Origin of the sequence: Streptomyces sp. NPDC093252 (genome assembly GCF_040683675.1) — a bacterium.
Lineage (GTDB): Bacteria > Actinomycetota > Actinomycetes > Streptomycetales > Streptomycetaceae > Streptomyces.
The window spans coordinates 114,980-172,292 of record NZ_JBFBEM010000002.1 but is presented as its reverse complement, the minus strand read 5'-3'; the positions used below and the strand labels follow the sequence as shown (position 1 = coordinate 172,292).

Here is a 57,313-nt window from a genome sequence, read left to right as displayed (position 1 = left end):
GGCGTCGGACCGCTATGTCTGGCCGGTCGCCGTGATCCTCGTCATGACCCTCCCGGCGAAGATGATGCTGCCGGACATGGCGGCGCTGTACCCGCTGCGGGACAACGTGGTGCTGCTGGCCGCGCTGGCGGCGGCGACGGTGGTCCCGTTCCTCTCCCGCACCTCCCCCCACTACCGGGCGCCGATCCCCACCCAGTACGCGAAACCGGCCCCGTCCCGCTTCTCCCGGGTCCCCCTCCTCCCCTTCCTCAGACGGGTCCTCACCCGCCCCAACCTCCTCCTGGAACTCCTCCTCATCCGGGTCACCTACGCGGCCTACCAGCAGGTCCGTCTCGCGGCGACCGGCGGCACGATCCAGGGCGGCCGGGAGCGCGCGGAGGCGCACGGCTGGCAGATCCTGGACCTGGAGCGGGCGGTCGGCCTGGACATCGAGCACACCGTGAACCACGCGGTGGTGAAACTCGACTGGCTGCGCGGCTTCTTCGACTTCTACTACACGTCCTTCCACTTCGCGGTCCCCCTGACGGTCCTGGCACTCCTCTACTGGCGCCGCCCCGTCGACTACCGCTGGGCCCGCTCCACCCTGGGCATCACCACCCTCCTCGCCCTGATCGGCTTCTGGGGCTACCCCCTGGCCCCGCCGCGCCTGATGCCGGGCCTCGGCATCATCGACACGGTCCACGGCGTCCAGGACTTCTCCCAGCCGGACTACGGCACCCTGACGTCCCTCACCAACCAGTACGCGGCGATGCCGTCCCTGCACTTCGGCTGGTCCCTGTGGTGCGGTGTGGTGATCGCGATCGTGGCGCCGAAGGTGTGGATGAAGGCGCTGGGTCTGCTCCACCCCCTCCTCACCGTCTGCGCGATCGTCGCGACCGGCAACCACTGGGTACTGGACGCGGTCGGCGGCGCGGCGGTGGTGGGCGGAGGCTTCCTGTTGGTGTGGCTGTTCCAGGGGCCCCGGGCGCGGGCGGGCGCTGCGGCGGGGGTGGCGGAGGGCGAAGGTGGCGCTGACGGTGAGGGCGACGGTGACGGCACGGGTGACGGCCGGAAGTCGGTGCGGACGGAATTGATCCGGCCGTAAACGCCTCTTTTTCGAGGCGTTCGAAGGAACCTGCGGCCTCGTCCTCTGCCTGCTCCACGTCTTTGACCTCTGTATCCCCGGCCACGGGTATGAGCGCCGTATCGCCATTGAAATGTCCGAGGGCCGGGCGTGGAGGTCGCCCGGGTGTTGGTACGGGACGGTGTCGACGAGGAGTGACTGAGGCCGGTCTGTCGCGGCTGCGTGGCCACCCCGGGTGACGGCGTCCGCCACGGAGACCCTTCAGTCGATCGACGCAGCGGCCGTCGGAGTGCTCCCGCTCTTGGCCTGGAGCACCCGCTCATACGCCAACTTCAGCGCGCTTTCGAGGCGTTCGGGTGTGGCAGTCTGTTCGGAGCCCATGACGACGATCCAGACAAGCACGTCGTCCACGCGGGCCTTGGCCTGGAGCACGGTGGCCACGCCAAGTTTCTCGCGGGTCGTGCGCAGATCGTCCGCCGGAGGGCCCTCACCCAGTCGCAGTTCGTCCCCGCTCACGGGCAGCGCGGCGTACAACTCCCGCGTGCGCTGTTCGCTGTCACCCGAGTACAGATTGAAATCGAGCTTCGCCCACTCCTCGGTGGTCCGCGGGCCGCGCGAGAAGGTGACGTAAGCGATCGCCTTCACACCCGTGCAGCGGTTGGTGAACACGCCTTCGCAAACGAAGCGGTTCGTGTGGGCCGTGGGCTCGCGCATCAGGTTCCACCCCGGCAGGGACTCCCGGTCCGGCAACGCCTGGTTCAGCTCCCGCACTCCGAGTGAGCGACCGGGAACCGCCAAGGGCGACCCCGTGGCTGTTCCGGCGCCGGGAGAGGCTGTGGCCGTGCCGGCCGCTCTGCGGGAACTGTCATCCGTCGACTGGCAGCCGGCTGTGAACAGCGCGGCGGCGCCTGCGATGGCCAGCACCCGCAGCCAGGGTGTCCCTGAACGTGTCATGTGCCTCATCCCTTCCCGAGTGGGCGTGATCATATGTCGCCTGCGCCCACCCGGCCGCTGCCGGACCGCACCCATTCTCGGTGGCGCGCGATCCGGTTCGGGGCGAGCGGTTTATTCGTGTCACGCATGAGTTTTTCGCTTCACGTAGCTTGACAGTCACCGGCTGTTGCCTATCTGATTCGTTCACCTGTGTGGATCACGTGAACGGGGGGTGGACGAGTGATGCCAAGGATGGGGCGGCCTCGGAGACTTGGGCGTCTGGCGGGCTCGACTCGACGCGGGCTCGACCCTGTACGCGGGCTCCTAGGGACGGAAGCTCCCAGGCACCACTGAAGCGGCGACATGCTCGCTGCCCGCGCCCTGCCGGGGGTGATGTGCGGTCGGCTGAGCCATCCGCTCGCCTGCCCGACACCCCCGTTCCCCGACCTGCCTTCGGCCACTCACCGGCCGAACTTCCCACTCGGAGAGCCTTCCCGTGTCCTCTCGCCTGCCTCGCCCTCAGGCCCGCCGTCGGCGCGTGACGCTGACTGTTCTGCTGGCCGCCGTACTCTCGATACCGGTGCCGCTCACCCCGCTGGCCGTGGCGGCCGAGCTGCCCGGCCGCCCCGATGTCACCGACGTCCGGCCCACTCAGGTGGAGGAGGTGACATCGCCGCGCGCGGCCAAGGCCCGGTCCGAGCGGGCGCGGCAGCAGAAGGCCAACCAGAAGGTCTTCGCGTCGGCCGATGCCGAACGCCGCAGTGACTGGCCCGAACCGTCGGTGACCGAGACCGAGCTGGCGGACCCCTTGGCGCGTGCGTCCAGCCCCGTCACCGTGCGGCCCGTGGCCGCCGATGAGTCCCGTCAGACCCGGCAGCGTGCAGCCGGCGAGGTGAAGATCACCGTCCTGGACCAGAAGACGGCCCGCCGTGCCGGTGTCACCGGCGTGCTGTTCACGGTCGAGGCCGAGCAACCCGGTGCCGCGCAGGTCACCGTCGACTACAGCTCCTTCGCCTCCGTCATCGGCGGGAACTGGGGCTCACGGGCCGGTCTGGTCACCCTGCCGGGCTGCGCGTTGACGACTCCTGGCCAGGAACGGTGCCGGGTGACCCGGGCCGAGACCTCCTCGGACAACGATGTGCGTGCCGAGACCGTCACGGCGCGCACCACCGTCGCCGCCGAGTCGGACAGTGCGCCGACCGTCATGGCGCTCATCGCCACGTCGGCGACCGCCTCACCGGCCGGGTCGGGCGACTTCAAGGCGACTCCCCTCTCCTCTTCGTCGACCTGGACCGCGGGCAACTCCTCGGGCGCGTTCACCTGGTCCTATCCGATCACCACACCTCCCGCAGTGGCTGGACCGGCACCGTCCCTGACCCTCTCCTACGACTCCGGCAGCATCGACGGCCGCACCGCGAACACCAACAACCAGGGCTCCCTGGTGGGTGAGGGCTTCGACCTCACCTCCTCGTACATCGAGCGCACCTACGGTTCATGCGAGGACGACGGACAGACCGACAAGTTCGATCTGTGCTGGAAGTACGACAACGCCTCGCTGGTGCTGAACGGCAAGGCCACCGAACTCGTCCTGGACGACACCGACAAGGTGTGGCGCCTCAAGGACGACGACGGCTCCAAGGTCGTCCGCCGCACCGGTGCGGAAAACGGCGATGAGGACGGTGAGTACTGGCAGCTCATCACCAGCGACGGCACCACATACACCTTCGGCCTGAACAAGCTCGAAGGCGCGGGCACCGAACGCACCCAGTCGGTGTGGACGGCGCCTGTCTTCGGCGACGACTCCGGTGAGCCCGGCTACGACAAAGGCAGCGAGTTCAAGAACCGCGCGGCGACCCAGGCGTGGCGCTGGAATCTCGACCTGGTGGAGGACATCCACGGCAACGCTTCCACGTACTGGTACACGGCCGAGGACAACCACTACGCCAAGAGCGGTGACAAGACCGCGCTCGCCCGCTACATCCGCGGCGGCCATCTGAAGGAGATCCTCTACGGCCAGCGTGCCACCACCCTGTTCACCGCCCCCGCGTCGAACAAGGTCACCTTCACCTACAAGGAACGCTGCACCAGCACCTGCGACTCCCTGACCGCCGACACCGCGGACAACTGGCCCGACGTCCCCTTCGACACCATCTGCTCGTCGGGCGCGACGGACTGCCAGGCCACCGGCCCGTCGTTCTTCACCCGCAAGCGGTTGTCCAGTATCGACACCTTCTTCTGGTCCCGGGTTGCCGAGCCCGACGTGTTCGCACCCGTCGACACCTACGCCCTGGGCCAGGCGTTCTGGGACGGCCAGGACATCGGCAACAGTTCCGATCAGAGTCTGACCCTCACCTCGCTGACGCGCACCGGCAAGAACGGCACGGCGCTGGCCGTGCCTCCGGTCACCTTCATCTATCAGGAGCGCCCCAACCGGGTCGATTCGACGAGCGACAACATCCTGGCCCTGACCCGGCCGCGGATCGCCTCCATCACCTCCGAGACCGGCGCGATCACCTCCGTCACCTTCTCCTCGCCGGAGTGTGTGCGAGGCAGCAACATGCCCGCGGCCGAGGACAACAACAGCCTCGCCTGCTATCCGGTCTACTGGCCCATCAACGGAGGTGACCCGGCCCTCGACTGGTTCCACAAGTACCGGGTCACCTCGGTCACCACCAATGATCCGGCGGCTGGCAACACAGGCACCCAGACCTCGTACGAGTACGCGACACCGGGCTGGCACTACAACGACGACCCGTTCACCAAGGCGAGCGAGCGCACCTGGTCCATCTGGCGCGGCTACCAGAGAGTCACCACCTACTCGGGCGATGCCGGAGCCACGAGAACCAAGACCATCCAGCTCTTCATGCAGGGAATGCACGGTGACCGGCGCAAGGACGGCAGCACCCGCACTGCGGTTGTCCAGGGCATCGACCTGAGCAACGACTCCACGACCACCACCGACGATCTCGATGTCGCCGACGTGGACGACCTGGACCGCTATGCCGGGCAACTGCGCCAGCAGATCTCCTACGACGGCGCCTCGACCGCGATCTCCACGAGCGTCCAGGACCAGTGGTCGCACCAGACCGCCAGCCAGCAGAAGTCGTACGCCTCCATCCGGGCCCACTTCGTCAGAACGGCCCGCACCTACAACCACACCTATCTGACCGTGGCGAAGAAGTGGCGGACCACCGCCCTCTCCTACACATACGACACCGCCTACGGCATGACCACCCGTGTCGAGGACCACGGCAACTGGGCCTCGACCGGCGACGAGACCTGCACGCGCACCTGGTACGCACGCAACACCGCGGAGGGACTGACCGGCCTGGTGTCCCGCAACCGCGCCGTCGCCAAGGCCTGTGCGAACACGGACGACACCCTCAGCCTGCCCGCCAGTTCTGCCACTCGTGGCGACGTCCTGTCGGACAGCGCCGTGGTCTTCGACGACCCCGCGGCGACCGGCTGGGCGCCCAACCAGGTACCCACCCTCGGTCTGCCCACCTGGACGGGCCGTGCCAAGGCGTACCCGGCCGCTTCGGGAACGGCCGACCGCAACCCCTCCGCCGCCACCGGGTGGCAGACGGTGAACACCACGACCTACGACACCGCGACGGCAGCGCTCGGCCGCCCGCTCACCGTCACGGACGCCAAGGGCCGCACCACCGCGACCACGTACTTCCCGGCCGCGGCCGGGCCGCTCACCACCGAGGTCGTCAAGGCGCCCAAGCTCGCTTCCAACAACCAGACACACCAGACGACCACCGGCTACGACCCGGCCCGTGGCACGGTCAGCTTCGCACTCGACGCCAACGTCAAACGTACCGAGCACACCTATGACGCCCTGGGCCGTATCACCGCCACCTGGCTGCCCAACCGGAGCAAGTCCGGCGGCGACAGTGCGAACGCCACGTTCGGCTACAGCATCGTGCGCGACCAGGCCCCGTGGACATCGGTATCAACACTCAAGGCTGACGGTGTCACCTACACGACGACGTACTCGCTGTACGACAGCCAGATGCGCCCCATCCAGGTACAGGCGCCCTCTCCACAGGGCGGACGCATCCTGACCGAGACGCGCTACGACAGCCGCGGTCTGGCGTACGAACGCCAGTCGGACGTCTACGACAACTTGAAGTCCCCCAGCGGTACCTACGCCCTCGTCCCCCACGGCAGCGGGGCCCAGGAGGTGACCCAGTTCGACGGTGCGGGCCGGGCCATCACGTCGACCTTCCTCGCCGACGGCGTGCAGAAGTGGCAGACCACGACCAGCTACACCGGTGACTCCGTCGCCACCAGCGCACCCACCGGCGGCAATGCCTCCCGCACCCTCATCGATCACCTGGGCCGGGAGGTGGAGAGCCGCACCTATGCCGGAACCCAGCCGAACGACACCGAGTACGGGGCAGTCACCGGCACCTCGTTCACCAAGGTTCGCCACACCTTCACCCGGGACGGCAAGCCGGACACGACCACCGGGCCGGACGACACCACGTGGTCGTACACCTACGACCTGTTCGGCCGTCAGGTGAAGGCCGTGGACCCCGACAGTGGCACGACGATCACCACCTACACCGAACTCGACCAGATGGACACCGTCAAGGACGCCGAGAACCGTCTTCTGCTCACGGCCTACGACGAGCACGGTCGCCGGACAGGGCTGTGGCACACCACGCGCACCGATGCCAACCAGCTCAGCGAGTGGACGTACGACTCGGTGATGAAGGGGCAGCCGACCGACTCGATCCGTTACGAGAACGGCAAGTCCACGACGGACGCCTACACGAGGTCGGTCACGACCTACGACGCTCTGTACCGGCCCACCAAGACCAGTCTCACCCTGTCGGCCGCGGACGCGTTGGTGACCTCGCAGCAGGTTCCGTCCACCCTGTCCTTCGAGACCACCTACCGTCTCGACGGCTCGGTCGCCAGTACCAGAGAGCCTGCCGCCGGTGGACTCGCCTCTGAACTGATCAGCGCCACCTACAACAGCGCGGGCCTGCAGGCGGGGCTCTCCGGGACCTCGGGGTATCTGCTCGGAGCCGACTACACGGCGCTGGGCCAGGTCGGCCAGCTCCAACTCGGCACCTCGACGGCCCAGGGCATCAAGCGGGTCTTCCTCACCAACACCTACGAGACGGGCACGCGTCGTCTGCGGACCGCGTCCGTCGACGACCAGACCCGAGGCGCGGTCCAGGACCTCACCTACAGCTATGACGCGGCCGGAAATGTCACCGCGATCAGTGACGGCGCCAACGTCGGCACGGGCACGGACAACCAGTGCTTCACCTACGACGCCCATCGCAGGCTGAGCGAGGCGTGGACCCCGAAGACCGCCGACTGCTCGGCCGCCGGCCGTACCGCCGCCAACCTGGGCGGACCCGCCCCCTATTGGAACAGCTACACCTACACCGCCTCAGGACAGCGCAAGACCGAACGCCGCAACACCGGCACACCGGTCACCACCACCTATTGCTACGACGCCACCCGGCCGCACGCCCTGACCGCCACCACGACCGCGGCCAGTTGCACCGGCGTCGCCCCGCAGTACACCTACGACGACACCGGCAACACCGAGAAGCGTCGCAAGCAGGCCGGCTCCGCCACCGCCCAGACGCTGGCCTGGAGCAAGGAGGGGCAGCTCTCCCGGCTGACCGACGACGCCTCGGCAACGTCCACGAACTATCTGTACGACGCCGACGGCACTCTCCTCATCCGCCGCGACAACGCACCCGGCGGTGAGACGGTGCTGTACCTCGGCGCCACCGAGGTTCATGTCAAGACCGGCAAGAAGTGGGCCAACCGCTACTACGGCGCCGCTGGTTCCGTGATCGCCCTGCGCAGCAACGAGAGCGGCACGGAGAAGCTGAGCTTCCTCGCCTCCGACCACCACGGAACGAGCAGTGTCTCCCTCACCGGCGACGCCACCCAGGCACTGAGCAAGCGCTACAGCACCCCGTTCGGCAGCCCGCGCGGCCAGGCGACCGGCGTATGGCCGGACGACAAGGCGTTCCTCGGCAAGTCGGCCGACGCGAGCACCGGCCTGACCCACGTCGAGGCCCGCGAGTACGACCCCAGCACCGGGCAGTTCATCAGCGTGGACCCACTGATGCAGCTCGATCTGCACCAGACGCTGAACGGCTACTCGTACGGGATGCAGAACCCGGCCACCTACTCCGACCCGGACGGTCGGAAGATCGGGTGCGGTGCCGGATTCGATGTGCCCTGCCCGAAGAACGACCCGAACGGCGACGGGGTGATAAACCCCGGCAAGTCGAACACCAACGTTCCGAGTACAAGCACCAAGGGCACCGTCGTCACCTGGGAGGACGAGGGGCCGAGCAACAAGGATGCGAACGGCGACGGCTATGTCACGCTGCTGCCGGGGGTTCACATTCCTGCCGAGTGGAGTGGTAATTCGGGGTTTATTCAGCACTTCTATTCACAGTTGGGAGAGGCGTATGGCGGGATAAAATTCTATGCCGAGCACGCCGAATCGGACCAATATGTCGATAATGAGGTGAACAAGGCGCTGCTCGATGCGTGCAATGCCACAAACTGTCCGTCGGAGAAGTCATTCTTCTACAACTTCTTCAGCACCAATGTCGTCGCTGGCGTCAGCATGATGGGTGTCGGCGGACGCACCGGCTTGGGCAAACTGCCCCCGGCCAAGGGCAAGGACGCCAAAAAGCCGAGTTGCGGTCAGTGTTTCCTCGCCGGTACGGACGTCCTGATGGCGGACGGCGGCATTAAGGACATCGAGGACGTTCGAGTCGGCGACGAGGTCATGGCGACGGACCCGGAGACGGGTGAGACAGGACCCCGTGAGGTCACCCGCCTGATCCGGACGGACGAGGACAAGAGATTCAACGAACTCGCCATCGCGACGGATGAGGGAATCAGCCGGCTCACCGCGACGTATGAGCATCCCTTCTGGTCCCCTTCCGAAGGGCGCTGGGTGGAGGCTCATCGGCTCGAACCGGGTATGACACTGCGGACGGACGATGCCGATACGGTGATCGTCACGGGGAACAGGGACTTCACTCAGCGGGCCGTGACCTTCAACCTCACGGTTGCGGGGGTGCACACGTACTATGTGCTGGCGGGAGAGACGCCGGTACTCGTTCATAACAACAACTGTGATGTTGCTGGCCGAGGACTTTGGCAGCTAACTAAGGAAGGCTCGACGAAACTCCTAAAGGGAGGTCCGTTCAAGACCACCTTCTATAAGAGTGCCTCGGACGGTACCTGGTGGACTCCGGATGTGACCGGCCACGGCGAATCGGCGTTCAAGGTCTATAGGGAGACCAGTAAGGGCCTCGAATGGATCTCGGATGCCGATAAATATGGCGACTACATGCCGGACAAGTGGAAGGGTGATACGGGGAAATTTATACCGAACAGCAATTTGCGGGGCGTCAAAAGATGATCGAGACTGCCGACGAGTTCGTACGGCTGCGCAACAGCTCAGATCCACAGGAATGCCGCAGGGCGGCAGTTGAGGAGGCGCCAGCGCAGGTATGGATGGAGGTCGTCGATCGATATCCGGAAGAACGAGTGGCAGTTGTCCAGAACAAGACGGTGCCGTTGGCTGTTCTGGAAATGCTGATCGACGACCCTGATACTCGCGTCCGTTTCATGGTGGTCATGAAGCGGAAACTGTCACCGCACCTTCTCGAGCACCTCGCTCTCGATGTGGACGAATCGATCAGAATGAGAGTCGCGCAGCACAGGAACACGTCGAGGGAGACATTGGAATCCCTTCGACACGACCCCTGGAGCGAAATTCGCGCGGCTGTGGACGACCGACTAGGCGGCGCCGACAGCGATCTCCTTTGAGGTGAGTCGATCGGCCTCAAGAGCCCCACCGAGTTGTGTTTCGGTGGGGCTCTTCAACGGTTTGACGGCAACGGTGACGGCAGTGTCAGCGGACGATGGCAGCGGCGGGCGGGTCGTCGGGGGTATCAGTCGGGTTGAGGGCGTTGCTGAGGGTGTCGATGGCCTGGTGCTGGAGGCGGAGCCGGACGTGGGCGTGGACGCCAGATGTTGGTCGTGGGCGGCGTGGAGGTTATCTCGAAGTGGAGATTCATGATGCTCGTGGATCTGGCACTTTCCCTTTTCCGTGCAGCCCAGTGCATCTTGTCAGGAGAGGACGCGGTTTCTGGCTTCACGGAAAGCGAAGAGGTTATCCAGTTGTGTTGCGATGGTGATCTCGTTGCCGTGACTTCGTCGAATCATTCCTGGCGAGTTGCCGTCGAGGGTGAGGAACTCGGGCGTGTTTTCTCGGAGTTCTGTCGCGACGCGTATGCGATTCTGACCTCGGAGATTCCCGGGCTGGCCGCCAATCCGGTGATTCGCCGCATGGTGCCGCAGTAGTGCGGGCTGTGCTGGAAGTGGCCGGATGCCACCCGCGCCGGGCCGAGCCCCGGGCCCGGACCCGTCCGGCGTGGGCATGGCAAACTTCCTGGTACCCACCCAGGTGACGGAATGGGATGGGTGGGGTGGGCGCTCGGACGGGGGAGCATCGTGTCGTGGGAAGAGGAATGGGCGCAGTTGAAGGCTGACGCCGTTGCTCGGGCGGAGCAGGCGGCGGTGGGTATGCGGCTCAATCAGTTGCCGGTCGACGGGGGTGGCTCCGGTGCGCCCGGTGACGGCTTCGCCGCCAACGCCGAGTCCATCGACGGCAGTTCGCATCTGCTGCTGGAGATCGCGGGTGTGCTGTACGAGGGGCGGATGGACGGTGAGAACGCCACTATGGGCCGGACTCCCCGGTCGCACCCCGAAGTCGCCGCCAATGTCGAGATCTTCGCCCGGTACGCCAAGGACCAGTACACGGACGCCGTCGTCCTGCTCGCCGCCCTGGCCGGCAAGCTCAGGTCGGCGAACAGCACGTACGCGGAATATGACGAACTGGTGCGCAGGAAGCTGGACTCCGTCCTCACCGACGGGCTCTACACCGACGCCGGGGACCGGTGATCCGGGGTGGCCGCCTATCGCGTCGATGTCGAGTTCCTGGAAGACGCCAATCCCGCGCTCATCGGGCGCGGCGCGGCCGAGTTCACCCGGCTGCACCGGCTCATCGACACCACCGACGACGCTTTTCGCAAGGCAGGGGAGATCGACTGGCGCAGCGAGGCCCGCGATCTCCACGCCCGGCGTCTGACCGAGGCGAGGGAGCTGACCGACGCCCTCGCGCGCGCCTTCCGCACCGTGGCGGACGCCCTCACCACCTACTCCGGCGCCGTCTCCACCGCCAAGAGCCACTACCGCAGCGGCAAGGACAGCGAAGGCAGGCTCTCGGAGGTGATGGCCAGGGAAGCCACCGCCATCACCCCCACCGCCCGCGCCGCCGAACCCCTCCGCCAGTGGGAGGACCTCCGGGCCAGCACCGGCGTCATGGACTGGTTCGCCGAACTGGGCGTCGACCTCGACGCCATCCGCGAGGACGCCGAGCGCTACTACCAGCAGACCAAGGACCACTACGCCGACGCCCTCCGCGTCGAGTCCGAGGCCCGCGACACCTGCGTCGCCGAACTCCGCGCCGCCCACCGCTCCCTGCCCGACTTCCGCAGCCCCCTCGGTGATCCCGAACAACTCCTGCGCACCCTCGGGCCCCTGCGGGCCGAAGCCCGCCAGGCCAGCACCAACCCCTATGCCCAACTCCCCGGCTCCGGCCCGAAGGTCGACGAGATGCCCACCCCCACCGCCGGTGAGCAGGTCCTGATCACCGAGTCCCTCTACCGGATCCAGATGCGCGTCGACAGCCTCCCGGACGGCCAGGGCAACAACTACTGGCTCCCCTCCACCTCCGACGACGGCCGCCGCGAGTACATCTCCGGCAACCGGGAACTGATCAACGCCGCCGCCCACGACTCCGGCCTCCCACCCGAAATGGTCGCCGGTATCGCCTGGCAGGAAGTCATGGGCGACCCCGCCCTCCTCGACGACCTGGCCTACGAGGGACGCGGCTTCCTCCCCTTCACCAACGACCCCGACGAGACCTCCATGGGCCCCCTCTCCATCCAGGTCCGCCGCGCCGCCGAGGTACTGGGCTACGACCCCGACCAGCTCACCGACGGCCAGCGCGACCAGGTCGTCAGCGCGGTCAAGGACCCCGCCCAGAACATCTTCATCGCCTCCGAATACCTCGCCCAGCTCAAGGCCGAGAGCGGCTTCGCCGACATCCCGCCCGAGCAGATGACCCGCGAACAGATGCAGGAGCTGGCCGCCCGCTACAACGGCGGGCCCTACTATCAGGACCCGAACGCCCAGGCGTACGGCCGCGGCTTCGACCGGAATCTCGACGACGCCAGAGAGGCCCTGCGGTGAGCCGCTCCCCCTCCCTCACCCGGGCCGCCTCCGCCGTCTCCGGGGCTCTCCTCACCCTCGGGCACCTCATCGCCCTCTACTTCATCTATCTCGCCTACATGGCCGAGCCCGTCGGCCCCTGGGACAGCGAGACCGTCGCCCACTCCCAGTTCGCCTCCGGGCTCGTCCTCGCCCTCTCCCTCCTCCTGGCCGCCCTCACCCTCGCCTGCGTGAAAGCGGCCTGGCTGCGCAAGGGGTGGTATCTGCTCCCGGCGGTTCTCATTCTCGCGGCGGTTCTCCGGCTGACGCTGCTCGCTCCGGAGCTTTGAGGCACTCGAACCACACCGTCTTCCCCACCCCCGGGACCCTGTCCACCCCCCACTTGTCCACCAGCCCCTCCACTACCAGCAGCCCCCTCCCGTTCTCCGACTCCGGGGAAGGAGCCCGCGGGAGGGTCACGGGCAGGCGCGGGGACCTGTCCGTCACCTCCACCCGCGCCCCGGACCCGTGCCGGGCGATCCGGATCGTGCAGGAGCGGTCCGGGACATGGCGTACGACGTTGGTGACCAGCTCCGTCGCCGCCAGTTCCACGGCCTCGGTCACCTCCTCCACCCCCCACTCCTTGAGCAGCGTGCGGATGATGCGGCGGATGTGACGGGCCGAGTGCTCGGCGACGGTGAGGCTCATGCGGTACTGGTGGGGGAAGTTTGCGTTCACCCCTCCAGGCTGGCCGTGCGCCACTACCCTGACTACGCAACGGAAGCAACTCGTCACAGTGTGGTGCGAGTTGCCTGAGAGGAGTCCCCCCACGTGACTCATATCAACGTCCTCGACCCCGGTGCCTCGCCCCTCGATTACTACGGTTTCGAGCTACGGCGACTTCGTGAGGCCGCCGGGCTCACCCAGAAGCAGCTCGGTGAGATCGTCAACTACACCGGCTCCCTGGTTGGCCAGATCGAGACCGCCCGCAAGCTGCCGACGGAGGCGTTCAGCGAGCGCGTCGACGCCGCGCTCGGGACAGGTGGAGTGCTCTCCCGGCTCCTTGTGCTCGTGCTGCGCAGTCAGCTTCCGGCCTGGTTCCAGCAGGTGGCCGAGTTGCAGACCCGGGCGACCGAAGTCCTTTGTTTCGAGGCCCAGATAGTGCATGGCCTGTTGCAGACCTCTGCCTACGCGCGGTCCGTGCTCGGACTGCTCGACGACGCCGACCTCGACGACCGTACGGCCGTCCGACTTGCCCGCCAGCGGATCTTCGAGAAGAGTCGTCCGCCGGTCTTCTGGGCGATCCTCAGCGAAGCCGCCCTGCGTCTGCGGATCGGCGGCAACGACGTCATGCGCGAGCAACTGGCCAGGTTGTTGGCCTTTGAGCACAATCCCCGGGTCAATGTGCAGGTGCTGCCGTTCTCGGCTGGTGCGCATGCCGGGATGACAGGCTCGTTCGACCTCTTCCGCTTTCCGAGTGATCCGCCCATCGTCTACACCGAGGGGTACGGCAGCGGGCATCCCACCGCCAATCCGGACACGGTTCAGGACTGCTCGCTCCGTTACGATCATCTCCAAGCCGCCGCCCTCTCCCTCAGGGACTCGGCGGAGTTGATCCGGCATGTGATGGAGGAACGCTATGGCGAGCGAAGTCATTCTGAGCGAGATCCAGTGGCGTAAGTCCAGCTACAGCAGCGATCAGGGCGGCAACTGCCTCGAAGTCGCTTCAGCGCCCCACGCATCCATCGCCCTCCGCGACTCCAAGACCCCGGCGGGACCGATCCTCACCCTCGGTCCCGCCGCCTTCACCGCCTTCGTCGGCTGGGCCGCGTCCGGCGCCGAAACCGCCCGCTGACGGGACGGAGTCAGTCGCGGTCGGAGGCCAGTACCGCCAGCAACCCCGCCAGCACCGCCACCACCAGCAGCGGGACGCCCATCCCATGGTCCAGGAACAGCCACGCGCCGAGCAGCGCGCCGCTGAAGAGGGCGACCACGGCGAGCACCCGCAGCAGGCCGCCCGCGCCGTCGCCGCCGCCGAAGGGGGACTCGGCGGCGAGGGCGGTGAGGGTGCTGGTGACGACCGTGGTGGTGGTGATGCCGGGGACGCCGAGTTTGCGGACGGTCGCGTTGCGCATGCCCATCGCCAGGGCGGTGAGGGCGACGAGGAGGTAGGGGCGGACGGGGTCGTCCGGCATCGCGAAGGCCACGAGCGCGGCGGCCAGGACGAGGGCCGCTTCCAGGGCGAGGGAGGCGCGGGCCCAGCGGCCCCGGGAGCGGGGCGCGAGACGGCCCGCGAGGCGGCCCCCGCCGATCGCGCCGAGCGCGAAGCAGGCGATCGAGGTCGCGGTGTGGGGGACGGAGAAGCCCGCCGCCCCGGCCGTGGCGAAACCGAGCACCACCACATTGCCGGTCATGTTCGCGGTGAACACATGGACCAGGCCCAGATAGCTGACCGCGTCGATCATCCCGCTGGAGACGGTGAGGAGGAGCAGGACGTAGGTGAGGCGCAGACGGCCCCGGATCCGGGGGGCGGCGATGGTCATCGGATCAGTGGAGCACGGGTGCCTGCCAGGACACGCCTAAGGCGGCGGCCCGGAGATCATCCGGTGCCGCCGCCTTCGTACGTCATGAGCCCTGCGCAGCAGGAACGGCTCAGTACCAGCCGTTCGCCTGCCAGAACTCCCAGGCGCCGAGCGGGCTGCCGTAGCGGGAGTTCATGTAGTCGATGCCCCACTCGATCTGGGTGGCGGGGTTGGTCTTCCAGTCGGAGCCGGCCGAGGCCATCTTCGAGGCCGGGAGGGCCTGGACCAGGCCGTAGGCGCCGGAGGAGGCGTTCGTCGCGGTGACGTTCCAGCCGCTCTCGCGCTGGACGATGTTGGAGAAGGCGGTGTAGTGCGCGGAGTTCGGGATCATCTGCTTCGCGATGGCCTGGGCCGAGGCGGGGGACGCGGTGGTCACGGCCTGGGCGGGGGAGGCGGTGAGCGCCAGGCCCGCGGCGGTGGCGGCCAGGGCGGCGGCGGTGACGGCCTTCTTCGGGGACGCGATACGGCGGATGAGCGAGACGGACACAGTGAACCTTTTCTTCGGGGACGTGGGGTCGCGGTCCGCCCGGCCACCACGCGGGGCGCGGCGGGGGCAAACCAGGGCGCCGCGGCCCCCGGGGGGACATCGGCGCCTTGCGACGTCGTCCAGAGAAACAGGCTTGCGATACGACCGCAATGACCCCTTTTACTAGTTGTGGTCGCATTGCCGGTGTTCGTCGGGTGTGTGATCTGGCTCTCAAACCGCAGGTCAGAGGGCAGAAAGACGCGTGCATGCCAGGTGCTGGCGCTACGAGGGCGGATCGTAGGTGAGCCCGGTCACGTGGGGTGCTTCACGGGCGGGGGCCGGTCCGCGTCACCGGCGGCGCACAGCGGCTCACCGTACGGGGGCGTCGAAGGTGACCGGCGTCTCGAACGCGGCCCTGCGGGTCGCCCGCCGCAGCGCCTTCAGCACCGCCGGACCCACCAGCCAGGTCAGCGCCACCGTCACCACCGCCCGCCCCAGATCCCAGCCCAGGGACGTCGCCAGGCAGTACGCCACGAACCGGGCCAGATTCACCGCCACCGGCGCGTCCGCGTCGAAGGCGATGGCGGTGCTGTTCTCGGCCATGAACGGCCAGCCCGCCAGATTCATCGCCGTGCCGTAGGCGAAGGCGCCCAGGAAGCCGTAGGAGGAGAGGAGGAGGAGTTCGCCCCGGCCCCGCAGCCGGTCCGGGCCCGGGAGCAGGCCCGCGCCCATCGCGAACCAGCCCATCGACAGCATCTGGAACGGCAGCCACGGCCCCACCCCGCCGGTCAGCAGCGCCGACGCGAACATGGTCAGCGAGCCCAGCACGAAACCGAACCCCGGGCCCAGCACCCGGCCGCTCAGCACCATCAGAAAGAACATCGGCTCGATCCCGGCCGTCCCGGCGCCGATCGGCCGCAGCGCCGCGCCGGTCGCCGCCAGCACCCCGACCATGGCCACCGCCTTCGGTCCGAGCCCCGATTCCGAGATCGTCGCCCCCACCACCGCCACCAGCAGCACCAGCAGCCCCGCGAACAGCCAGGGCGCGTCCTGACTGTGCGCGGCCACACTCGACTCCGGCGGCGCCAGGAACGGCCAGCCCAGCGCCCCCACCCCCACCGCGCTCACCAGCAGCAGGGCGAGAATCGAACGCGGGCCCAGCCGTACGGCACGGGCCTGCGGGACGGAGGCCGGGCGGCTCACGCGAGGGCCTCGCGGACCTGCGTCACGGTCAGCCAGCGCTCGGGCGCCAGCACCTTCGTCACCTGCGGCGCGAACGACGGCGACGACACCACCACCTCGGCGGTCGGGCCGTCCGCGATCACCTCGCCCTCCGCCAGCAGCACCACCCGGTGCGCCAGCTCCGCCGCCAGCTCCACATCGTGCGTGGCCAGGATGATCGCGTGCCCGTCCGCCGCCAGCGCCCGCAGCCGCGCCACCAGCCGCGCCTTCGCCGCGTAGTCCAGGCCCCGGGTCGGCTCGTCCAGCAGGATCAGCGGCGGGCGGGCGGTCAGGACGACGGCCAGCGCGAGGGTGAGGCGCTGGCCCTCGGAGAGGTCGCGCGGGTGGAGGTCGTCGGCGATCTCCGGCAGCAGGTCCGTCACCAGGGCCCGGCAGGTGCCCGGCGCCGCCCCGGCGTCCCGGTCCGCCGCCGCGCACTCCCCGGCGACCGTGTCCGCGTACAGCAGGTCCCGGGGTTCCTGCGGGACCAGCCCGACCCGGCGCACCAGCTCGCGCGGGGCCGCCCTGGCGGGGACGAGGTCCCCGACCCGGACCGATCCCGACGCCGGTGCCACCAGGCCGACCAGCGCCGACAGCAGCGTCGACTTCCCGGCGCCGTTGCGGCCCATCAGGGCGATGGTCTCGCCGGGGGACACGGTCAGCTCCACCGAGCGCAGGGCGGGGATCCGGTCGCGGCGGACGGAGAGGGAGCGGGCCTCCGCGAGGGCGGAAGGGGAGGCGGGGGTGTCCGTCAGGTGAGGAGCACGTCCCGCCGACCGCTCCCGCGATCCCCCGGCCGCCTCCGCCAGCCGCTCCCGCGATCCCCCGGCCGCCTCCGCCAACCGCTCCCGCAACCCCCCGGCCGCCCCCGCCCGGCGCCGGGCGTCGCGGATCGTCAGGGGCAGCGGGGACCAGCCCGCGAGCCTGCCCAGCTCCACCACCGGCGGGTACACCGGCGACACCGCCATCACCTCCGCCGGGGTGCCCCGCACGGGCGCGGCCCCCGGCGCCGGGAGCAGGACGACCTGGTCGGCGTACTGCACCACCCGCTCCAGCCGGTGCTCGGCGAGCAGCACCGTCGTACCGAGGTCGTGCACCAGGCGTTGGAGGACGGCGAGGACCTCCTCGGCCGCCGCCGGGTCCAGCGCGGACGTCGGCTCGTCCAGCACCAGCACCCGGGGGTGCGGGGTGAGCACCGAGCCGATGGCGACGCGCTGGCGCTGGCCGCCGGAGAGGGTGGCGATGGAGCGGTGGCGCAGGTCGGCGAGGCCGAGCAGGTCGAGGGTCTCCTCGACGCGGCGGCGCATCACGTCCGGGGCGACGCCCAGGGACTCCATGCCGTAGGCGAGTTCGTCCTCGACGGTGTCGGTGACGAAGTGGGACAGCGGGTCCTGGCCCACCGTGCCGACCACGTCCGCCAGCTCGCGCGGCCTGTGGGTGCGGGTGTCCCGGCCTGCCACCGTGACCCGGCCGCGCAGGGTGCCCCCGGTGAAGTGCGGGACCAGACCGCTCACCGCGCCCAGCACGGTCGACTTGCCGACCCCGGAGGGGCCCGCGAGGAGTACGAGTTCGCCCTCCGGCACCTCGAAGTCGATGCCCTGGACGGTCGGCCCGGCCGTGCCGGAGTAGGTGACCGAGACCTCGTCGAAGCGGATCATGCGGGTTCCCTCGGGGTGGAGACGGGCCGGGGCGCCGGGGTGACGAACGCCGGGAGCAGGCCCAGCAGGATCGCCGCCGCGGGCCACAGCGGCAGTTCGGGCACGGTCGGCGGGATGATCCCCGGGTGCAGCGCCGCCGGGTCGGCGGCCGTCATCGCGGCGGCGACCACCACGCCCGAGCCGGTCACCAGCCAGGCCCGCGCGTCCCAGCGGTCGGGGCGGTAACGGGTCCGGGGCGAGCGCTTCCCGCCCAGCCACAGCCCGCCCAGCGCGGCGGCCAGCCCCAGCAGCAGCACCGGCAGCCCATAGGCGCCGCCCGCCGCGGTGAGCAGCCCGTACGTTCCCGCGCAGACCCCGAGCAGCCCGGTGAGGGTGAGCGCGGCGGTGGTCCGGCGCACGGCGGGCGCGACCTCGGCGGTACGGCCGTAGCCACGCGCGTCCATCGCGGCGGCCAGCGCCACCGACCGCTCCAGGGCCCCTTCCAGCACCGGCAGCCCGACCTGGAGCAGGCCCCGCACACCCCGGTCCGGGCGGCCCCGCAGCCGCCGGGCCGCCCGCAGACGGCGGACGTCGGCGATCAGATGCGGGGCGAAGGTGAGGGCGACGACCACCGCGACCCCCATCTCGTACAGCGCGCCCGGCAGGGACTTCAGCAGGTGGGACGGGTTCGCGAGGGCGTTCGCGGCGCCGACGCAGATCAGCATCGTCGCCAGGCGCAGCCCGTCGTAGAACGCGGCCAGCAGGGATTCGAGGGTCACCTCGCCGCCGAGGCGGATGCCCTGCGCCCAGTCGGGGAGGGGGACCTCGGGGAGGGTGAGGAGGGTGTGGGTGCCGGGGAGGGGGGAGCCGAGCAGCACCGCGAAGAGGAGGCGGATCACGATGACGGCGAGGGCGAGCTTGAGGAAGGCGTCGTACGAGCGGGCCCAGGGGGCTTCGGGGCGGCGGGCGGCGACCACATAGGCGGAGACGGTGATGAGGAGGGTGAGGAGGAGGGGGTTGGTGGTGCGGGTGGCGGCTGTACCGAGGGCGAGGGCCCAGAGCCACCAGGCTCCGGGGTGGGTGGGGGCGGGGTGGGGGGTGGGTGCTGTGGGGGGTGGGTGCGGCGCCGTTGGGGCTGGGCGCGCAGTTCCCCGTGCTCCTGGGGGGTGTTGTCGCTCAGGCACGTCGGCGGCGCCAAGCCTGCCAAGCCGCCGCCCCGCCCAGCGCGACGACCGCCGCCCCGCCCGCCCACAGGCCCAGGGACGGGCCCTTGTCCTTCGGCGGGGTCTTCTTCGTCGCCTCGGGGGACACCTGCTCCCCGCAGCCCCGCTCCGGGTATCCCGAGATCGCGCAGAGCAGGGCGTTGGAGTCGTAGCGCAGGGGCTTGGCGACGGCGGCCAGGGACTCGGCGGTCGTCGCGTCGGGGGCCACGCTCGCGCAGGCCGTGCGGGCGGGCGGCGGGGTCTCGCCGGACGGGGCGTCCGTCGCCGTACCGAAGTCCAGGACCAGGGCCACCCGCTTGTGGCCCGCCTTCTCGGGGATGTCGGCGCAGATCGTGGCGAAGTCGGCCGGGCCGCGCGGGGCCGTCGCGTCCTGGGAGTCCTCGCTCACCGCGAAGCGGAAGCCCTGGACGGCGCCGTCGGCGGGGCGGGACAGGGAGGGGCCGCGGTCGGCGTAGAGCCAGGTGCCGCCCTCCCGGTCCCAGAACGACCAGTAGCGGTAGCCGGCGGCCTGGGCCTGGCCCGCCGCGCCCGTGAGGACGAGCAGCAGCGCGGCCGGCAGAAGCGGGAGGAACCGGCGGATCACGGCCGGTCGCCGCGGTTGCGACCGCTGACCAGGAAGCCGATGCCGACGCCCACGACGCCGAACACGCCGACGTACCACCAGACACCGAAGGGGGAGTCGTCGTCCTCGGCGGAGGCCGTGGTCTCCTTCTCGACCACGCGCTTCTCCACCAGGTCGTCGGTGGCCGCCGGGGCCGGGCCGCTGGCGTTGAGACGGTCGATGAGGCCGGTGCCGCCGAACTCCTCGGGGCCGTCGCCGATCGCGTGCGCGGCCAGCACGAGCTGGGCGTGGGCGGCGGGGCCGGAGGCGTCGGCCCAGGCGCGCGCGTTGCGCTCCAGCCAGGTCATGGAGGCGCGGGCCTGCCTGTCCTCGCCCAGCGCGGCCAGCGCGACCACGGCGTCGGCGGTGTTGCCGTAGTCCGGCTGGTCCTCGGCGCCGGGGAGGGTGGAGGTGAGGTGGTCGTCGTTCCCGGCGAGGGCGGCGGTGAGCCAGGCGGTGGCGTTGGCGGCGGCCTGCGCGGGAGTGGCGGCGTCGGCGCACTTCGCCGTGGCGGGGGCGGTCGTGTCGGGGGCCTCCGCGTTGAGGCCGGTGCCGAGGGCGCCCAGGGCGCCTGCGGCGGTGGCGTCGGCGTTGGCGAGGAGGTCGCCGTTCTGCTCGGGCTGGTAGGCGAAGGCGCCGCCGCCCTCGGTGTCGTCGCAGGGGACGCTCAGGGCGAGCAGGGCGTCGTAGGGCGACTTGCCGTCCTTGCGGACCTCGGCGGGCTTCTCGCCGGTCGCGGTGAGGGCGCCGACGACCAGGCCGGTGGAGTTGGTGTCGCTGGGGCCGCCGGGGGTGTAGCCCCAGCCGCCGTCCGTGTTCTGCACGGACTTCAGCCAGGTGACGGCCCTGCCGGTGGCGGCGTCGTGGCCGCCGAGCGCGGCGAGGGCCTGGACGGCGGCGGCGGTGCTGTTGGAGTCCAGCGGTGTCTTGGTGCCGCAGTCCGCCGCCGGGTCGGGGCGGTAGGCGGCGAAGCCGCCGTTGGCGCACTGCTGGCCGGCCAGCCAGTCCACGCCCCGGTCGGCCGGGGTGACGCCCACCGACGACTGGGCGAGCAGCGCCAGCGACTGGCGCCAGACACCGTCGTACGTCGGGTCGGCCGTGCCGTACAGGCCCTCCGGGAGCGTCACGGAGGGCGAGGGGGAGGGGTCGGCGGCCTGGGCGAGCGGAGCGGCGAGGGCGCCGATCCCGAAGGCGGCGGCGACGACCGCGGCACTGCGGCGGACGAACATGGTCGGCGGGAGCCCTTTCCTGTGCGGAGGCGGGCAGCACCGGGCGGGCACCCCGGGCGGCTCGGCTCCGTATGCCTCGACGGTGCCGCGACCGGCGGACGCCGGTGCGCATGAGCCGGTCACTTGTCCGTCGGCGGTGGTCCGGCTCAGAGCCCTGGGGGCCCATACGGTTGCGGGTCAGCGCCGGATTCGCACCGGCTTCCTCGCGGACGGAGGTGATACGACCTGCTTACTCTACCGGGCGCCCCGAACGGCCCATCCCGCCGCACACCGCGACATATCTCACCGGCTCGCCGCCCGTCACCGGCCGGTTCCAGGTCATGAGGGTGGCGAGCCGCCAGGGGGTGCGGGGCTCGGCGCAGTGCGTCCACCACGCGCCGGAGTGAAGGGGCGCCGGGGGCGGTGAGCGGGCTCGGTCGGGTGGGTCGGACCGTCCGGGCGGCACCTCACCGTGCCGTCGGCCGCTCCTCCGTCGACGGCAGGTCGATCAACCGGCACACCGTCTCGATGTCTATCTTCACCTGGGCGATCGAGGCGCGGCCGGAGAGCCAGGTGATCAGGGCGGAGTGCCAGGTGTGCTCGATGACACGGACCGCGGAGAGCTGCTCGGGGGTGGGGTGGTCCAGGCCCATCGCGTCGAGGATGATCGCCGTCGTCTGCCGGGAGACCTGGTCCACCTCGGGGGAGACGCTGCGGTCGGCGAAGGTGAGGGCGCGGACCATCGCGTCGGCCAGATGCGGCTCGCGCTGGAGCGCGCGGAAGGCCCGCATCAGGGTCTCCGCCACCCGCTCCGCCGCCGTCTCGCCCGCCGGGGGCTTCTTGCGCAGCGTGCCGTGCATGTGGTCGAGCTGGGCCTGCATCGTCGCCACCAGCAGATGCACCTTGGAGGGGAAGTACCGGTACAGCGTGCCCAGTGCCACCTGCGAGGACTCCGCGACCTCCCGCATCTGCACCGCGTCGAACCCGCCCCGGCCGGCCAACTGCGCGCTCGCGTGCAGGATGCGGCGGCGCCGCGCCTCCTGCCGCTCGGTCAGCGGCGGCGAGTCGGCTCGCGCGCTACTGGCTTCCACCTTGGTCACCTTGGCTTCCGCAGGCATGGGCACCGTTCCGTGGGTTCCGTGACAGTCCATGAGGAACTGTGAGGAGTGGGGGCGATCAGACAGCATGGCAGGACCGGGGTCGATCTTGCCCGCCGTGGCGCGAATCACCTGATCCACGTCCCGCCCCGGCCCTACCAGCCGGTAGATTCGGAGCCTCTCGGACGATCAAGTCTGAAACTTGTTCTAGATTAGCGTCCCGTGTCGTAGTCTCACCGTCGTGCAGGCAGAAGGGGGCCCGGAGTGACCGCTGAGGCCAGTCGGAAAAGGGCCCATGACGGTCCTGCGGCTGACGGCTCGCCACCGCTGCGCATCGCACTCCTCACCTATAAGGGAAACCCGTTCTGCGGCGGCCAGGGCGTCTACGTCCGCCACCTCGGCCGCGAACTCGCCCGCCTCGGCCACCGCGTCGAGGTGATCGGCGCCCAGCCCTACCCGGTGCTCGACCCGGTGCCCGGTCCCGAGGGTGACCCCCTGCTCGGGCCCGAGGGTGACCCGGAACTCGGTTCCGAGGGCGGGCGGCTGCGTCTCACCGAGCTCCCGAGCCTCGACCTCTACCGCCAGCCCGACCCCTTCCGCACCCCGGGCCGCGGCGAGTACCGGGACTGGATCGACGCCCTCGAAGTCGCCACCATGTGGACCGGCGGCTTCCCCGAACCCCTCACCTTCTCCCTGCGCGCCCGCCGCCAACTGCGCGCCCGGCGCGGCCGGTTCGACGTCGTCCACGACAACCAGACCCTCGGCTACGGACTCCTCGGCGACCTCGGCGCCCCCCTGGTCACCACCGTCCACCACCCCATCACCGTCGACCGGCGCCTCGAACTCGACGCCGCCGCCACCTGGCAGCGGCGCTGGTCGGTCCGCCGCTGGTACGCCTTCACCCGGATGCAGAAGCGCGTCGCCCGCAGGCTGCCCACCGTCCTCACCGTCTCCGGCACCTCCCGCGCCGAGATCGTCGACGACCTCGGGGTCCGCCCCGACCGGATCCATGTGGTGCACATCGGCGCCGACACCGACCTCTTCGCCCCCGACCCGTCCGTGGCCCGCGTCCCCGGCCGGATCGTCACCACCGCCAGCGCCGACGTCCCCCTCAAGGGCCTCGTCTTCCTGGTCGAGGCGCTCGCCAAGGTCCGCACCGAACACCCCGCCGCCCATCTCGTCGTCGTCGGCACCCGCCCCACCGGCGGCCCGGTCGCCCGGGCCCTCACCCGCTACGGACTCGAAGGCGCCGTCGAGTTCGTCAAGGGCATCTCCGACGCGGAACTCGTCGACCTGATCCGCTCGGCCACCGTCGCCTGCGTGCCCTCCCTCTACGAGGGGTTCTCGCTGCCCGCCGCCGAGGCCATGGCCACCGGGACGCCGCTGCTCGCCACGACCGGCGGTGCCATCCCCGAGGTCGCCGGACCCGACGGCGAGACCTGCCTCGCCGTACCCCCCGGCGACGCCGGAGCCCTCGCCGCCGGGCTCGGCCGTCTCCTCGGCGACCCGGAACTCCGTGCCCGGCTCGGCGGCGCCGGACGCGCCCGGGTGCTGCGGCACTTCACCTGGGCCCGTGCCGCCGAGGGCACCGTCGCCCACTACCGGGAGGCCGTCGCCCGGCACCCGGTCACCTCCGATCGCGAAAGCAGGGCCACGTGCTGACCGTCGACTTCTCCCGGTTCCCGATCGCCCCCGGCGACCGGGTCCTGGACCTCGGCTGCGGTGCCGGACGGCACGCCTTCGAGTGCTACCGGCGCGGCGCCCGGGTCGTCGCGCTGGACCGCAACGGGGAGGAGATCCGCGAGGTCGCCCGCTGGTTCGCCGCGATGAAGGAGGCCGGGGAGGCCCCCGAGGGCGCCACCGCGACGGCCCTGGAGGGCGACGCCCTCGCCCTGCCCTTCCCCGACGGCTCCTTCGATGTCGTCATCATCTCCGAGGTGATGGAGCACATCCCCGACGACAAGGGGGTCCTCGCCGAGATGGTCCGGGTGCTCCGCCCCGGCGGCCGGATCGCCGTCACCGTGCCCCGCTACGGCCCCGAGAAGGTCTGCTGGGCCCTCTCCGACGCCTACCACGAGGTCGAGGGCGGCCACATCCGCATCTACCGCGCCGACGAACTCCTCACCCGCATCCGCGAGTCCGGCCTCAGGCCCTACGGCAGCCACCACGCCCACGCCCTGCACAGCCCCTACTGGTGGCTGAAGTGCGCCTTCGGCGTCGACAACGACAAGGCGCTGCCGGTCCGCGCCTACCACAAGCTGCTGGTCTGGGACATCATGAAGAAGCCCCTGGCCACCCGGGTCGCCGAGCAGGCGCTCAACCCGCTGATCGGCAAGAGCTTCGTGGCCTACGCGACCAAGCCCCATCTCCCCCCGGCGGACGCCCAGTGACCACACCCCGCACCGAGCACCTCGTCCTGCCCGGGGTCCTCACCGCCGGGCAGGCCGCCGCCACCGTCGCCGCACTGCGCTCGATCCAGCGCGCCGACGGGGCGATCCCCTGGTTCCGCGGCCACCATCTCGACCCCTGGGACCATGTCGAGGCCGCGATGGCCCTCGACGCGGCCGGTGAGCACGAGGCCGCCGAGCGCGCCTACCACTGGCTCGCCGCCCACCAGAACGACGACGGCTCCTGGTACGCCGCCTACGCCGACGGCGACGCCCACCGGGTCACCGACCGGGGCCGCGAGTCCAACTTCGTCGCCTATGTCGCCGTAGGCGTCTGGCACCACTACCTCGCCACCGGCGACGATCCGTTCCTGGACCGGATGTGGCCGGTGGTGCACGCCGCCGTCGAATGGGTCCTGCGCCTCCAGCAGCCCGGCGGCCAGATCGGCTGGCGCCGCGAGGACGACGGCACCGCGACGGCGGACGCCCTCCTCACCGGCTCCTCCTCCATCCACCACGCCCTGCGCTGCGCGCTCGCCATCGCCGAACAGCGGGAGGAGCCCCAGCCCGACTGGGAACTCGCGGCCGGGATGCTCCGCCATGCCATCCGGCGCCATCCGGAACGGTTCCTGGACAAGGGCCGCTACTCCATGGACTGGTACTACCCGGTGCTGGGCGGCGCCCTGACCGGCACGGAGGCACAGGCGCGGATCGCGGAGGGGTGGGAGCGGTTCGTGGTACCGGGGCTGGGGGTGCGGTGCGTGGTGCCCAATCCCTGGGTGACGGGCGGGGAGTCGGCCGAACTGGCGCTCACCCTGTGGGTGACGGGGGAGTCGGACCGGGCGCTGGAGGTGCTGAAGTCCATCCGTCATCTGCGCGAGCCGGAGTCCGGGCTGTACTGGACGGGGTATGTCTTCGACGACGACGCGGTGTGGCCGCGGGAGCTGACGACGTGGACGGCGGGGGCGTTGTTGCTGGCGGTGGCGGCGTTGGGGGGTGATGAGGCGACCTGTGCGGTGTTCGGGGGGCGGTGGTTGCCGTTGGGGTTGGATGCGGAGTGCTGCGGGGGCGGTGCCTAGGGGGGTGGGGGGTTCGGTTGGGGTGGCTGTATGGCAACGGCCCCCCGCCCGGAAGGGCGGGGGGCCGTTGAACGCGGGGGCGGTCAGCCGCGCTGGATGCCGCTGGTGTCCTGGAGGACGCCCCGGCGGCCGTCCTGGGTCTGCGCGACCAGGGCCGGGCCGCGCTGCTCGACGGCCAGGTACCAGGTGCCCGGCGCCAGTTCGGCGATCGGGTTGGGCGAACCGTCCTCCGCGAACAGCGGACGCGCCACCGGCACCGCGAACCAGAACGGGGAGAAGTCGGCGGCCGGAGGCGTGGCCGGGGCCTGCCCGCCGAACGACCCCTGCGGCTGCTGCCCGCCGAACGCCGGCGGTTGCTGCTGCTGGGCGCCGGGGTAGCCGTAACCACCCTGCGGCTGACCCCCGTAGGGCTGCGGGGCGGCCGGGCGGGGCGCCGGGACCAGGGCGGTCTTGAGCGCGGGGACCAGCGGCGCGGCGACGGCACCGCCCGCCAGCAGCAGCGCGGCGATCAGACCGAGGATGAGACCGACACCGACGCTCTCGGCGTCCAGCGTCCACCACAGCAGCGACCAGGCGGCGGCGACCGCCAGCACGGTACCGGCCTGGCCGAGGTCGAGACCGGCGATCTTGCGGGGCTGCGGGGCGAGCCGGGCCAGCACGACCAGCACCGCACCGACCACGCCGAGCATGTAGGTGCCGAGACCGAGGCCGAGGCTCAGGCCCCAGGCGTTCGTCTCCAGCGAGTCGCACACGGCTTCGGGGCCGTCGCATCCGGTGACATCGAGGAGCGACGCGATGAACAGCAGTACCGCTGCTCCGATCACCACGCCGTCGCCTCTAGTGAGGGAGCGGATATTCACTTCAGGTCCTTCGTCAGTCGTCTCTGCATCGGCACTGCTGGAGGCGTCGCTGTCACCATGCCGCCGTAGGGGACCGGTGCGAGCGCGGGGGTGGCCCTCATCGTAGGGACCCTACCCCCACGGAGATCGGACTGTCCGCCCCGAACAGGGCGTAGATCACTACCCGCGCAGGAAACTCACGATTCCCTCAGAGATTCCCTTCGCGGCCCGCTGCCGCCAGTCGCCGCTGGTGAGCAGTGCGGCGTCCGTGCCGTCGCGCATGTTGCCGCACTCGATGAACACCTTGGGAACCGTTGAGAGATTGAGACCGCCGAGGTCGGTACGGGTGACCAGGCCGGTGCCGCCGCCGACGTAGTTGGAGGGCGCGCTGCCGGTCTCCCGGGCGAAACCGTCCGCGATGCGTTCGCCCAGGTCGCGGGAGGGGGCGAGGATCGGACGGGTGTCGGCGGCGCCCGCGGTGACGGCGCCGGGCAGGATCATGTGGAAGCCGCGGTTGCCCGCGCCGACCCCGTCGGCGTGGACCGAGACGACGGCGTCCGCCTTCGCCTCGTTGCCGATCCGGGCCCGCTCGTCGATGCACGGGCCGAACGGGCGGTCGGCGTCGTGCGTCAGCTTCACCGTCGCGCCCTGCGCGGTGAGCAGATCGCGCAGCCGGTGCGCCACGTCCAGGGTGAACCGGGCCTCCAGATAACCGTCGTTGGTGGAGGTGCCGGTGGCGTCGCACTCCTTCATCGCCGAACCGATGTCCACCTTGCGGTTGATCTCGGCGGTGTGCTGGAAGTTCCCCGGGTTGTGCCCCGGGTCGATCACGACGACCTTGCCCTGGAGCGCGTCGCCGACGGAGACGGACGGAGAGGCGGCGGGCTTTCTGTCGTCGGCGGCCGGGGGTTCGGAGGACGCCGGGGGCGCTGCGGCCGGGCGGCTTGCGCTGCTCGCGCTGCTCCCGGCGGCCCCCTCGGCGGAGCCGCCGCCGCTGCCGCCCGCCGCCTCGTACACCAGCCATCCGATCAGTGCCCCCGGCACCAGCGCGGCGAGGGCGACGGCGGTCACGCCGCCGCGCGGACGGCCGGTGGGGGACGGTTCGACATCCGGGCCTGAGTTGGACACGCGTGACACCCTAACCGCCGTCAACCCGGCGACCCGGGATTCACCACACGGGCGAACGGGTCATGTCCGTGACCCCGGTGTACGGCTCTCAAACACCCGGTCCGGTCCGGCGCAGCACCCGCAGCGAACCCGTCGCCGACACCTGCGTGAAGGCGCCCGACGCCAGGGCGCGCAGATGGACGCGGTGGGGCGCCTGGCCGGTGAACTCGTCCACCGGGTCCGGGAAGACATCGTGCAGGACGAGGAGGCCGCCGTCCGCGATCCGGGGCGCCCAGCCCTCGTAGTCGGCGTTCGCGTGCTCGTCGGTGTGGCCGCCGTCGACGAAGACCAGGCCGAGGGGGGCCGTCCAGAGCCGGGCGATCACGGGGGAGCGGCCGACCAGGGCGACCACCCGGTCCTCCAGCCCGGCCCGGTGCAGGGTGCGGCGGAACTCCGGCAGGGTGTCCATCACGCCCAGTTCCGGATCGACCGTCCCGGGGTCGTGGTAGTCCCAGCCGGGCTGCTGCTCCTCGCTGCCCCGGTGGTGGTCGACGGTCAGCGCGGTGACCCCGGACGCGCGGGCCGCGTCGGCGAGCAGGAGGGTGGAGCGCCCGCAGTAGGTGCCGATCTCCAGCAGCGGCAGCCCGAGCAGGCCCGCGGTCCGGGCCGCCGCGTACAGGGCGAGGCCCTCGTCCACCGGCATGAACCCCTTCGCCGCCTCGAACGCGGCGAGGATCTCGGGCGCCGGGGTCGATGCCGCCATGGGTGTCGATTCCGGCGTCGGCTCCGGTGTCGGTTGCGGCGTCGGCTCCGGGCTGGTCATGGGGTGGGTCCTCTCGTCGGGGCGGGCGCGGGCGCGGCTACAGGGGCGAGGTCGGCGCCGGGGGCCGGGGGCCGGGGCCGTGGGCCGGCTCGGGGTCGGCCCACATCGTGCCCCACCCCTCCCGCGAGCCCCGCGCCGGGCCCGTCCCCTACGCGCTGACCGGCTCGCCGTCCGGGAGGGAGAGGTCCAGGTCGATGGCGCGATGGGCGCCGGGATGGGTGGCCGAGGACGCCAGCGGGGCGTGGCCGTGGGCCTGGGCGGCGAGGACGTAGGCGCCGCCGGAGGGGACCGTGAGGGCGTAGGAGCCGTCCTCGGCGGAGAGGGTGGCGCCCGCGCGGCGGCCCCGGCGGTCGATCAGGGTGACCCGGGCCCGGGGCACCGGCACCCCGCCCGCGTCCAGCACCCGGCCCCGGAAGCCGCGCAGCATCTCCTCGGCGTGCGCGAGATTGGCCTCCTCCTCGCTGCTGGCGCGCAGTTGTGAGGCGGCCCGGTCCGGGCGCGGCAGGAACAGGGCGAGGACCAGCCCGGCGGCGACCGCGCCGGTGGCGATCAGGAAGGACAGCCGGAACCCGTGCATGGAGGGGACCGCGACCCCGCCGACCACGTTCGAGGTGTTGGCCAGCACCATGCCGATGACGGCGCTCGACACCGAGGTGCCGATGGACCGCATCAGGGTGTTGAGGCCGTTGGCCGCGCCGGTCTCCTCGGCCGGGACGGCACCGATGATCAGCGCGGGCAGCGAGGAGTAGGCGAGGCCGATGCCCGCGCCGAGCAGCACCGAGATGACGAGCGACTGCCAGGCGGCGGTCATCAGCCCGAGCCCGGCGCCGTAGCCGGTGCCGATGACCAGCAGACCGATGATGAGGGTGGTGCGGGGGCCGTACTTCGCCGAGAGGCGGGCGTAGACCGGCGCGGTCAGCATCATCGTCAGCCCGAGCGGGGCGACCAGCAGACCGGCGGTGACCATCGACTGGCCCAGGCCGTAGCCGGTGCTGGTGGGGAGCTGGAGGAGCTGCGGCAGCACCAGGGAGACGACGAAGAAGGAGACGCCGATCATGATCGAGGCGAGGTTGGTGAACAGCACTGCCGGGCGGGCGGTGGTCCGCAGATCCACCAGCGGGGCCGCCAGCCGCAGTTCCATCACCCCCCACAGCAGCAGGGTCACCGCGGCGCCCGCGAACAGGCCGAGGGTGAGCCCGGAGGTCCAGCCCCAGTCGCTGCCCTTGGTGATCGGCAGCAGGAACAGCACCAGCCCGGCGGACAGCCCGAGCGCGCCGGGCAGATCGAAGGTACCGGTGGCACGCACCTTCGACTCGGGTACGAGGACCAGGGTGAGGACGATGGCGACGACACCGAGTCCGGCGGCGCCGTAGAAGAGGGCGTGCCAGTCGCTGTGCTGGGCGACCAGGGCGGCGACGGGCAGCGCCAGCCCGCCGCCGACGCCGATCGAGGAACTCATCAGCGCCATCGCGGAGCCCAGCCGCTCGCGCGGCAGCATGTCCCGCATCAGCCCGATGCCGAGGGGGATCGCGCCCATGGCGAACCCCTGGAGGGTGCGCCCGGCGATCATCGGCAGCAGGGCGCTGCTGAACGCGCTGACCAACGCGCCGACGACCATCACGGACAGACTGACGACGAGGAGCTTCCGCTTGCCGTACAGATCGCCGAGCCGTCCCATGATCGGGGTCGAGACGGCACCGGACAGCAGGGTCGAGGTCAGTACCCAGGTGGCGTTGCTGGGGGAGGTGTCCAGCAGGCGCGGCAGGTCCTTGATGACCGGGATGAGCAGGGTCTGCATCACCGCGACAACGATGCCCGCGAAGGCGAGCACCGGGACGACGGTCCCACCGGCACTCCGGGTGGGCCGGTCCTTCGTCGTGAGCAACATGCGGGGGCCTCCAGGCCGAGGTGTGCGGCGATCCGTCGATGCGGTGAGCTGTCGGTGCGCTGATCTGTCGGTGCGGCGATCCGTTGGTACGGCGATCCGTCGGTGCGGTGAGCTGTATGCGTACGCAGCTATCTACATGTATCCCGAACCCGGTACCCCTGGGCAACTATTCCGTTGCTTCGGCGCACTAAACATTCTTTAACGTCTCTTGGGGGTCGGGGGGAGGGGCGGACGTAGGTCGCACGACGGAACAAGGGTCGTACGCAGACCCGATGCCAGGAGCGTGGGGCGGTTGAGAGCATGACACCCATGCCCGATGCCCCCACCGAGTCCCCGTCCGAGTCCCCGTCCGAATTCCCGTCCCAGTCCGCCTCCTCCGACATGTCCTCCGGCGTCTCCTCCGGCCTCCCCGCGATATCCGGTGCCCGCCGGAGTGGTGCCGCGCCCCCCACCTGGCTGGTGGTGCTGCTGGTCTGCGCGGGGCAGTTCCTGGTCGTCCTCGATGTGTCCGTGGTCAATGTCGCCCTCCCCTCGATGCGCACCGACCTGGGACTGAGCGGCCCGGGACTCCAGTGGGTGGTCAACGCCTACGCCATCGCCTTCGCCGGGTTCATGCTGCTGGGCGGCCGGGCCGCCGACCTGTACGGGCGCAAGCGGATGTTCCTGATCGGCCTCGCCGTGTTCACCCTGGCCTCGCTCGCCGGGGGGCTCGCCCAGGAGGGCTGGCAGTTGCTGGTCGCACGCGCGGCGCAGGGTCTCGGTGCCGCCGTTCTCGCGCCCTCCACCCTGACCATCCTCACCGCCACCGTGCCCGAGGGCGCCGCCCGTGCGCGGGCGGTGGCCACCTGGACGGCGGTCGGCGCGGTCGGCGGCGCGGCGGGGGTCTGGTCGGCGGTGTCCTGGTCGACGGGCTGTCCTGGCGCTGGGTGCTGCTGATCAACGTCCCCGTCGGCGCGGTGCTTCTCGCCCTCGCCCTGCGCCGCCTCCCCGAGAGCCGGGCCGGAGGCGGACGCCGGCTGGATCTGCCGGGCGCGGTCCTGGTCACCGCCGGGCTCGCCATCCTCGCCTTCGGGATCGTGCAGACCGAGTCGCGGGGCTGGACGGCACCGGCGTCGGTGGTCCCGCTGCTCGCCGGGGCGCTGCTGATCGGCGCGTTCGTGGCGGTCGAGGCGCGGACCCGGGCGCCGCTGATGCCGCTCGCGCTGTTCCGGGTGCGGTCGGTGGCCTCGGCGAACGCGGCGATGCTGATCGCCGGGTCCGCCACGTTCTGCATGTGGTTCTTCATGACCCTGTACGCCCAGAACGTGCTGGGCTACACCCCGCTGGAGGCGGGACTCGCCCAGGCGCCCACCTCCCTCGCCGTGGTCGTCGGCTCCAAGGCCGCGCCGAGTGTGATGCGGCGGCTGGGCGCCCGGCGGGTGGCGGTGGGCGGTGTGCTGATCGCGGCGGCCGGGTTCGGCTGGCAGTCGGAGATGACGGCGGACGGCGGTTATGTCACCGCGATCCTGCTGCCCGGTCTGCTGATGATGTTCGGCGCGGGCCTGGCGACGACACCGCTCGCCGCGCTCGCCACGTCCGGCACCGCGCCGGAGGAGGCCGGGCTGGTGTCCGGCCTGGTCAACACGTCCCGCACGATGGGCGGGTCCCTCGGGCTCGCCGTGATGTCCACGCTGGCCGCGAGCCGTACCGCCGCGTCCACCGCGCCGGATCCGGTGGCGCTGACGGAGGGGTACGCGCTGGTGTTCCGGGTGAGTGCGGGGGTGTTGGTGGTGGGGGCCGGGGTGATGGCGGTGTGGTTGCCGGGGGTTTCCTCCGGAGGTGGGGGTGATCGGGGGCGGGGTTGAGCAGGGTGGGGTTGAGTGGGGCGCCCAAGGGGGTGGGGGTGGGGCGCCCACGGGGGTGGGGGTGAGGGGGGTGCGCGGGTGACCGTGGTGGTGGGTGGCCCGAACCGGACATGGTCCGGCTTCAGGGGCGGGTGGTGTCAGTGACGGCACCTAGGGTGCTGGGCATGATGCGACACGAGGGCGGCGGCCCTGTCTCCCCGGCGGTCGCCGACGCGGGCGTCCTGCCGGGAGAAGGTCCGACACGCGATCTGGACCGTTACGTCGAGACGCTGTTCGATGACGACGCCCACCTGCCGGTGAGCACGGAGTGGGTGTGGACGCCTGAGCTTCACAGATCGGTGATGACCCGGCTGCGGGCCGGATCCGGGCCCGGGACGCGCAGCATCCACACGTACGTGTGCGACATCCGTAAAACGCCCGGGACGTACAGGGCAGGACGGCGGACGGAGCTGCGCAACGACCGGGAGGTCATGGAGGCCACCGATCACTGGGTCGAACGCTGGGTGGAGGGGACCGATTCCACGCTGGCCGCGAGCATCCTCGGGTACGGCATCGAGGCTGCGGTGCGTCAGTACGACCGGGGCCGGGCAGCCGCCTGGTATGCGCTGTGGCGTCGGTGCAGGACCGGCCGGCCGGTCCGCAGGCACCGTGGGTTCTCCACGTTCATGGAGGGCGGCGTCGACGACTGCCCGGACTGTGTGCGCGACATGGACCGGCTCGCCGCCTGCGGTTTCGACCAGGCTGCCGCCGAGCTGCTCGACGCGGGCGGTCCGGCCGCCGAGTGGCCGGAGCAGGACGTCAGGCTGGTCGCGTGGGTCACCGCACAGCGCCATCCCCGCTCTCGGCTCTTCGCCCAGCTTGGCGCCGACCGGGTCTGGTACATCGACCTGTTTCGCTCAAGTGTGATCGTGTTCGACGGCCGGTCCATCACCGCACCGCCCGTGCCGGTCACTCTGAATCCCGGAAGCGATGCCGATTTCGTCGCCGACGCGACCGGATGCGACCAGCGGGTGGTGGCCTTCTCCGGCAAGCACACCTACCGGGCGGCCCAGCGCTACGGGCGTCATGTGCTGCTCGTGGGGGGCACCTACTACCCGTCTCGCGGGCAGGCCGAGATGGACTACTCGGTCTGGCTGTCCCCGCCGACAGCCGGGGAAGCCGCCGGACTGGTCGAGGACTTCGCCGCCTCCCTGCCGCGGTCGTTCCGGCGGGTTCCGATCTGGTCGGACCCCGGACGCGGCTCCGTCATGCGCAAGTACAGCGGCGAGGCAGCGGTCGGAGTGTGGGGCAGCCACTGGGCGACCGGATACCAGGGCGCCCGGCTCGACCGCGAGTTCGCCGACGAGGAGGAAGCGATCGCCGCGCTGGAGGCGCAGGAGATCGGCTGGCTCCAAGCCGGAAAGGTACTGGGCAACCTCTACCTGCGCATGCCCGAACCGAAACCCGGCCGGAACGACACCGGCGCATCACCCTGATCGCCGAGCCTTGGAGCGTGCCGAGCTGCGGGCTCTTGAAAGAAGCCGCCCCGCGCACCGGGATGCTCAAGGCCCTGGCCCCGGTCGCCCCGGTCGGCACCCGGGAAGTCATCGGCGGGGCGAAGCTCGCGGGGTTACAGCCAGCCCTGGTGGTGGGCCTCTCTCAGGGCCTCGGTGCGGTTTCGGGTGGCTGTTTTGCCGATGGCCGAGGAGAGGTGGTTGCGGACGGTCGACTCCGACAGATGCAGCCGCGCCGCCACATCCGCGACCGTCGCCCCGCCCGCCGACGCCCTGAGCACCTCGCGCTCCCGCGCGGTCAGCGGATCGGGCCCGGCGCCGAGTGCCGCCGCCGCGAGCGCCGGATCGATCACCGTCTCCCCGGTCAACACCCGGCGGATCGCCTGGGCCAGCTCCTCCACCGGACCGTCCTTCACCAGGAAACCGGCGGCCCCGGCCTCCATCGCCCGGCGCAGATACCCCGGCCGCCCGAACGTCGTCAGGATCAGCACCCGGCAGTCCGGCGCCTGCGCCCGCAGCTCCGCCGCCGCGTCCAGCCCGCTGATGCCGGGCAACTCGATGTCGAGCAGCGCCACATCGGGCCGGTGCAGCAGCGCCGCGTCCACGATCGCGTCCCCCGCCGCCACCTGCGCGACCACCTCCATGTCCCGCTCCATCCCCAGGAGCAGGGCGAGAGCGCCGCGCAGCATGGTCTGGTCCTCGGCGAGGAGCACCCGGATGGATTTCGCGGGCCGGTGCTCACGGGGCATCTCGTTCACGGGCCAAGCGTAGGACCGCCGGGCCGGTGACGGGCGGTTCGGCCCGCGCCCCGGCCGGGGGAGGCCCGTTCTCCGTCAAGGGCAGCTCCACCGTCACCACCCACCCCCCGCCCCGGCCCCGCTCACCCGCCGCGCCCGGACCCGCGGTGAGCGAGCCCCCGGCCGCCGCGAGCCGCTCGGTGAGCCCCCGCAGACCGGTACCGGTCCGGGTCGGGTCGGAGTCCCCGGCGTGACCGGACGACGCGCCGGGGACCGGACCCCGCCCGTCGTCCGCCACCCGCAGCCGCGCCCGCCCCCCGGCCTCCCCGCCCGCGCCCGTCAGCACGATCTCGCAGTGACGCGCACCGCTGTGCCGGATCACGTTGGTGACCGCCTCCCGGACCACCCACCCGAAGAGGATCTCGGCGCGGGCCGGGAGCGGGGGACCCGCGCGGCGCACCTCGGGCCGGACCCCGGCGGCCGTCAGCGCCGAGCGGGCGCGGTCCAGTTCCTCGGCGAGACCGCCCTCCCGGTACCCGGTGACCGCCTCCCTGATCTCCGTCAGCGCCTGCCGCCCCACCGACTCGATGTCGCCGATCTGGCCGAGGGCCGCGTCCAGGTCCCGGGGCGCCAGCCGCCGGGCCGCCTCCGACTTCACGACGATCACCGACAGCGTGTGCCCCAGCAGATCGTGCAGATCGCGCGAGAACCGCAGCCGCTCCCGCTCCACGGCCCGCCGCGCCAGTTCCTCCCGGGCCGCCCGCAGGTCCCGTACCGCCTCCGAGAGGGAGAGGAGCGCGGCGGTCACCATGGTCGACATGAAGGTGGCGTACGCGATGTCCAGCCCGCCCCAGTTCTCCCGGTACCAGGCCGTCACCCCGGCGAGCAGGGTCACCCCGAGGGCGGTCCGGCCGAGCCGGGGCCCACGGGCCGCCGCGCCCACCGCGAGGCCCAGCAGCGGGAAGAAGAGCAGCCAGTAGCCGCCGTACCCGGCGGCGAGCGCGCAGGTCAGGACGGTCATCAGGGCCAGCGCCACCCGAGTCGGCGCCGCCCGCCGGGCCTCGGGGACGAACGAGCGGAAGACGACGTAGATATAGAGGGAGTTGAAGGTGAGCAGGCCCAGCCCGCCGATCCAGGGGCTGCCGGTGCGGCCCTGGAAGAGGGTGGCGAAGGCGCCCAGACCGAGCAGCAGCCAGGGCAGCAGGGAGTACCCGCTGGCGGGCGGACCGGGCGCATCACACTCCCCGCTCGCGCCGGTCTCTCCGTCGGCACCCTCGTCCTGCCGGTCCGTCCGGGTCATGTGCGTGCTCCCTCCGGTGGCTCCGAGGCCGCCGCGCCCAGCGTAGGAAGTGGGTCCCGGGGCGCGACAGGCACGTTCGTACGCGATCGGCCGGGACGAATGTCCCGGGTGGGGCGTCATATCTGACATACCGTCAGGACTCTTCCCGACTCCAACCCCACGGGGCCCGGCTATACAGGGGTTCACCGCGAATGGAACGCGTTCTAGTGATCTGGATCCGGTGCCGGATGACTGGAACGCAGCCTCACCCTCTCCCTCCCCAGGAGCCCCATGCCCATCGACGCAGCCAAGGCGCTCGCCGCCGAACCCCGGACCGGCGAGATCGGCTGGACCCGCAAGGACGTCCTCCTCTACCACCTCGGCATCGGCGCCGGAGTTCCCGCCACCGACCCCGCCGAACTCCGCTACACCCTGGAGTCCAAGCTGCGGGTGCTGCCCGGTTTCGCCACCGTCGCGGGCGCGGGCGCCCCCGGCGTCATCGGCGGGCTCTCCCTGCCCGGCGTCGAGGTCGAACTCGCCCGGGTGCTGCACGGCGGCCAGCACCTCCGGCTCCACCGCCCGATCCCCGCCGAGGGCACCGCCACCACCTCCCGCCGCCTCGCCGCCGTCTGGGACAAGGGCAGCGCCGCCGTCCTCGTCCTGCGCACCGAGGCGGCCGACCGCGACGGCCCGCTGTGGACCGACGACGCCCAGATCTTCGTACGCGGTGAAGGCGGGTGGGGCGGGGACCGGGGGCCCCGTGCCCGGCCGGAACCGCCCGCCGGGGAGCCGGAGCGCACCGTCGAGCGGCCGGTCAGGGAGGACCAGGCGCTGCTGTACCGGCTCTCCGGCGACTGGAACCCGTTGCACGCCGACCCCGACGTCGCCCGGACCGCCGGTTTCCACCGCCCCATCCTGCACGGGCTGTGCACCTACGGCATCGCGCTCAAGGCGGTCGTCGACACCCTCCTGGACGGCGATCCCGACCGCGTCCGCTCCTACGCCACCCGGTTCGCGGGGGTGGTGTACCCGGGCGAGACCCTCCGGATCCGGATGTGGCGGCCGGTCCCCGGCACCGTACGGATCGCGGTGGGCGCCGTGGAGCGCGGGGACGCGCCCGTCCTCACCGACACCGTCCTCCAGCACACCTGAGGCACCGACACGTCGACACCAGCAGACCCCGAAGGAGAGCCGCCCATGCGCGCAGCCGTACTGCACGAGATCGGCCAGGACAGGGCAAGCGGGAGGTCGTCGACGACATCGAGGCGGTGGGCCTCGGCCCCGGCCGGGTGCGGATCCGGCCGGGTGCGGATCCGGGTCCGGGCCACCGGGCTGTGCCACTCCGAGTCGGCGCCGGAGCCATGGACGACCACCTCCGGCTCGGCTCGGCGCGGCCGTCGTCGTCAACGACCACGGCAGACCGGGCCGCGACGGCACCGGCGAGGCGTCCGCCGCGCCCACCGAAGCGGTCGCCGCCGAGATCCGCGCGGCCGGCGGCACCGCCCTCGCCCACACCGGGGACGTGGCCGACCTGGACCGGGCCGAGGACCTGGTGGCCACGGCCGCCGAGGAGTTCGGGCGGCTGGACATCCTGGTCAACAACGCCGGGATCCTGTGCGACCGGATGGTCTTCGCCATGACGGAGGCGGAGTGGGACGCGGTGATCCGGGTCCACCTCAAAGGGCACTTCGCCACCACCCGGTGCGCCGCCGCGCACTGGCGGGAGCGGTCCAAGGCGGCGGGCGGCCCGGTGTACGGGCGGATCGTGACCACCTCCTCGGAGGCGTTCCCCGCCGGCTCCGCCGGACAGCCCAACTACGCGGCGGCCAAGGGCGGCATCGTCGGTCTGACCACCTCCACGGCGCTGGCGCTCGCCGAGTACGGCGTCACCGCGAACGCCATCTGCCCGCGCGCCCGCACCCGGATGAACCGAGGACGTCCTCGCCGCCCTGCCCCGCCCCGACCGGGGCCCCGACCCGCTCGCCCCCGAGCATGTGGCCCCGCTCGTCGGCTATCTCGCGGCCCCGGCCGCCGCTCGGAATCACGGGTCAGTTGCCGGTGGTGCACGGCGGGATGGTCGCGGTGATGGAGCGGCCCCGGGTGGTGGCCCGGTTCGGCAGCGCCGGGGACGCCTTCACCCACGAGGAACTCGCCGCCCTGCTCACCCCCCCACTACGCCGGACGCCCGGCGGGGGAGAGCTTCGGGGCCGTCGAGGTGCTGGGGCTGCGGCGCGGCGAACCACCTGCCGCCCCAGCGGTGTGACCTGCGGTCAGCTCGTCGGGCGGAGCTGGGGCCGTACCGGTCGGCTCCTCAGGAAGAGCCGTACCGGCCGGCCGGTTCTCAGGCAGCCGTACCCGTCGGCCGGTCCTCCGGCTTGCGGTGACGGCCGCTGGGGGCCGACTCGGCGTCCTGGACGGCGACCTGACCCCGGTGCCGGCCGTGACCGGCCTCCTCGGCGGCGTCGGCGGACAGCGGCTCGGACATGCTGGCGTCGCTCATCGGAAGAATTCACCCCGTCAAAATATGATCGTTCAAACAGCCCAGCGAGTTTAACCACCGCCCCATACCCCGGACCCAGGCGCCCCCGCAACCGCAGTCACTTCGTTACCACCCCTTCACCACCTTGAGGTTTCGCAAGGGGTTACCGGTCGGTTACGTCACACTGTGGAATTTTTACGGCCGTTGGGCGGTTGGGTCCCCGTCCGCGCCAGCGGCGCCTGTTGCAGGGGCACGGGCCGCAGCACGGCGGGTGCCTTCCCTCCTTCCTCCGCCCCTTCCCCGACCCTTTCCCCGACCCCTTCCCCCTCCGCTGCCGATCCGGACGCCCCGCACGGCTCCTCCCACTCCGCCGCCCACCCCCGCACCCCGCACGGCAGCGCCTCCGTCGCGCACGGCAGCCGCAGCACGCCCTCCGGCGTCCACAGCCCGGCCCCGGTCAGCCACCCCTCCGGCGCCGGGAGATGGCGCAGCCGCCGGTCCGCCGGACGCCACACCCCCACCCAGGCGCCGTCCCCCGACCCCCCACCACTGCCCCCAGGCCCTCCGCCACCGCCCCCAGGCCCCCCACCGCTGCCGCCCGACCCTCCACCACTTCCCCTAGGCCCCCCACCGCTGCCCCCCTCCCCCCCACCCCTGCCCCCCGCCCGCCCCGCACCCTCGATCCGCAGCGCCACCCCGCAGCTCTCCGGCGTCAGCACCTGCCCCGGCTGGATCGCGAACGGGGTCACCACGCACCCCGCCACCCGCAGGCACTCCGGGAACCGCACCGGCAGGGTCGAGCCGAGCACCCCCCAGCCCAGCCGCCCGGCGCCGGGGGAGGGGGCGTCGGAGCGGACCAGCAGCAGCCCGCTGTCCGGGTCGGCGAGCAGCAGCCGGTCGTCGCTGTCCGCCGCGATCTGGAGCAGCGGGGAGACCTCGCCGCCCCGGCCCAGATCCACCACGACCGCCTTGGTCCGCCCCGACTCCGGCTCGGTACGGTCCAGCGCCAGCATCCGTCCGGCCCGGTCCAGCCACACCCCGCCCGCGCACCGCCCCGGCACATGGGCGACATGCTCGGGGCCGAACGCCCCGCCCGCCACCAGCCACACCGTGCTGGACTCCGGGCCCGCGGCGAGGGCGTAGGCGTGGGCACCGCCCGGCGCCGGGGGCAGCAGCCGCAGCCGGGCGCCCGGCGGGCACTGCACCGCGCCCAGCGGGAGTTCGCCGGTGCCGGGCCCCGTCGGGTACAGCAGCGAGAAGAAGTGCCGGCCGTCGGCGGGACGGCAGATCAGCACCCGTCCGTCGCCCATCGGCTGCACCTCGGTACCGGGCTCCTCGGGCTGGTTGCCGGGCAGCGGCACGGCGTACGGCTCGGGCCCGTCCAGGGTCCAGCGCTCCGGGAACCAGGAGTCGCCGCCGCCCCCGTCCCCGCGCGGGACGGCGAGGCGGGCCGCGTAGGCGCCGTCCGCCGTGAGCACACAGCCCGGCCGGGGCGCGGGGTCGTCGTGGCCCGCCGCGGCGGGCTCGATCGAACAGGCCGTCATCGTTCGGTCACCTCCGGTCACTTCCCGCCGACGAAGCTAGTTTCGTACGCACGGTCGGGGGACCGGTGGGCCGCCACTTCACACATAAGGGTGTCCGTACGGCGGTTCGCCCGGGGAGACGGCGACCCGTGTGCTCGGTACGGATCGGGCCGTACGGGACCGGGTCTGGGCGGGGGAAGCGCCAGGTAGCCTTGGCGCGTGCCCCGTCTGTCAGAAGTCATCGCCGCGCTGGAGAACCTGTGGCCCGCCGAGCGGGCCGAGTCCTGGGACGCGGTCGGCACGGTCGTGGGCGACCCCGGCCAGGAGGTGTCCCGGGTCCTGTTCGCCGTCGACCCGGTCCAGGAGATCGTCGACGAGGCGGTGAAGCTGGACGCCGATCTGCTGGTCACCCACCACCCGCTCTATCTGCGGGGGACGACGACGGTCGCCGCGAGCCACTTCAAGGGCCGGGCCGTGCACACCCTGATCAAGCACGACATCGCCCTGCACGTCGCCCACACCAACGCCGACGGCGCCGACCCCGGAGTCTCCGACGCCCTCGCGGGCGCGCTGGACCTCAGGGTCGTGGGCCCGCTGGTGCCGGACCCCGCCGACCCGGCGGGCCGCCGCGGACTCGGCCGGATCTGCGCGCTGGACCATCCGCTGACCGTCGCCGAGTTCGCCGCCCGCGCCGCCGAGCGGCTGCCCGCCACCGCGCAGGGCATCCGGGTGGCCGGCGACCCCGGCGCCCTGCTGCGCACGGTCGCGGTCAGCGGCGGCTCCGGCGACAGCCTCTTCGACCGGGTGCGCGCCGCCGGGGTGGACGCCTTCCTCACCGCCGACCTGCGCCACCACCCGGCGTCCGAGGCGCGCGCCGAGACGCCGCTCGCCCTGTTCGACGCGGCGCACTGGGCCACCGAGTGGCCCTGGTGCGAGCTGGCCGCCGCCCAGCTCGACGAGATCTCCGACCGGCACGGCTGGGATCTGCGCGTCCATGTCTCGCGCACGGTCACCGACCCCTGGGTCACCCACGTCCCCTCCGCCCCTTCTTCTTCAGGAGCCCCCAACTGAACGCCGCGCTCGCCGACCAGATCCGACTCCTCGACGTCCAGGACCTGGACGTCCGTCTCCAGCAGCTCGCCCACAAGCGGCGGTCGCTGCCCGAGCACGCCGAGATCGAGTCGCTGACCAGGGACCACAGCCAGCTCCGGGATCTGCTGGTGGCCGCGCAGACCGAGGAGAGCGACTGCGCCCGCGAGCAGACCAAGGCGGAGCAGGACGTCGACCAGGTGCGGCAGCGCGCCGCGCGCGACCAGCAGCGCCTGGACTCCGGCGCGGTCACCTCGCCCAAGGACCTGGAGAACCTCCAGCGCGAGATCACCTCCCTCGCCAAGCGCCAGGGCGATCTGGAGGATGTGGTGCTGGAGGTCATGGAGCGCCGGGAGTCCGCGCAGGAGCGGGTCACCGAACTGACCGAGCGGACCGGTGCGGTGCAGGGCCGGATCGACGAGGCGACGGCCCGCCGCGACGCCGCGTTCGAGTCCCTGGACGGCGAGGCGGCCTCGGCGTCGAAGGAGCGCGGGGTCATTGCCGCGACGATCCCCGCGGACCTCCTCAAGCTCTACGACAAGCTGCGCGAGCAGCAGGGCGGCATCGGCGCGGCCAAGCTCTACCAGCGCACCTGCCAGGGCTGCCGCCAGGAACTGGCGATCACCGACATCAACGCGATCCGCTCCGCGGCCCCCGACGCGGTCGTCCGCTGCGAGAACTGCCGCCGCATCCTGGTCCGCACCTCCGAGTCGGGCCTGTAGGGCCGGGGCGGGGCGGGGCGCGACGGTGGGGAACCCGACGGCCAACGGACCACAGACACCCCTCACCCAGGGGCGCGGGGAACTGCGCGATCAGCCCCCACCGGCCGCCACGGCCACAACAGCCGATGCGCCCACCCCGACCCCCCAGGGGCGCGGGGAACTGCGCGACCAGCCCCCACCGGCCGCCACCGCCACGACAACCGATGCGCCCCCACCGGCCGCCACCGTCACAGCGACCACCACCCCCGGATGGCGCGCCCCCGACCTGGGCCCACCCACCACCTTCGTCCTCCTCCGCCACGGAGAAACCCCCCTCACCCCCCAGAAGCGCTTCTCCGGCAGCGGCGGCACCGACCCGGCCCTCTCCCCCACCGGCCACGACCAGGCGACCCGCGCCGCCACCGCCCTCGCGGCCCGCCGCGCGGCGACCGGGGCGCCCGGCGCGTCCGAGGCGATCGGCGCCATCGACGCGATCATCGCCTCCCCCCTCACCCGCACCCGCGAGACCGCCGCCGCCGTCGCCGCCCGCCTCCACCTCGGCATCACCATCGAGGAGGGCCTGCGCGAGACCGACTTCGGCGCCTGGGAGGGCCTCACCTTCGCCGAGGTCCAGCAGCGCCACCCCGACGACCTCACCACCTGGCTGGCCGACCCGGAGGCACACCCCACCGGCGGCGGCGAGAGCTTCGCGGCCACCGCGACCCGCGTCGCCGCCACCCGCGAGAAACTGCTCGCGGCGTACGCGGGCCGTACGGTCCTCCTGGTCACCCATGTGACCCCGATCAAGACCCTGGTCCGGCTCGCGCTCGGCGCCCCACCGGAGTCGATGTTCCGGATGGAACTCTCGGCCGCGTCCCTCTCCGTCGTGACCCACTACTCCGACGGCAACTCCGGCCTCAGACTCTTCAACGACACCTCACACCTGAGCTGAACCCCTGAGCTGGACCCCTGAGCGGAACCTCTGAGCCGACCGTGCCCACGCTCACGCTCGCAGCCCGGCCGCCTCCCGCGCCAGCGCGCTGATCCGCCCCCAGTCCCCGCCCGCCACCGCGTCCCTGGGCAGCATCCAGCTCCCGCCCACGCACGCCACATTGGGCAGCGCCAGATAGCCGGGCGCGCTGTCCGCCCCGATCCCGCCGGTCGGGCAGAACCGGGCCTGCGGCAGCGGCCCGTACAGCGACTTCAGATACGCCGCGCCGCCCGCCGCCTGCGCGGGGAAGAACTTCAGCTCACTCACCCCCCGCTCCAGCAGCGCCACCACCTCGGACGTGGTCGACACCCCCGGCAGGAACGGCACCCCGGACCCCCGCATCGACTCCAGCAACCCGTCCGTCCACCCCGGGCTCACCAGAAAGCGCGCCCCGGCCGCGACCGCGTCCGTGACCTGCCCGGGGCTGATGACGGTCCCGGCGCCGACCACCGCGTCCGGCACCTCGGCGGCGACCGCCCGGATCGCGTCCAGCGCGCCCGGCGTCCGCAGGGTCACCTCGATCGCGGGCAGCCCCCCGGCGACCAGGGCACGGGCGAGCGGCACGGCGTCGGCGGGATCGTCCACGACGACCACGGGGATGACGGGGGCGAGATCCAGCACAGAGACGTCAGAGGAGACCATGGAGACCATGGGCGCCATCCTGCCGCCCGAATGCACCCTACGCAAAGCCCATTGCACCCTCCGCAACGGAACGGAACGGAGCGGAACGAAACGCGGCGCAGGCACAGCGCACCCACCCCCTCAATGCACCTCGGTCACCAGCACATCCACCGCCCACCCCCGGCCCCCCGCCCCCGGATCCTCCGCCTCCACCACATACCCGAGGTCCCGCAACGCCTCCACCAGCTCCGCCGGCCGCCGCGGCGCCGCCCCCGCCACCAGCAGACTCCGCACGATCCGTCCCTTGGTCGCCTTGTTGAAGTGGCTGACGACCTTCCGGGTCGGCGCGTGCAGCACCCGTACCGTCGCCGTACGGCCCGCGACCGCGCCGGTCGGCTTCCACGCCGCCGCGTACGCGGCCGACCGCAGGTCCAGCACCAGCCCGTCCCCGGCGATCTCCGGCAGCACCTCGGCCATCGGCGCCCGCCAGTGCCCGGCCAGCGCGCCGAGCCCCGGCAGCCGCACCCCCATCGAGCAGCGGTAGGACGGAATCCGGTCCGTCACCCGAACCGCACCCCACAGCCCCGAGAACACCAGCAGCGACCGCGCCGCCCGCCGCTTGGCGGCACTGTCCAGCGAGGCCAGGTCCAGGGCGTCGTAGAGCACACCGGTGTAGATGTCCCCGGCCGGGCGGGTGCCGGCCGTGCGCAGCCCGGCGTTCTTGGCGATCTCGCCGCGCAGCCCCGCACTCAGTCCGAGCACCTCGGCGGCCTTGTCCTCGTCGGCCGCGCACAGCTCCACCAGCTCCGACAGCACCGCTTCCCGGGCGGACGCGAGCCCCGGCAGGGCGAGCCCCTCGGGCTTGAGCGGAGCACCGCGACCGGAAGAGGCGGCCTTGCCCTCGGACGGCGGCAGCAGCACGAGCACGGTGATGTCTCCTTCGTTCCGTTCCGTTCCGGCCCCGCCCACGACGACGCCCGGCGCCGGCGTGACGACGCCCGGGCCAGCGTACGGCGCCGGGCCCCTCCACCCCCCTCCCCCTCACCCCCCTCCCCTCACCCCCCCTTCCACGACATAACGCATGGCCAGCCGGATCGCCGCCGCCTGGCCGGGCGGGAAGTCCGAGAGGAAGGCCCGCAGGAAGCCGTGCTCCGACTCGGCTGGCAGACCCGCGTCCGGGATCAGCCCCGGTGGCAGACAGTCGGCGAGCACCCGGGCGGCCTCCTCGACCCGGGGGTCGTCCGGACCGGCGTCGGCGAGCGCGTCGAGCAGGGCGTAGGCGCGGGTGACCCGGGCGACCGCCTCCGGCCGGGCGAACGCGGCGGTCAGCGCGGCATGGATGCGCCGCCGGTCCTCGGGCCCGGCCGTGCTCTCCAGCAGCGTGAAGATCTCCCGGTCCCGGGCGGCCATGGGGGAGTCGGGCACCTGTGCCATCCCCGCGAACAGCTCCGCCAGCTCCGGGGAGACCGGCCCGTCGGCGGACAGCTCACCGTGGGCCAGCAGTGCGCGCAGTTGGGCCCGCCGCTCCCGCAGCGCGGCCTCCTGCCGGGCGAGGTCCGCGTCCAGCTCCCCCAGCACCTCGGCCAGGTCCCGCCCGGCGTCGTCCGCGAGGACGTCCCGCACCTCGGCGAGGCCGAGCCCCAGCTCGGTCAGCCGCCTGATCCGGGCCAGCACGACGACATGCCGCAGGGCGTAGCTCCGGTAGCCGTTCGCCAGCCGCTCGGGCTCGGGCAGCAGGCCGAGGTGGTGGTAGTGCCGGACGGTCCGGGTGGTGACCCCGACGGTCGCGGCGAGTTCTCCGATCCGCATGACCCCAGTACAGACGCTGACGCCACGGCAGGGTCAAGCGGAGAGGGACGGAAGACCCGAGGACCGTCCGGCGTTGGACGAATGTGGGACGAGGAGCAGGACGGACGGACGACCCCGGACCCCGTACCCACCCGCCGCGCAAGCCCACAAGATGATGCCCACAAGTTGCCCACAACATGGCCAGGGGGAACCGGAACGAATGGAAGAAGCACGCTGGGCCAGAGCGAGACTCGGCCGCGGGGGACCGGCGCTGCATCTGCTGACGGCGTCCTTCGACCGCCATGTCTACGCCCCGCACACGCACGAGGAGTACACGATCGGCGTGACGGTCGGCGGGCGGGAGATCATCGACTACCGCGGCGGCCGGGTCGTCTCCGGCCCCGGCTCGATCGTGGTGCTGGCCCCCGGCGAGACCCACACCGGCGGCCCGGCGGGCTGCGCCGGATACGCCTACCGGGCCCTGTACGCACCGCCGTCCCTCCTGACCGACGGCGTGCTCGGCACGGTCCTCCCCGATTTCGGCTGCGCGGTCCTGGCCGACGATCCCGAACTCTCCCGCGCCCTGCGCCTGGCCCACACCGACCTCACGGCCTGCCCCGACCCCCTGGAGACGGAGTCCCGCCTGCCCTGGCTGCTGACCGCCCTCACCCACCGCCACTCCACCGCCCGCCCCCAGCCGTCCCGGATCCCCGGCGCGACCGCGGTGGCCGCCGCCGTCCGCGACCGCCTCGCCGACGACCTCCTCGCCCCACCGTCCCTCGCCGACCTGGCGACCGACCTCGACATGTCCCGCTATCAACTGCTCCGGGCGTTCCGCACGGCCATGGGACTCCCGCCGTACGCCTGGCTGGCCCAGTACCGGGTGGGCAGGGCGCGGGTGCTGCTGGAGAGCGGGCTGCGTCCGGCGGAGGTGGCGGGGCTGGTCGGCTTCGCGGACCAGGCGCATCTGACGCGCTGGTTCCGGCGGGTGCTCGGGGTGACCCCGGCGGCGTACCGCAACAGCGTTCAAGACACCCGCTGACCAGCCGCCCGACACTCCCCCCATGACTGCACGCGCCTGGCTGCTCTTCGCTCTCATGGGAGTGATCTGGGGCATCCCGTACCTCCTGATCAAAGTGGCGGTGGAAGCGGACCTCACCCCCTCCTTCGTCGTCTTCGTCCGCTGCGCGCTGGGCGCGGCGCTGCTGCTCCCGTTCGCGCTCCGGCAGGGCGGGATGGGGCGGACGGTCCGCCGCCACTGGAAACCGATGCTGGCCTTCGCGTGCATCGAGGTCATCGGCCCGTGGTGGACCCTGACGGACGCGGAACGCCACCTCTCCAGCTCGATGGCGGGCCTCCTGATAGCGGGCGTACCCATCGTCGGCGTGGCCCTCGCCCGCTTCTTCGGCGCCGAGGAACACCTGGGCCCGCGCCGGGTGACGGGCCTGGCCCTGGGCCTGGCGGGCGTGGGCGTCCTCACCGCCCCGCATCTGACCGGCGGCGACGCCCGCTCCCTCGCCGAGGTGCTCCTCACGGTCCTCGGCTACGCCACGGCCCCCCTGATAGCGGCCCGCCACCTCCGCGACGTCCCCTCCCTCCACCTCACGGCCCCCTGCCTGGCCCTCGCCGCCCTGGTCTACGCCCCCGCGGCCGCCCTGACCCGCCCCGACCACCTCCCCCCTATCGACGTCCTCATCTCCCTGGCCGCCCTGGGCGTGATCTGCACGGCCATCGCCTTCGTCGCCTTCCTGGAACTGATCAAGGAGGCGGGCCCGACCCGCGCCACGGTCATCACCTATGTCAATCCGGCGGTCGCGGTGGCGGCGGGCGCCCTCTTCCTGGACGAGGAACTCACCCTCACCGTCCTGCTGGCCTTCACCCTGATCCTGGCCGGATCGGTGCTGGCCACGGCGGCGGGCCCGAGCCGCCCGCGCGGGCGGCTACCATGGTCCACACGGCAGACGAGCCGGGCGGACGGCCGCGTGGAGGTTCTTGTGGATCTCCCCGAGGAACGTCCGGGCTCCACAGGGCAGGGTGGTGGCTAACGGCCACCCGGGGTGACCCGCGGGACAGTGCCACAGAAAACAGACCGCCCGGCGCTTCGGCACCGGGTAAGGGTGAAACGGTGGTGTAAGAGACCACCAGTGCCCAGGGTGACCTGGGCAGCTAGGTAAACCCCACCTGGAGCAAGGTCAAGAGGAGCGCCGTGAAACGCGCTCTGCGCGGACGACCGAGGGCGGCCCGCCCGAGTCCGCGGGTAGACCGCACGAGGCCGGTGGCAACACCGGCCCTAGATGGATGGCCGTCACCCCGGCGACCGCGAGGTACCGGGGCACAGAACCCGGCGTACAGCCCTGCTCGTCTGCCACCACCCGGTTCCGCCGCCCCCCGAGCCCACGCCCGGCGCGTCCCTCATCCCCCACCGGATCCCCACCCGGAATCCTCCACCTGAAATCCTCCACCTGGCCGGAAATCGCTATCTGATCTTGCGTCAGTTGTGATCTCGGTTACCTTCGGACGAAACCGAACGGAGGTCTGCGATGACGCGAGGCTGGGAAGCCGATCCCTCGTCACCCCTGGTGCGCCGCCTGGGCAGGTCGCCCGCCGAACTGGGAACCACGGGCGGTGAGGCCGGATGCCCGGACATCTGGGAACTGGAGAACGGCGACATCGCCGTCGTGGGGCGTGACCTCACCGATGCCTATCTGGCCCACCTGCCCCCCGGGCTCGCCGTCGACGCGGACGAGCGGATCGTGATCATCCCCCGCAGGACGGCCGCCGCGGCGAAGCAGGACCTCCCCGATGCGTAGTCCACGGACCGCCGGCCCCGGTCGGCGTCTTGGGTTGGACGACTACCTAGAGGACTTCGACCGCCATTTCTGGAACTCCGGTCCCGAGGGATTCTGGAAGCTCGAACGACAGCAGAGCTTCCGCGAGCCCGGGGTGGAAAGCTGGGAAGCGTTCAGCCGGGGGAACTGGGACGAGTCCCTGGCGCTGATCGAGGGGCAGCGCGGCCACTACGAGAAGTACTTCCGGCGCATCGCCGGCCATGGATTCACCCTCCACCGTGTCCGTTGTGTGGAGGAGCCCATCTCCCCGTACCTCCAGTGGGAACTCCACCTGCTGCATCTGAAGGCCCGGTACGGAGAGGACACCAGAATCCTCAGCGGGGACGGAATCCGCCGGTACGAAGCAGAGCGCACCCTCGCGGAGATCGTCGTCCTCGGCTCCTCGGTGATGTACGAGGTCGTCTATGACAGCGAGGGCAAACTCGCCGGTGGCATCCGCTTCGGCGATCCGCAGGACATTTCTCGGTGCCGACGGGCGATCCGGGAGATGCACCGCTCCGGCGAGCCGTTGGACGCTTTCTTCAGCCGTGATGTCGCCCGGCTGCCCCCGCCGACCGTGACCGACGAGCGGGTCTGAGCCGCCGTGCCCGCACTGCGGCGGAGGACGCCGGGATCGGACAGAGACACCGGTCGAATGCCGGTCGCGACCCGAGGGTGATGTATGCGCACCATTCTGATTTCCTACTCCGCGCAGGGATTCGACCTGCTGCGAGGCGTGTGCGAACGGGCCGGGCACACACCCGTCGCCTATCTGCACGCGCGATCACTGCGGCCGGGCGGGCCGACGCGCAGCGGTGCGGGCGATGTCGTGGGCCGGATCGTCGATGCGCTGCCGGACGGGACGGATCTGCTGATTCCGGGCCGGAAGGGCATGCTCCCCCATATCGTCGAGGGTTATCGGGCCGACCTCATCGTCTGCTACGGATTCCCCTGGAAGCTGCCGCCGACGGTACTTGGGGCGACGCGTCTGGGTGCGATCAATGTGCACACGTCGATGCTGCCGAAATATCGAGGTCCCCTTCCCGTCAACTGGGCGATCAGGAACGGCGACAAGGAGATCGGCGTCAGCATCCACTGGATGGAGAGTGAATTCGACTCCGGTGGGATCCTGGCTCAGGAATCGGGGATCGCGCTGGGCGACGATGTCGTTCCCGGGCCGTTGTGGGAAGAGGTCGACGGATATATCGAGCGGCTTCTCCCGCTCGCCCTCGCCCGGGCCGAAGCCGGTGCCCCCGGTACACCGCAGGACGAGGGAGCGGCCACGTACGCGGGATGGATGGAACCCGAGTTCGCGCGGATCGACTGGAGCGCCGCCAGGGAGAAGATCCACCATCAGGTGCGCGCCTTCAGGTTCGGCAGTTCGGGAAGATCCGGCCCGGTTGCCGTGGTGGCCGACCACCGGCTGGAGGTTCTGCGCACCTCCTTGCAGCCGGCGGACGGCATCAGGGTGATGTGCGGGGACGGCCCCGTGTGGATCACGGAGTCCGTGGCGGTGCCGGACTCCGGGTCCTGAACGCGCTCCCCGAACCGGCGTGTATCAGGTCGGGCCGGGTGATGTCTCCGCCGCCAGGGAACGCCGGTATCGCGCGAGCTTGTCCCGGATCACCGTCGTCCACGGGTGCTCCGGGCCGAGCACCCGCTCGCGCCGTTCTGCGACGGCCTCCGCCTGTTCGACTGCTTCCCGGAAGTCGCCGACCGCGTGCAGGACGCTGCTCAGCAGGCTCCGGGCCGCCAGGGTGATGGGGTAGTCCGCCCCGAAGCGCATGTCATGGGCCGCCAGGGCGCGGCGGGCCAACGGCAGCGCTTCGGAGTGCCTTCCGGTGTTGAACAGCGCTCCCGCGCAGTTCAGCTCCGCAGACAGCGTGACCGGGTGATCGGTGCCCAGCTCGCGGCGGCAGTCGGCGACCACGTCCGGCCCTGCCGGTGCCTCGCGGTCCAGGTCGGGTCCGGGCGGCAGTTCGAGCAGACACGCTCTCGCCTCCAGCGTCAGCGGGTGCCACGGTCCCAGCAGCGCGGCGCGTCCGGCCGCCGCCCGGTGCATCAACTGCACCGCCTCCGCCGGACGGCCGAGCCAGGTCAGCGGACGGGACAGATGCAGGCAGGTCGTCAGGGTGTCCGGGGCCTCGGCACCGCAGATCCGTTCCAGGTCGTCGAGCAGCCCCCGATGGAGGTCCGCCGCCTCGGCGAGGCGTCCCAGACGGTCGGTCGCCTTCCCGATCCGCTGCCGCAGACGCAGGACCAGGATGTGATCGTCGCCCAGTCGCCGTCGCACGAGGTCCGTCGCCTGTTCGGCGGCGGCCAGCGCGGAGGCGTAGTCGCCGGAACGGTGCTGGGCCGTCACCAGGGACAGGGCGCAGGCGGCTGCGGACTCGGCGGTACCGGCCGAGATCTCGGGCCAGGTGACCACGCGGCGCAGCAGCGCCAGGACATGCGGGGCGAGAGCGCTGAGTCGGCTGTCGCGCAGGCCGCGTTCGGGTGCGGCGGGCAGGCAGCGCAGCAGCAGTACGGCCGACGCGGTGGCGAGCCGGTCGCGCTCGTCGGCCGGGGTGGCGCGTGCGACGCTGTCGAGCAGTACCCCGTGCGTGCGCAGACAGCGGATGTCGCCGGGAACGAGTTCGGTGAGCGAGTGGTTGAGCAGTCCCCGCAGCGCCAGTTCCATCCGATCGGCGGGCAGGGGCAGATCGAGCCGGGCGTCGGCGAGCAGGGACAGCGGCAGGGGGTCGCTCGACCAGCAGGCCAGCAGGCGGAGCAGGGTGACGGCCTCCGGCAGGCCCTGTCCGACCAGGGAGTTCAGCGAGAGCTGCCACGTTCCGCTGACCAGGTGTCGCGAGTCGTTGGCCGCGCTGGTGGCGCCCTGGTCGATCAGCTCGATGGGATCCGGACGCTCCACCAGACGGCGGCCGTACTCCTCCATCGTCCAAGGGTCGATCACCTGGTGGGCCAGGAATCCGCCCGCCAGGGTCAGGGCGAGCGGCAGGCGGCCGAGGCGGTCGGCGATGGCGGCGGCGTCCTCGACGGACCCCGTGCCGGGGGCCAGATCCGCCAGGACCTGGGCCGCGTCCTCCCGGGGCAGAACACCGACGTGCAGCAGTTCGGCGGCGGGCCACCAGTGGCCGGCGGCCTGCCGGGTGGTCACGAGGACGGTTCCGCGCGGGCTGGTGCGCAGCCATCCGCCGTCCCGCAGTACCGCCGGGTCGTCCGCGTTGTCCAGCACCAGCAGCCAGGGCCGGTCGGACCGGTCGAGATGATCCCAGACCAGGTCCGCAGCCGCGCGCAGGCCGTTGCGCGCGGCCATCAGCTCGCCGTCCCCGGCGCCGCGGTCGGCGGCCACGGCGAGCATCCCGGCCCGCAGGGACGCCTGATCGGAGGCGTTGACCCACAGGCCCAGGCGCCCGCTGTCCCGGGTGGCGTGTTCGAAGAGGGCGCACGCCACGGCCGTCTTGCCGCATCCTCCCAGACCGTGCAGGACGAACACGGTGTTTCCGGCGCCCTCGGTCACGGTCTCCTTCAGGCGGCCGACGAGTTCGCTCCGGTCCCGGAGGATCGCCGGTGCCCGGCCGATGGGGGGACGCCGTACTGAGTCGGGGCCGGTCCAGGTGGCTTCGTGATGGTGGTGCTCGATGATGTGCTGATCGCCGGAAGCCTGGTAGACGCGCCCCTGATCAGTGGCCCGGCCGTCGTTGCTGCCGGTCACCGCTGATCGAGGTGCAGGTCGCGGCCCGCCTGGTAGACGCGTGAGCTGCCGGAGGCGGTGGCCCGCTGGGTGACGGTCACGGTGGTGGGTGCCTCGGCGGCAAGGTCGCCGAGCAGGGAACGCAGTTCGGTCGCGGCCTCGGGATGGGCGACGAGGAGCCGGCGGATACGGCCCTGCCACTCCTCCGCGATCTCCCGCTCCGTCTCCTCGTCACCGTCGGCGCGCGCGTCCACGAGTTCCTGGCGCGATGTGTCGAGCTGGGCGGCCACCTGCTCCTCCTGGCCCGGCCGGACGCGTCGCCACAGCGCGAGCATCCCGTTCCGCGCGGCGTTCCACGTGTCCGACGCCAGCAGCGTCACGATCGTCGTCCCGGCAGTCCCCGCCAGCAGGGTGATCTCCGCGTCCATCCTCCGCCCCTCCCACCATTCGGCCCGGCGCTCAACTCTAGTGCCGACGCACCGTCAGTACAGGTGCCATCAGCGGCATATGAGCCCCCGCTGCCCGACATGCCCCCGAAAACGGCCCACCGCTCGCTACGTTGACCCAGGGGAACGGGGACCTGGCGTCCCGTGGCCGTGAGATGAGGGGAACACGCCGTGAAACAGCAGCAGTTGACCGTCAGCGGACAGCGCATCGCCTACCTCGAATCCCCCGGGACCGGGCCCGTCGTGCTGTTCGTGCATGGGAACTCGTCGTCGTCCGGGGTCTGGGAACCCCTGCTGGGTGGGGAGTTCGGGGCGCGGTTCCGGTGTCTGGCCATCGATCTGCCGGGGCACGGGCGGTCGGGGCCGGCCGTCCGGTCGGAGGACGGCTACTCACTGCCGGGGTACGCCGCCGTGCTCGCCGGGTTCGCCCGGCTGACCGGTGCCGAGGGCGCCGTGCTGGTGGGCTGGAGTCTCGGCGGGCACGTCGTGCTGGAGGCGGCGGCGGAGCCGGCCGGGGCCGCCGGGTTCGTGGTGTTCGGCGCCCCGCCGGTGAGCGGTGCCGCCGACTTCGGGCGGGCCTTCCTCCCCGGGCCCGCCCTGAACATCGGTTTCACCGGCGAGGTCGACGCCGAGGGCGCCGAGGCGTATGCCCGCAGCTTCCTCGCCCCGGGTTCGGCCCTCCCGGTCGATGACCTCGTCGCCGACATCCTTGCCACCGACGGCGCCGCCCGGACCGGCCTCTTCGCCAGTCTCGGCGCCGGACGGTTCACCGATGAGATCGGGATCGTCGGACGGCTCGACCGGCCTCTCGCGGTGCTGCACGGGGAGGGGGACCAACTCGTCAGTCTGGAGTATCTGCGCGGGCTCGCCATGCCGACGCTGTGGCGCGGGGCGTTGCAGGTGATCCCCGGCGGCGGGCACGCCCCGCACATCGAGACGCCCGGGGTGTTCGCGGAACTCGTGGGGCGGTTCGTGCGGGAGGTGGGGGAGGGGAAATGAGAGGGAGAGGCTGTGGTGGGCGAGGCCCGGGCACGGAACGGTAACAAAGCCTGAATCAGCCGTAGTTGGCCGAATGTGCGCGCCGTAGCATCCTCTGTCCCCGGGTCTTTTGTCGTGAGTGTCCGGGTGGGGGAGGGGGGAACGGTGAGGTTCCCGTGTGCGGCCCGTGGGGGGTCGCGTTCTGCGCAGGTGCGGGGGGTGGCGGTGGGCTTCGGGGTCTGTCTCGGGCTGCTGCTGCCGGTGGTGCTGAGCGGGTGTTCCGGGGGTGGGGAGGAGGGGAGCGGGGGATCGTCCCCTTCCGTCGTGGAGGGCGGGGGGACGCCGTCCGGCACCCCCGACCTCGCTTCGCCCTCCGTCCCGGAACCCGTTTTGGAGAGTCCGGAGGGCGACCCGGCGGAGGCCACCGAGCCGCCCGTCGAGGAGGAGGCCGTCCCGGACGGGCCCGAGGGCGCCGAGGCGCTGTGGGGGGCCGAGTACTCCGGGACCGCCGAGGTGTCCGTCGATGTGTACGACTACTGCGCCGCCGACGGGTCCCGGCAGCTCGCGGACTCGCAGTCGTACTCCATGAGCGCCACGCTCAGTCTCGGGGCGCCGCGGTCCGGCGGGGGTGCCACCGAGGACAATCCGTTCACCCTGGTCATGGCCGTGGGGCAGCCCGACGACGCCGGGGCGGTGTCGCTGTGGTCGTCGGCCGTCAGCGCTGTGTCGGGGCAGGATCTCGCCGGTAACCCGCGGGACCCGGACCTGCTGCTCACCTACTGGGACATGGAGTGGGACGACGGCGAGGTCACCGGCCGTCTCATCGACGACCACACCGACCAGGCCGTCGCGCTCAACCTCCTCAACTGGCCCGCCCAGACCGTCCCCTGCCGCGACGACCTCGGCCAACTGCCCCTCGGCTTCCCGCACGCCCTCGGCGAGGGCACCACCCTCGGCGGCGACCTCGACACCGACAGCGCCTCCCTCACCGTCCAGGGCGGTACTGGGGACGGACAGTTCGAGTTCGGTCTTGAGTTCGGCGGGTCGGCCTCCTGACGGGCTGGCTGCATGGGGGGTGTTGGGGGTGGGGTGGGGGTGGGGGTGGGGGCCCGCGGGGTGAGTCGCGGGGCCCCCTCGCATCAGCGTGTCACCGGGTCACCATGTCACCGGCAGCGCGTACAGCCCCTTCAGCATTGCCTCCGCCTTCCACTTCAGTTCCTCCTCCGGGACCGCCGGCTTCAGGCCCGGCAGCCGGTCCAGCAGGGTGCGGACGGCGACCTCCAGTTCGAGGCGGGCCAGTCGGGAGCCGACGCAGAAGTGGGCGCCGTGGCCGAAACTGAGGTGCGGTGCCTCGGGCTTGCGGTCCAGGACCAGCGCGTCGGGGTCCCGGTAGACCTCGGGGTCGCGGTTGGCCGCGTTCATGTCCACCAGGACCGGGTCCCCGGCCCGTACCAGCACCCCGCCCAGCTCCACGTCCTCCGTCGCGTACCGGCAGAAGTTGAGGCCGTTGGGCATCGGCACGTACCGCAGCAACTCCTCCAGGGCGACCGGGATCCGCTCCGGCTCCTCGCGCAGCCGGGACATCCACTCGGGGCGGCGCAGCAGCAGGTAGGAGAAGTTGGAGATCTGGTTGTAGGTGGTGACGAAACCGGCCGTGAGGAGTTCGGCCGCCAGCTCGAACATCTCTTCGTAGGTGAGGCGCTCCTCCTCGTCCTGGGCCCGGACCAGGGCGCTGAGGAGGTCCTCGCCGGGCTCGTGGCGGCGCAGTTCGAGCAGTTCGCCGAGGAAGGCGACGAACGCCTCCGACTCGGCGACGAACGACTCCAGCGACACACTGTGCGCCAGCATCAGATCCAGCCACTCCTGGATCTTGCGGTGGTCGCCCTCGGGGACGCCCAGCAGATCGCAGATCAGGGTGATGGAGAGGGGGAAGGCGTAGTCCTGGACCAGGTCGCCGGGCTGGCCCTTCTCCTCCAGGCGGTCCACCAGTTCGGTGGCGATCTCCTGGACCCGGTCCGTGAGCTGGTTGATGCGGCGGGGGCTGAAGTGCCGGGCGATCACCTGGCGCAGCCGGGTGTGCTCGGGCGCGTCGGTGGACATCAGGCCGACCCCGCTGGTGGAGAGCGGGCGCATCCGGGGCTGGTCGCGGTGCACCCCGGCGGCCAGGCTGAACCGGGCGTCGGCCAGCACGAACCGGGCGTCCGCGTACCGGGTGACCAGCCACGCCTCCTCGCCGTACGGCAGCTTCACGCGCGGCAGCGGGCCCGCCCGCAGCTCGGGGTAGCTCGGGGAGAGGTCCAGGCACTCAGCGGAGGTGAACGGGTAGCGCAGGGGGCATGATTGTCCCGCCGTCGTCCCGGCCGTCCCGGCCGTCTCGGTCGTCGCCGCCGTCGCCGCTGTTTCGGCCGTCGCCGGTGTTGTGGTCGTCTCGGTCATCGGGGGTCTCCTTGGTGGTGTTCCGGTCGGTGGCCTGCCCGGCGCGTCCCGCAGGCTCCTCGCGCTCCTCGGGCGCCTTGGGCTCCATGTGGCCCTCGCGGCGCTCGCATCCTTCGGCTTCCTCGCGTTCCTCGCGTGGGGCGACGGGGATCACCACATGGGTCGGCGGGGGGGCCGAGGTGTCGATGTCGGCGGTGAAGGGCCTGCCGTCGTCGCGGCAGACGAACTGCATGACATGCCGTCCCGCGGCGGCGGCGCGGATCAGGCCGCCGGTGGTGGCCCAGACGCCGGAGAAGTAGAAGTTGGCCAGGTCGGGGAGGGCGGGGCCCCACTTCTTGACCAGCTCCTCCAGCGTCTCGCCGCTCTCCACGAACGGCTGCCAGCCGAGCACGGTCCCGTCGTAGTTGCCGGTGTAGCGGACCTGGGTGAGCGGGGTGGACACGTCCCGGACCGCCACCGCGTCCCTGAGGCCGGGGAAGCGCCGCTCCAGGATGTCCAGCAGGGCGTCCCGGACCTGGTGCTTGGCCGCGTAGTAGGGCCGGCCCCGGCGCACCGGCAGGGTGTGCAGTTCGGTGCCGCCGCGGCTGCGGGTGCGCTGCTCGGGGCCGTCGGTCAGCTCCCGCCAGGGCTCCACGTCGGAGAAGTAGGTGACGTAGAGGACGGTGCTGTGCTCGGGGGACAGTTCCGGGTAGTGGGCGCTGCGGAACTGGACGTTGACGCTGGGATGGCGGATGCCGGTGAGCCGGGCCGCCTCCGCCTCGGTGAGCAGATGGGTGGTGCAGGGGTCCCCGGCGGGGAAGGGGCGGCGCAGACCGAGGAACAGGGCCACATAGCCGGGGAAGACCATCCCGGGCCGGTCGATGACCTCGTTGTAGAGGCGCCGGTACTCGTCCGGCAGATAGCGGCCCTTCAGCAGGCGCATGGTGGTGGCGTGGCCGTCGGCCGCCGAGACCACGATGTCCGCGCGGAACTCCCGGCCGTCGGTCAGCCGCACCCCCACCGCCCGGTCGTCCTCGATGAGGATCTCCTCGACCTTGGCGTTGTAGGTGACCTCGCCGCCGAGCCGCCGGTAGCGCCGCTCGATGGAGGTGGACAGGCCCAGCGACCCGCCCTCGGGCACCCCGGCCGACAGATTGGCGTGCGTGGCCATCTGGAAGTAGAACGGCAGCACCGGGAACGCCGCGTGCTTCTCGTACAGGACGAAATTGAACGCCTCGCGCAGCAGCGGGTCCTTGAATTTCGCCGAGTACTCGGTCATCAGGACGCCGATCGATTTCCGGATGACATTGAAGTACGGGACGAAGGAGGCGAGCATCCGCCAGCGTTCCGCCCGGCCCATCAGCCCGACCGGTTTCAGGAACGGATACGCCGCGAGGCAGGCGCGGAATTTTCTGAGACCGTTGCAGAAGTCCCGGATGCGCCGGCCGTCGGCCGGGGAGATCTCCCGCAGATGGGCCTCCAGCCGGTCCGGGTCGGAGTAGAAGTAGACGCTGCGTCCGTCCCGGCCGCGCACCACGTTGAAGACGTCGAAGTGGCGGATCTCCTTGCCCTGGAGCGCGCCCAGCTCCAGCCAGATCTGGTGCATCTCGTTGCCGGGCCCGCTGCCCAGCAGCCAGCTCACACAGCAGTCGAAGGTGAAATCGCCCCGTTCCCAGGCCGTGCAGCAGCCGCCCGGGATCTCGTGCATCTCGAAGATCCGGGACTCGTAGCCGTTCATCTGCGCGTAGCAGCCGGTCGACAGTCCGCCCAGCCCCGCCCCGATGATGATCATCGACCGGCGGGGGGACCCGTCCGGTGCCGTCGCGCGTACCTCGTTCCTCGTCACGCTCACTCCCGCCCTCACCTCATGCTCCGGTCGAGCTGGGGCAGCCGGCCCAGCTTCCCCGTGTGCCATGTCTCGCCGCCCGTGCTCTCCCACGCCCGGAACGGCAGCCCCCACTCCTCG

48 protein-coding genes, 1 other RNA gene, 4 pseudogenes and 1 riboswitch (2 of these 54 cut by a window edge) are annotated in these 57,313 nt (G+C 71.8%); of the genes and pseudogenes, 27 read left to right on the top strand and 26 right to left on the bottom strand.

Translation table 11 applies throughout. The features are described from left to right. Positions 1-1,084, top strand: the 3' portion of a protein-coding gene (locus tag AB0O01_RS03950) for a bifunctional glycosyltransferase 87/phosphatase PAP2 family protein (protein WP_365310767.1). It extends 1,016 nt beyond the left edge of the window; only the last 1,084 of its 2,100 coding nucleotides appear in the window; the start codon falls outside the window, past its left edge; it ends in the stop codon at positions 1,082-1,084. A gap of 240 nt (positions 1,085-1,324) precedes the next feature. On the opposite strand, the gene AB0O01_RS03945 is transcribed toward AB0O01_RS03950, so the two are convergent. Continuing rightward, complete coding sequence (locus AB0O01_RS03945; protein WP_365310765.1) at positions 1,325-1,987, bottom strand: hypothetical protein; 663 nt, start codon at positions 1,985-1,987, stop codon at positions 1,325-1,327. 547 nt (positions 1,988-2,534) lie between these two features. On the opposite strand from AB0O01_RS03945, the gene AB0O01_RS03940 reads away from it, so the two are divergent. The 6 genes from AB0O01_RS03940 to AB0O01_RS03915 all read left to right on the top strand — a co-directional run bounded on the left by AB0O01_RS03940 (position 2,535) and on the right by AB0O01_RS03915 (position 12,633). Next, on the top strand, positions 2,535-9,425 hold the full coding sequence (locus tag AB0O01_RS03940; protein WP_365310763.1) for a polymorphic toxin-type HINT domain-containing protein: 6,891 nt from the start codon (positions 2,535-2,537) through the stop codon (positions 9,423-9,425). Then, positions 9,422-9,835 (top strand): hypothetical protein, encoded by a 414-nt coding sequence (locus tag AB0O01_RS03935; protein WP_365310762.1) that lies wholly within the window; start codon positions 9,422-9,424, stop codon positions 9,833-9,835. Before AB0O01_RS03940 ends, AB0O01_RS03935 begins: the two co-directional genes overlap by 4 nt. Before the next feature lie 249 nt (positions 9,836-10,084). After that, positions 10,085-10,372, top strand: coding sequence for a hypothetical protein (locus AB0O01_RS03930; protein ID WP_365310760.1), 288 nt, complete (start codon positions 10,085-10,087; stop codon positions 10,370-10,372). Positions 10,373-10,522: 150 nt separating this feature from the next. Continuing rightward, complete coding sequence (locus tag AB0O01_RS03925) at positions 10,523-10,972, top strand: hypothetical protein (RefSeq protein ID WP_365310758.1); 450 nt, start codon at positions 10,523-10,525, stop codon at positions 10,970-10,972. Positions 10,973-10,978: 6 nt separating this feature from the next. Continuing rightward, the gene (locus AB0O01_RS03920) at positions 10,979-12,325 is read left to right on the top strand and encodes a hypothetical protein (RefSeq protein WP_365310756.1); all 1,347 of its coding nucleotides are present in this window, start codon (positions 10,979-10,981) and stop codon (positions 12,323-12,325) included. Then, on the top strand, positions 12,322-12,633 hold the full coding sequence (locus AB0O01_RS03915; protein WP_365310754.1) for a hypothetical protein: 312 nt from the start codon (positions 12,322-12,324) through the stop codon (positions 12,631-12,633). Before AB0O01_RS03920 ends, AB0O01_RS03915 begins: the two co-directional genes overlap by 4 nt. Here the strand turns inward: AB0O01_RS03915 and AB0O01_RS03910 are convergent. Then, positions 12,584-13,021 (bottom strand): ATP-binding protein, encoded by a 438-nt coding sequence (locus AB0O01_RS03910; protein ID WP_365310752.1) that lies wholly within the window; start codon positions 13,019-13,021, stop codon positions 12,584-12,586. The two genes, AB0O01_RS03915 and AB0O01_RS03910, sit on opposite strands and share 50 nt — an antisense overlap. Before the next feature lie 93 nt (positions 13,022-13,114). Between AB0O01_RS03910 and AB0O01_RS03905 the strand changes: the two genes are divergently transcribed. Next, the gene (locus AB0O01_RS03905) at positions 13,115-13,963 is read left to right on the top strand and encodes a helix-turn-helix transcriptional regulator (protein WP_365310750.1); all 849 of its coding nucleotides are present in this window, start codon (positions 13,115-13,117) and stop codon (positions 13,961-13,963) included. Continuing rightward, positions 13,923-14,138 (top strand): DUF397 domain-containing protein, encoded by a 216-nt coding sequence (locus AB0O01_RS03900; RefSeq protein WP_365310748.1) that lies wholly within the window; start codon positions 13,923-13,925, stop codon positions 14,136-14,138. The genes AB0O01_RS03905 and AB0O01_RS03900 overlap by 41 nt, the downstream gene beginning before the upstream one ends. A 10-nt stretch (positions 14,139-14,148) precedes the next feature. Here the strand turns inward: AB0O01_RS03900 and AB0O01_RS03895 are convergent, their stop codons facing one another. The 8 genes from AB0O01_RS03895 to AB0O01_RS03860 form a co-directional block, all read right to left on the bottom strand. Then, entirely contained in the window at positions 14,149-14,826 is a 678-nt protein-coding gene (locus AB0O01_RS03895) for a YoaK family protein (RefSeq protein WP_365310746.1), read from the bottom strand. A 109-nt stretch (positions 14,827-14,935) separates the two neighbouring features. After that, the gene (locus AB0O01_RS03890; protein WP_365310744.1) at positions 14,936-15,352 is read right to left on the bottom strand and encodes a transglycosylase SLT domain-containing protein; all 417 of its coding nucleotides are present in this window, start codon (positions 15,350-15,352) and stop codon (positions 14,936-14,938) included. A 348-nt stretch (positions 15,353-15,700) separates the two neighbouring features. Further along, positions 15,701-16,534 (bottom strand): ECF transporter S component, encoded by an 834-nt coding sequence (locus AB0O01_RS03885; RefSeq protein ID WP_365310742.1) that lies wholly within the window; start codon positions 16,532-16,534, stop codon positions 15,701-15,703. After that, complete coding sequence (locus AB0O01_RS03880) at positions 16,531-18,210, bottom strand: ATP-binding cassette domain-containing protein (RefSeq protein WP_365310740.1); 1,680 nt, start codon at positions 18,208-18,210, stop codon at positions 16,531-16,533. The genes AB0O01_RS03885 and AB0O01_RS03880 overlap by 4 nt, the downstream gene beginning before the upstream one ends. Beyond that, positions 18,207-19,373: a CbiQ family ECF transporter T component gene (locus AB0O01_RS03875; RefSeq protein WP_365310738.1), complete on the bottom strand. Its 1,167-nt coding sequence runs from the start codon at positions 19,371-19,373 to the stop codon at positions 18,207-18,209. The genes AB0O01_RS03880 and AB0O01_RS03875 overlap by 4 nt, the downstream gene beginning before the upstream one ends. Beyond that, complete coding sequence (locus AB0O01_RS03870; RefSeq protein WP_365310736.1) at positions 19,366-19,995, bottom strand: SCO2322 family protein; 630 nt, start codon at positions 19,993-19,995, stop codon at positions 19,366-19,368. Before AB0O01_RS03870 ends, AB0O01_RS03875 begins: the two co-directional genes overlap by 8 nt. Beyond that, complete coding sequence (locus tag AB0O01_RS03865) at positions 19,992-21,242, bottom strand: prenyltransferase/squalene oxidase repeat-containing protein (RefSeq protein WP_365310734.1); 1,251 nt, start codon at positions 21,240-21,242, stop codon at positions 19,992-19,994. The genes AB0O01_RS03870 and AB0O01_RS03865 overlap by 4 nt, the downstream gene beginning before the upstream one ends. Positions 21,243-21,378: 136 nt before the next feature. Continuing rightward, positions 21,379-21,445: riboswitch (cobalamin riboswitch) on the bottom strand. Positions 21,446-21,688: 243 nt separating this feature from the next. After that, entirely contained in the window at positions 21,689-22,339 is a 651-nt protein-coding gene (locus AB0O01_RS03860) for a TetR family transcriptional regulator (RefSeq protein ID WP_365310732.1), read from the bottom strand. 243 nt (positions 22,340-22,582) lie between these two features. Here AB0O01_RS03860 and AB0O01_RS03855 point away from each other — a divergent pair, with 243 nt between their 5' ends. The 3 genes from AB0O01_RS03855 to AB0O01_RS03845 are packed head-to-tail and all read left to right on the top strand — an operon-like array spanning position 22,583 to position 25,784. Next, the gene (locus tag AB0O01_RS03855; RefSeq protein WP_365310730.1) at positions 22,583-23,980 is read left to right on the top strand and encodes a glycosyltransferase family 4 protein; all 1,398 of its coding nucleotides are present in this window, start codon (positions 22,583-22,585) and stop codon (positions 23,978-23,980) included. Next, complete coding sequence (locus AB0O01_RS03850; protein ID WP_365310728.1) at positions 23,974-24,708, top strand: methyltransferase domain-containing protein; 735 nt, start codon at positions 23,974-23,976, stop codon at positions 24,706-24,708. The genes AB0O01_RS03855 and AB0O01_RS03850 overlap by 7 nt, the downstream gene beginning before the upstream one ends. After that, complete coding sequence (locus tag AB0O01_RS03845) at positions 24,705-25,784, top strand: prenyltransferase (protein WP_365310726.1); 1,080 nt, start codon at positions 24,705-24,707, stop codon at positions 25,782-25,784. Before AB0O01_RS03850 ends, AB0O01_RS03845 begins: the two co-directional genes overlap by 4 nt. Before the next feature lie 83 nt (positions 25,785-25,867). On the opposite strand, the gene AB0O01_RS03840 is transcribed toward AB0O01_RS03845, so the two are convergent. The 4 genes from AB0O01_RS03840 to AB0O01_RS03825 all read right to left on the bottom strand — a co-directional run bounded on the left by AB0O01_RS03840 (position 25,868) and on the right by AB0O01_RS03825 (position 30,441). Then, positions 25,868-26,644, bottom strand: a complete 777-nt coding sequence (locus AB0O01_RS03840; protein WP_365310724.1) for a hypothetical protein — start codon at positions 26,642-26,644, stop codon at positions 25,868-25,870. 159 nt (positions 26,645-26,803) lie between these two features. Then, on the bottom strand, positions 26,804-27,751 hold the full coding sequence (locus AB0O01_RS03835; protein WP_365310722.1) for an N-acetylmuramoyl-L-alanine amidase: 948 nt from the start codon (positions 27,749-27,751) through the stop codon (positions 26,804-26,806). An 88-nt stretch (positions 27,752-27,839) separates the two neighbouring features. After that, positions 27,840-28,493, bottom strand: a complete 654-nt coding sequence (locus AB0O01_RS03830; RefSeq protein WP_365310720.1) for a class I SAM-dependent methyltransferase — start codon at positions 28,491-28,493, stop codon at positions 27,840-27,842. Between the two features lie 208 nt (positions 28,494-28,701). Next, complete coding sequence (locus tag AB0O01_RS03825; protein WP_365310718.1) at positions 28,702-30,441, bottom strand: MFS transporter; 1,740 nt, start codon at positions 30,439-30,441, stop codon at positions 28,702-28,704. A 381-nt stretch (positions 30,442-30,822) separates the two neighbouring features. Here AB0O01_RS03825 and AB0O01_RS03820 point away from each other — a divergent pair. Both AB0O01_RS03820 and AB0O01_RS03815 read left to right on the top strand, forming a co-directional pair. Next, positions 30,823-32,285, top strand: a pseudogene (locus AB0O01_RS03820) (DHA2 family efflux MFS transporter permease subunit). A gap of 164 nt (positions 32,286-32,449) precedes the next feature. After that, positions 32,450-33,760: a hypothetical protein gene (locus AB0O01_RS03815; protein ID WP_365310716.1), complete on the top strand. Its 1,311-nt coding sequence runs from the start codon at positions 32,450-32,452 to the stop codon at positions 33,758-33,760. 134 nt (positions 33,761-33,894) lie between these two features. On the opposite strand, the gene AB0O01_RS03810 is transcribed toward AB0O01_RS03815, so the two are convergent. Both AB0O01_RS03810 and AB0O01_RS03805 read right to left on the bottom strand, forming a co-directional pair. Beyond that, positions 33,895-34,527 (bottom strand): response regulator transcription factor, encoded by a 633-nt coding sequence (locus AB0O01_RS03810; protein ID WP_365311226.1) that lies wholly within the window; start codon positions 34,525-34,527, stop codon positions 33,895-33,897. Further along, positions 34,517-35,815, bottom strand: a complete 1,299-nt coding sequence (locus AB0O01_RS03805) for a sensor histidine kinase (protein ID WP_365310714.1) — start codon at positions 35,813-35,815, stop codon at positions 34,517-34,519. The genes AB0O01_RS03810 and AB0O01_RS03805 overlap by 11 nt, the downstream gene beginning before the upstream one ends. 270 nt (positions 35,816-36,085) lie before the next feature. On the opposite strand from AB0O01_RS03805, the gene AB0O01_RS03800 reads away from it, so the two are divergent. Then, complete coding sequence (locus tag AB0O01_RS03800) at positions 36,086-36,946, top strand: MaoC/PaaZ C-terminal domain-containing protein (protein ID WP_365310712.1); 861 nt, start codon at positions 36,086-36,088, stop codon at positions 36,944-36,946. Between the two features lie 226 nt (positions 36,947-37,172). Continuing rightward, positions 37,173-38,057, top strand: a pseudogene (locus tag AB0O01_RS03795) (SDR family NAD(P)-dependent oxidoreductase); the annotation flags it as partial. A gap of 78 nt (positions 38,058-38,135) precedes the next feature. Here AB0O01_RS03795 and AB0O01_RS03790 read toward each other — a convergent pair. Both AB0O01_RS03790 and AB0O01_RS03785 read right to left on the bottom strand, forming a co-directional pair. Then, positions 38,136-38,294 (bottom strand): hypothetical protein, encoded by a 159-nt coding sequence (locus AB0O01_RS03790; protein ID WP_365310710.1) that lies wholly within the window; start codon positions 38,292-38,294, stop codon positions 38,136-38,138. A gap of 158 nt (positions 38,295-38,452) precedes the next feature. After that, positions 38,453-39,817 (bottom strand): hypothetical protein, encoded by a 1,365-nt coding sequence (locus tag AB0O01_RS03785; protein WP_365310708.1) that lies wholly within the window; start codon positions 39,815-39,817, stop codon positions 38,453-38,455. Between the two features lie 198 nt (positions 39,818-40,015). On the opposite strand from AB0O01_RS03785, the gene AB0O01_RS03780 reads away from it, so the two are divergent. The 3 genes and pseudogenes from AB0O01_RS03780 to AB0O01_RS03770 form a co-directional block, all read left to right on the top strand. Beyond that, a complete protein-coding gene (locus tag AB0O01_RS03780; RefSeq protein ID WP_365310706.1) occupies positions 40,016-40,867 on the top strand; it encodes a Nif3-like dinuclear metal center hexameric protein in 852 nt (283 codons plus the stop codon). Then, a complete protein-coding gene (locus tag AB0O01_RS03775; RefSeq protein WP_365311225.1) occupies positions 40,864-41,607 on the top strand; it encodes a C4-type zinc ribbon domain-containing protein in 744 nt (247 codons plus the stop codon). Before AB0O01_RS03780 ends, AB0O01_RS03775 begins: the two co-directional genes overlap by 4 nt. A gap of 241 nt (positions 41,608-41,848) precedes the next feature. Further along, positions 41,849-42,538, top strand: a pseudogene (locus AB0O01_RS03770) (histidine phosphatase family protein); the annotation flags it as partial. Between the two features lie 51 nt (positions 42,539-42,589). On the opposite strand, the gene eda reads toward AB0O01_RS03770, so the two are convergent. The 3 genes from eda to AB0O01_RS03755 form a co-directional block, all read right to left on the bottom strand. Continuing rightward, entirely contained in the window at positions 42,590-43,228 is a 639-nt protein-coding gene (eda, locus tag AB0O01_RS03765; RefSeq protein WP_365310704.1) for a bifunctional 4-hydroxy-2-oxoglutarate aldolase/2-dehydro-3-deoxy-phosphogluconate aldolase, read from the bottom strand. A gap of 111 nt (positions 43,229-43,339) precedes the next feature. Beyond that, positions 43,340-44,125, bottom strand: coding sequence for a peroxide stress protein YaaA (gene yaaA / locus AB0O01_RS03760; protein ID WP_365310702.1), 786 nt, complete (start codon positions 44,123-44,125; stop codon positions 43,340-43,342). 114 nt (positions 44,126-44,239) lie between these two features. Further along, positions 44,240-45,007: a MerR family transcriptional regulator gene (locus tag AB0O01_RS03755; RefSeq protein WP_365310700.1), complete on the bottom strand. Its 768-nt coding sequence runs from the start codon at positions 45,005-45,007 to the stop codon at positions 44,240-44,242. 199 nt (positions 45,008-45,206) lie between these two features. Here AB0O01_RS03755 and AB0O01_RS03750 point away from each other — a divergent pair, with 199 nt between their 5' ends. From AB0O01_RS03750 to AB0O01_RS03725, 6 genes and pseudogenes are all read left to right on the top strand, one after another. Beyond that, positions 45,207-46,028 (top strand): AraC family transcriptional regulator, encoded by an 822-nt coding sequence (locus AB0O01_RS03750; protein WP_365310698.1) that lies wholly within the window; start codon positions 45,207-45,209, stop codon positions 46,026-46,028. Between the two features lie 22 nt (positions 46,029-46,050). Further along, positions 46,051-46,881, top strand: a pseudogene (locus tag AB0O01_RS03745) (DMT family transporter); the annotation flags it as partial. A 67-nt stretch (positions 46,882-46,948) separates the two neighbouring features. Further along, positions 46,949-47,351: RNase P RNA component class A (gene rnpB, locus AB0O01_RS03740), an RNA gene on the top strand. Positions 47,352-47,526: 175 nt separating this feature from the next. Next, positions 47,527-47,796, top strand: coding sequence for a hypothetical protein (locus AB0O01_RS03735; protein WP_365310696.1), 270 nt, complete (start codon positions 47,527-47,529; stop codon positions 47,794-47,796). 34 nt (positions 47,797-47,830) lie between these two features. Beyond that, positions 47,831-48,412, top strand: coding sequence for a DUF6879 family protein (locus AB0O01_RS03730; protein WP_365310694.1), 582 nt, complete (start codon positions 47,831-47,833; stop codon positions 48,410-48,412). Positions 48,413-48,496: 84 nt separating this feature from the next. Continuing rightward, positions 48,497-49,348: a formyltransferase family protein gene (locus tag AB0O01_RS03725; RefSeq protein WP_365310692.1), complete on the top strand. Its 852-nt coding sequence runs from the start codon at positions 48,497-48,499 to the stop codon at positions 49,346-49,348. A 24-nt stretch (positions 49,349-49,372) separates the two neighbouring features. Here the strand turns inward: AB0O01_RS03725 and AB0O01_RS03720 are convergent, their stop codons facing one another. Then, positions 49,373-51,529, bottom strand: a complete 2,157-nt coding sequence (locus AB0O01_RS03720) for a tetratricopeptide repeat protein (RefSeq protein ID WP_365310690.1) — start codon at positions 51,527-51,529, stop codon at positions 49,373-49,375. Next, positions 51,526-51,936 carry a hypothetical protein gene (locus AB0O01_RS03715; protein ID WP_365310688.1) on the bottom strand — a complete coding sequence of 137 codons (411 nt, stop codon included), beginning with the start codon at positions 51,934-51,936 and terminating at the stop codon, positions 51,526-51,528. The genes AB0O01_RS03720 and AB0O01_RS03715 overlap by 4 nt, the downstream gene beginning before the upstream one ends. A 189-nt stretch (positions 51,937-52,125) precedes the next feature. Between AB0O01_RS03715 and AB0O01_RS03710 the strand changes: the two genes are divergently transcribed. Both AB0O01_RS03710 and AB0O01_RS03705 read left to right on the top strand, forming a co-directional pair. Further along, positions 52,126-52,953: an alpha/beta hydrolase gene (locus tag AB0O01_RS03710; RefSeq protein WP_365310686.1), complete on the top strand. Its 828-nt coding sequence runs from the start codon at positions 52,126-52,128 to the stop codon at positions 52,951-52,953. A 198-nt stretch (positions 52,954-53,151) separates the two neighbouring features. Further along, a complete protein-coding gene (locus tag AB0O01_RS03705) occupies positions 53,152-53,988 on the top strand; it encodes a hypothetical protein (protein WP_365310684.1) in 837 nt (278 codons plus the stop codon). A gap of 99 nt (positions 53,989-54,087) precedes the next feature. On the opposite strand, the gene AB0O01_RS03700 is transcribed toward AB0O01_RS03705, so the two are convergent. The 3 genes from AB0O01_RS03700 to AB0O01_RS03690 all read right to left on the bottom strand — a co-directional run. Next, entirely contained in the window at positions 54,088-55,233 is a 1,146-nt protein-coding gene (locus tag AB0O01_RS03700) for a cytochrome P450 (protein WP_365311224.1), read from the bottom strand. A 4-nt stretch (positions 55,234-55,237) separates the two neighbouring features. Continuing rightward, positions 55,238-57,139, bottom strand: a complete 1,902-nt coding sequence (locus AB0O01_RS03695) for an NAD(P)/FAD-dependent oxidoreductase (RefSeq protein WP_365311223.1) — start codon at positions 57,137-57,139, stop codon at positions 55,238-55,240. Positions 57,140-57,207: 68 nt separating this feature from the next. Beyond that, positions 57,208-57,313, bottom strand: partial view of an NAD(P)/FAD-dependent oxidoreductase gene (locus AB0O01_RS03690; RefSeq protein ID WP_365310682.1) — the 3' end only. The gene runs 1,559 nt beyond the window's last position; only the last 106 of its 1,665 coding nucleotides appear in the window; its start codon lies off the right edge, out of view — the gene reads right to left on this strand; its stop codon occupies positions 57,208-57,210.

Excerpts from the sequence above, each read along its gene's own strand:
- AB0O01_RS03785 (WP_365310708.1), bottom strand. The coding sequence starts at position 39,817 with ATGACGGCCTGTTCGATCGAGCCCGCCGCGGCGGGCCACGACGACCCC.
- AB0O01_RS03750 (WP_365310698.1), top strand. The coding sequence starts at position 45,207 with ATGGAAGAAGCACGCTGGGCCAGAGCGAGACTCGGCCGCGGGGGACCG.
- AB0O01_RS03830 (WP_365310720.1), bottom strand. The coding sequence starts at position 28,493 with ATGGCGGCATCGACCCCGGCGCCCGAGATCCTCGCCGCGTTCGAGGCG.
- AB0O01_RS03755 (WP_365310700.1), bottom strand. The coding sequence starts at position 45,007 with ATGCGGATCGGAGAACTCGCCGCGACCGTCGGGGTCACCACCCGGACC.
- AB0O01_RS03935 (WP_365310762.1), top strand. The coding sequence starts at position 9,422 with ATGATCGAGACTGCCGACGAGTTCGTACGGCTGCGCAACAGCTCAGAT.
- AB0O01_RS03865 (WP_365310734.1), bottom strand. The coding sequence starts at position 21,242 with ATGTTCGTCCGCCGCAGTGCCGCGGTCGTCGCCGCCGCCTTCGGGATC.
- AB0O01_RS03825 (WP_365310718.1), bottom strand. The coding sequence starts at position 30,441 with ATGTTGCTCACGACGAAGGACCGGCCCACCCGGAGTGCCGGTGGGACC.
- AB0O01_RS03860 (WP_365310732.1), bottom strand. The coding sequence starts at position 22,339 with ATGCCTGCGGAAGCCAAGGTGACCAAGGTGGAAGCCAGTAGCGCGCGA.
- AB0O01_RS03880 (WP_365310740.1), bottom strand. The coding sequence starts at position 18,210 with ATGATCCGCTTCGACGAGGTCTCGGTCACCTACTCCGGCACGGCCGGG.
- AB0O01_RS03900 (WP_365310748.1), top strand. The coding sequence starts at position 13,923 with ATGGCGAGCGAAGTCATTCTGAGCGAGATCCAGTGGCGTAAGTCCAGC.
- AB0O01_RS03805 (WP_365310714.1), bottom strand. The coding sequence starts at position 35,815 with ATGACCCGGACGGACCGGCAGGACGAGGGTGCCGACGGAGAGACCGGC.
- AB0O01_RS03800 (WP_365310712.1), top strand. The coding sequence starts at position 36,086 with ATGCCCATCGACGCAGCCAAGGCGCTCGCCGCCGAACCCCGGACCGGC.
- AB0O01_RS03930 (WP_365310760.1), top strand. The coding sequence starts at position 10,085 with ATGATGCTCGTGGATCTGGCACTTTCCCTTTTCCGTGCAGCCCAGTGC.
- AB0O01_RS03735 (WP_365310696.1), top strand. The coding sequence starts at position 47,527 with ATGACGCGAGGCTGGGAAGCCGATCCCTCGTCACCCCTGGTGCGCCGC.
- AB0O01_RS03895 (WP_365310746.1), bottom strand. The coding sequence starts at position 14,826 with ATGACCATCGCCGCCCCCCGGATCCGGGGCCGTCTGCGCCTCACCTAC.
- AB0O01_RS03725 (WP_365310692.1), top strand. The coding sequence starts at position 48,497 with ATGCGCACCATTCTGATTTCCTACTCCGCGCAGGGATTCGACCTGCTG.
- AB0O01_RS03715 (WP_365310688.1), bottom strand. The coding sequence starts at position 51,936 with ATGGACGCGGAGATCACCCTGCTGGCGGGGACTGCCGGGACGACGATC.
- eda (WP_365310704.1), bottom strand. The coding sequence starts at position 43,228 with ATGGTCTCCATGGTCTCCTCTGACGTCTCTGTGCTGGATCTCGCCCCC.
- AB0O01_RS03695 (WP_365311223.1), bottom strand. The coding sequence starts at position 57,139 with ATGATCATCATCGGGGCGGGGCTGGGCGGACTGTCGACCGGCTGCTAC.
- AB0O01_RS03790 (WP_365310710.1), bottom strand. The coding sequence starts at position 38,294 with ATGAGCGACGCCAGCATGTCCGAGCCGCTGTCCGCCGACGCCGCCGAG.
- AB0O01_RS03815 (WP_365310716.1), top strand. The coding sequence starts at position 32,450 with ATGATGCGACACGAGGGCGGCGGCCCTGTCTCCCCGGCGGTCGCCGAC.
- AB0O01_RS03810 (WP_365311226.1), bottom strand. The coding sequence starts at position 34,527 with ATGCCCCGTGAGCACCGGCCCGCGAAATCCATCCGGGTGCTCCTCGCC.